The organism is Bradyrhizobium algeriense (genome assembly GCF_003062295.1).
Classification (GTDB): domain Bacteria; phylum Pseudomonadota; class Alphaproteobacteria; order Rhizobiales; family Xanthobacteraceae; genus Bradyrhizobium; species Bradyrhizobium algeriense.
This window is the reverse complement of record NZ_PYCN01000038.1, coordinates 1-48,103: the sequence shown is the minus strand read 5'-3', so window position 1 is coordinate 48,103 and position 48,103 is coordinate 1. Positions and strand designations below refer to the sequence as shown.

The window sequence follows — 48,103 nt, the reverse complement described above, 5'->3', positions numbered from 1 at the left end:
TTGACGTCGAGCCAAAACACTGAGATCAGAAAATGCACCTGACGGCACCATCACACTGGTCGCGATCGATCGGAATGGGTGGTCACAATCCGTCGTAGCGGGTGGTCGCGATCGTCGGAATACGCACCCCTACTGACGAGCCTGCTGGTTGCGCACATACGCGTGGATCGTGATGCCGGCGGCGGCGGTATGGTGAACAAACATGCTGCTCGAATTCGGGCTAATCTCCAGCCCGCTGCCGCTGATTTACAACCGGTTGGCCGTCTACGTGGGGATGGTGCACATCATGCTCCAAGTGATGATTCTGCCTCTGGTCAGCGTCATGCTCGGCATCGACAAGGCGCTGATGTCAGCAGCCCGCAGCATGGGGGCTCGCCCACTTGCCGCATTCTGGCGGGTATTCTTCCCGCTCGGCCTGCCCGGCGTGCGCAGCGGCTCGTTGCTAGTCTTCGTGCTCTGCCTCGGCTGCTATATCACACTAGCGGACCTCGGTGGACTGCGTGACACAATGCTGTCAACGTTCGTCGCGAGTCAGGCCGAGACCCTCTTTCAATGTCGCAGCCATTGCAGCCTCGGCCGTTATCCTCTTGGCCGTTGCCGCAGCTGTGCTCGCCATTTTCGGGCTCGACCTTTCCGGTACGCAGGGCCGCCCGGCGGGACCGGCGCGGGCGTATTGGTGGAACCGGCTACTCTCATTGTCCACATTTGCACGTTATCTCAATGAGCTTGCCACTCCATATCGAGCGAAGCGCTGGACACTTCCTGATTAGGGAATGGCAGAAGCCCACCGCTTGAGCGACGACCTAAGCGATTATGCTGAAATGCCGTGACCGTTTCACGCTGTTACGCGTGTCCGCCAGCATTAAAAGAGTCTTCCAACAAACAGATCGTAAGGTGATCCAAGTGAACGATAGAGACGATCTCGCACGACACGGCCTGACGATACTTTCAGGAAACATTTAACGGCAATGCGATGGCTGGCCGTGAACCCGGCTCATCAGGGCGGGATATTGTCTATTCGAAGAACACGAGAGAAGCTGGCCTCAATCGCGAGCTCAACGACCAAGTTGCAATTCGTTGGGCGTTCGCGATGTTCTTCATCGCGCGGCAACAAATGGCGCGTCCGATGAGAAATTAGAAAAACTGATTATCTAAACGCAGGCAAAAACAGTGTGTCTTGGACTCGCGCGTTCGACAATTCTCTGAGAGATTTATCTCAGGCAATGATGCCGGTCAGGGAAGCTTATGATGCCCAACAACACCTTCGACAAGGTGAGCAATTCGGTTGTCACCGCTGGCCGAGGAACGTTCCTTCCGCGACGCGCGCAGCCATCGCAATGCGGCCGTCGAACGTGATGCTCGGGACTGCATCCGGCAAATCACTGGTCGGCCTGCCGCTCGAGCTGATCTACGAGGGGAAAGTAGATCCAAATCCGTGAGCCTGTTCGCAAGCGGTCAGCCCCGCTCCTGCAACGTCCGAGCAATGTGGGCGACACGCAGGTCCAAAGAAGAAGAGAGCGCTCCGTGCGACCAATACGATGTTCGACGAGTTATCTTTCGATTCTCTGGGATATTGTTAGCTGGGAGCGACACGAAGACGCTATCACCTCAGTGTGAACTGAGGCGTCATCTGACCTTCAACCGCGCGGCATATCTGGTTTGTATCCGGTGCTGCGGTGGCCTCCTGCCCCGATGCCGCCGCTGGACCAGGGTTGTATGTTGGTTGAATTTGGAAAAGGATATGACATGGTGACCACGCGTGAAGTGTCTATCGATGACGCCACAACGGTGACGCACATGGTTGCTGCGCTACTTGGCGAACTTGAGGGCGGACAAATGCAGGACGGACCAGATGCCCAGCTTGTTGTCGACCTGCTGGCCATGAAAGAGCGCGTCTATGGGTTTCTGGCTTTCACGGAGGCACGCCCGGTCGGCCTCATTATGTTGTCTGAAAGCGCCGCCCTTTTTGCGCGTGGAACCTACGGCATTATCACCGAACTCTACGTGGTGCCGGATCAGCGATCGTCTGGAGTCGCGATGCGTCTCATTGAGGCTGCGGTGGGCCTGGGGACGGTAAAAGGCTGGGGCCAGCTTGAAGTGGGGGCGCCGAGGCAACCGATGTGGAGCCGTAGCCCCAATTCAGCATTGTACTTGAAGGCCGGCTTTGCAGATCGGCCCACGCCTCAAGTTGCCGTTACACGGCTTAGCTAGTCAACGTGCGAAACGTAATGCTGCCGGGCGATCGCGGTTAGATCCTCGGCGGCAACGCGCACTGGGCCGTGTCCCGGATTCATCTTCTGCGAGATTTGCGTGAGCGTCGATTTGCCGGCGCCCCATTGACAGCGATGAAGTTTGTGATGCCGGCTTTGAGCCCGGCCGACAAGTCGGAGAGCACCGGCACAACTCAAAACCCCCTCATTCTGTGTAAGCCGGTCCCGCGTGCCCTGTTCGAAGGGACATGAAGCCCGCGCCGCGCAGGGCGCCGGCCTCCGCGTGGCGATGAGCGTTCTGTAAGCGCCGAACGCTGGCCAGTCTCCCAGGGCGTGCGGACGGGACGGCTTACGAAAGGCTCACGGGTTCGCCCCATCCGTTGACCTGTTCTTGACCGGTTTAATATTCTTCGCGGTCACTTGCGCTGGCGTCGCACCGACGAGCTGTTCGTACAGGAGAGGACGCCCTCGGTGTTGATCAGAAAGACCCGTGCATTGGGTCCAAGACCAATCCTGCCACGCAAGGTCGGGTCAGAAGCAGCCTTCAGTAAGGCTGCGAGGCCAACACCACCACTTTCGCCTGCAACGACAGCGGGATCGCCATCCTTCGGATTTGCCAGAAGCTTCATCACGCTGATTGCGTCCTCGTCGTCGACAGTCATAAAGGCGTCCGCGGCGCGTGAAAGGATGCGCCAAGCGACGAGCGAAGGCTCGTAGCATTCGAGCATCGCCATCACGGTCGATTGCCCATGATCTACCTTGACAGGATGCCCGGCCCGCGCGCTTTCGAAGAGGCATGCTGCCCGCGAGGGATCGACCACGGTGAAGAACGGGCGGTCGTCGCCCAACAGAACTGATAGATGTCCAGCAACGGCTGCGGCGATCCCACCGACGCCTGCCTGGATGAAGACGTGCGTCGGCGGCTCCGACAACTGGCGTAGTGCTTCGCTCAGAAGTGCGGTATATCCCTGCATTGCGAAGCGCGGGATGCGCTCGTAGCCAGGCCAGGACGTGTCAGACACCGTGATCCAACCTTCTTGAGCCGCAACTTGGGATGCCTGGACGACGGAATCGTCATAGTTGCCGTCGACGCGGACCATCTGCGTGCCAAAGCGGGCGATGGCGGCGATGCGCTCGTTGCTTACGCCTGAATGAACGAAGATGGCGCATTTTGCACCAACGAGCTGGGCACCTTGAGCAACTGATCTGCCATGGTTGCCATCCGTGGCGCAAGAGACCGTCATACCTCTTGCCACGGTCTCCACTTCAGGTGTGTGCAGCTCGGACACGTCAACATCGCGACCGAGCTGCCGAGTTGCTTCCTCGAGCACCAGACGGATCACAGCATAGGAACCGCCCAAGGCTTTGAAACTACCAACGCCGAGACGATGGCCTTCGTCCTTTAGATGGATCGAACCCACTCCAATCTCGCGGGCAAGGCCCGGCAAAGAAATGAGAGGGGTTTCCTTGTGGCCATCGCGATGCTTGAGAGACCGCTCGACCTCGCGAGCGGCTTCCACGCCCAACGTGTCGGCGTCCGAGGCATCGTGGGGAGCGCGGTGGTCGGTGTGCTGGTTGAGGAGAAACATGCTTCGGCTCTCTTGCCTCGTCGGTAGCGCTTGGAATCTTTCATTCGCGATGATAACGCTTGGAATCTTTCATTCGCGATGATAAAAAGTGCTGCATTCCGACATCGTTTTATGCAAAATTCGCTCATACCCGAGGGTGGGCCCCTTGATTAGCTTGGATCGCTCGACCCGAAAGTCGCAAATGATACGGCGCGCTCAGCAGCAATAGAAAAAGTGCCCTATTGGCTTCATAGCTGGCAGCGGATCGGTTGCTTCCTGAACCCGTCATGACCAGCGCGCCTTCGATCGTGTAGACCGACCACAACCACCTTCGCCCGTGCCGCTTCAAGAAAACATTGAAGGTTGGAATTCGATCAGACATGATCAAGTCAGGGCGTCAATTCAAGACGATTGTGCGTTTTTGGTCTTCAGAACTCTAGAGCGACTTTCAAGCGAGCTTTCTCTAGGCGATGCCTGAGAGCAGTGAGCCTGTTAGCCAGCTCAGTCAATTCGTGAACACCGGAATCACCAAAAACAAATTCATCGAGCGCTTCCTGTTGTGCGGCGACGCTCGCGAGATGCTTGTAAGTCTTGTCCGTCAGCGACATCTGCACGACCCTGGCATCGCTAGTGGAGGGCTTGCGCCGCAGGAAGCCTTTTTTCTCCAGCAGCTTTGATTGGGTCGTAACGAACGAAGGGTCAACGTGCATCAATTTGGACACCACGTTGACCGGAACACCGTTTTCTCTGTCCAAGTCAGCTAAAGCCATCAAGATCATCCATTGTGGACCGGTGATGCCAAGTACATTGGCCTGGAATTGGCGAAGTCCCTCCAGACACAAATTGATGGATCTGATTTCCCACACGAATCGCCGGATCACCTCCTGAATCTCAGGGGGACTCCTGCCGACCTGTCTTGTTGGGCTGGGCAAATCCGGCAGCATCGATGTCTGGAGTTCCATCCTTGAGTTTGCTTCCCTTAGCGACGAGCTGCGCACCCCGCTCGGCCGGCTGATCGTCTGCCGCAAGATCCGGGGGCACTCTTCGAAGATGTCTTCCGGAAAGCGCTTGCACCGGCCTCGCAGACCTAAATACTTCCGCAATTATCGGACAATTGGTGTGGTGAAATCCGTCGAAAGAGGCGCTCGAACGCGGAATTTAAGCGTCAACGCAGGACACGTTGCATTTATCAATATCGACATGTCGTTACTGTACAGGATCGAACGTAACCCTGTTGCACGAGCCGACTGTTGGCGCCGGCAAAGACAATGACGCCGTGCGGCTCGAGAGCGAAATAGTGCGGTCCCCGGAACGTCAACGTTCCGTGGAATGGTAATTCTCCGTCCATAGCGAGCCAAGCCAACTTTTTGGCGTGTGGTCCAATTGGCGGTGCTCGGTGCCTCATGCCCAGCGTGGTAGGCCTCTGCGAAAACCAACTCACCAAATAGGTTTCTGTTCAATCGGAGTTCGCCTTGGGACGCTTCTACTTTCACCTAAGTGCCGGCAACGAAATAACGCTCGATGAGGAAGGAACAGAGCTACCAGATTTATCTGCGGCTGAGAATGAGGCTGTACTAGCCACACGCGAGCTTTTAGCCGAAGCGATCAAGAGCGGTATGCCAGACGTTCCAGAGGTTTTGGTCATCGCGGATGAAGCTGGGCGACCGCTCGCCAGCATACCGTTCGCAACCGTTCTGCCGAGGTCCCTAAAGAGGTCCCTAAAGAAGTAGGGCGCTTCAGTTGGCGGTCTCATCATCATCCTGACAGTATTGCCGGTCGCGAAGATCCTTATTGCAGATTTATCAGGGAGCAGATCTTCCTTTTAAGGTCGGCACGATGAGGATTGGTATCTTGTCTGCCGTCATGCTGAGCATCGCGATCCTGCTATTCTAACCTATTCCGGACTACCACCTGCGTATTTGTGATCGAGAACGTGAATTGACTTGGATCAATATTGCCTGCTGCCTAAGCGCACTAGCGTTGTGGTGCCGACTTCGAGGAGGATCCAATGCGCACTTTGGCTTTGACAATTCTGACCGTGGGTATGGCTTTGGCAGCATGGCAAGCCCGGGCTCAGACCTATGATTTTTCGCCCGCGCCTGCTGGGCCGGATAGCTACTGCTTGCAAGGGCGCATATGGGGCTATCCCGGCAATTGCCAGTTCTCCAGCTACGCCCAATGCATGGCCACGGCGAGCGGTACTAACGCCTATTGCGGGATCAATCCCCAGTACGCGTTCGCGCGCCAGCGGCGCGGCGCCTATCGGGACCGATACTGAGCGGTAGTGAAGCAATATCGCAGCAAGTAGCGGTGTGATGAGATCACAGCGCGAGTTAATCGAGAACGCGACGGGGCGGCCAGTGAGAAAGGTCGTGTCCCCCGTGATGGTGTAGCTCGGTCGAGCAAAGTCATGAGCGCCGCCAGCAGGCAGTCGCCAGGGCCCAAGCGGCATCGAGCAGGGCAGGCGGGAGCACGACAGGAGGGGTCGCCGAAATCGAAGCCCAGCGCGCCACACTCGAAAAGCGGCACAAGCCGAAGAGACCCGTTGGGAGAAGCAGAAGGAGAAGCTGGAGACCGCTCTGCGCCGGGCGGGGCAATAGCAGCGGCGAGCGGTGCCGACCGGTAGCCCTTGAAATTTTCTGGCGCGCTTTAACCTTCGTGAATCCTGGAACACGCGGCGTTAGTTATCCTCGGTCTGGACGACTGAGGGGCAATCTCCGATGTTCGACGCCCAGACCACCGCGCTACTGCGCGGTCCTCGACGATGCCTGTCAAGGCGTGTCGCGGTACGAAACCGGCACCCGAACGCAGGTGGCCGCGAAAATCCTTGAAGCGGCAAGGCGGGGCGGGACCACGGCCGACAGCCTGAAGCGGGTCGGCCGCAAGGGGCGCTCAGCGAGGCGCCCACGATGTGGCGGTGAGAAGCCTCGGAACGATCGCCGACCGTCGCGGACGGCCGCCTTCCGGCCTCGGTGACCCGATACTCAATCTCGTCCGAGGCGAGCGGCTCCGCCTTGACGAGCTCCAGTTCGATCAGCCGTGGTCGAAAAACGGCGTGCTGGTCCAGGGCGCGGACGCGAGTCGGTTCATGAATTCCAGCTCCAGATCGGTCAGCGTCATCATCGGTTTCGATTACTCCCAGGGAGCGCCCGCCTATAATGGACGCATTTGCCGCTGCCCGCGACACGGCTGTCCAGATGAACGACACCTTCATTGTCCGCGTGTATCAGCATGGCGCGTGCATCACACGGAACCGGAGGCCGTCGATGGGACGGTCTCGGGGCGGATTGACCAGCAAGATTCATGCACTCGCGGATACCAGCGGCCTGCCGTTTCGGCTGGCGCTGACGTGTGCCCCGACATTGGTGTAAATGTCTCGGCCTCTAGCAACCTCGCTTGTTAGGCCTGGAAACGCCGAAGAGCTGGTCTCTTTCACGGCCGGAATTCGCAAACGTGGATATTCTTTGTCGTCGCCGTAAGACGGCGAACCGTCCGCCGATCACGCTGGAAAAATGCGTTCTTTCGTAGCAGCAGCAGGAATAGTGCAGTGAATTCGAGTAATGTTTTATGTATTGAACGTCGAACGAAGGCAGCAAGTGGCGCTCTCCTTGCGCTGCACTCGAGGATGTTTCATGCGCAATCATGATCTTGTCTCCGGCAGCCTGCTGGCACTGACCGCGGCAGGCCTTGCGCTGCTCTGCTCGAGCCTGCTCGCTTTTGCTTTCATTTAAAGCCGATGCCTTGGTCGAGTTTCGCGCCGCGTGGACGCGCGCTTTGAAATAGAGGATGGCCTGTGTCTCTGGCGTATCGCGGCTAATAGCGAGCTGACGGGATAGCATCCTGACTGATTACCAACTGCCTGTCGGGAGGAGGCGGAAGCGAGGCGCCACCCGGAGGAGTAATTCGTGTCTCGGCTTTCTAGATCGCTCTTGAAGGTGCTACTGAACGGCGTGAATGTATGAACCGAGATAAGCGAAAAGCGAAGCGCATTCAATTTGAACATGAGTACCGAGCCACTCTCTTGGGCGCTGATGGCACCTGGCGGCGTGATTGCGTACTCGTTGATGTTTCTGAGACGGGCGCGTGTCTTCGAATAGATGGATCGACAGATGTCCTGCGATCACGTCAGTTTTTCCTATTGCTTTCAAAGACAGGATTGGCCTTCCGGCGGTGCGAGTTGGTCCGGTTAAACGGCCAGGAAGTCGGCGTACAATTTGTGACAAGCCGGACTATTCGCACGCGCCCGACACTCCGGGCGATGTATCCAACCTCAGCCTCAGACTAGCGCTACTTTGGCAGGCTTGGCGATTGATTGGTGAAACTGGTTTCCCGAATGGCGGCTCTCTTCAGCTTCCGTTTCTCCCAGTGGGTATCTTTGCGCTTAGAATTGAACACCCACTCGACATAACGGTTCACTGGGACGATCTGGCCGGGATAGGTTCGCGTCGGGGAAGCGTATCTTTACGCGCATGCGGTATGGTTTATTGTCAACGACGGCGAGACCTATGAACTCACTGCTTGAAATTCGACCAAACCACTCTCGCTAACATGACGGCGGCGCTTGAATATGCTTGTCGGAAGCTTCCGCCGGACCGGGACCATGAGTCCATTCGAAAATTTATTGCCGAACAGATCATCGCGGCGGCTGAGACCTCCGTTGGCGATCTGACGAGTACTGGTCTCAAGGTCGTAAACGGCTATCTTTCCCGCCGGGGCACTCTTGGCTGAAGGCTCTCAGAGGGTAGCTGAGGCCTTCTTCGGGCAGATTTGCACCGGCGCCCTTTTTGCTTCCAGGCCCTTATCAGTCAGGCGGTAGGCTAATTCACCTGCGGTACCGCGGCTCTCGATCCAGCCTTTCGCAAGCAAGTTTTGGATTGTCTTGGGTGAGTTCGCTAGGGTGAAAGCCTTGATCCAGGCACCGCCACGGAGGCGTTGCATGACCTGTCGCTCTCGATGAGTCGGAAGGTTCATTTCGCGTTCCCGACGCCCAACCACCGCGAAGAATCGTAGCATGCTACTTTCGCGGCGGACGCCGTGAATTTTTTCGCCGCTGTCCTCTTTGCGCCGCGCTTGATGCGCTTATCTTTGCATAAAACGAAATTTCCCTTGGCACAATGCCGAAGCGCGGCTTAAAATGTCATTTTCGGCAACATTTTAGGCGATCCATGAACTATTCCCAAATGAAGGACGAACGCCTATTGGCGTTTTACGAGAACGTCCGTGAGCAAGTCGTCTTAGATGCTGGAAGCCGCTACCGCTTTGCTGGTGATGGGGTCCGCGCCTACGCGGACGAGCTTCGCGAAGAAATGGAAAGACGGAGGCTTCGGTTCACGCCAATTGATTGGCACCACCGATGATGGAAACCAAGATAGAGGTGCCCGCACCACTACGCGAACTCGGCGCAATCGGAATTGATAATGCCGAAAGCGCGCTGGCGCTGTTCTTCGATGCAGTGAGTAAATTGGGCGCGCCGACCTCTGCGCAATCGCTCGCCCTGCTAGAGCGAATTGTTGCCGTGCGGATGGATTACGCCCGAAAGGTTGCGCGCGCCATAGATCGTTCGGAAGCTACGGCATTACAGTTCGCGTTTTGCCGGTCGCAAATCGACATCACGACTGAACTTATTCGTGTCGTTTCGGGCTCGGTTGACTAGTGCCAGCAAGACCATCAATCAAACGTGAGAATAGCCGGATAGCTACCGGCGCGAAGATCATCGTCGTATTTTGTTGCGCGAACTGCAACGCAGGTTACAAAGCAACGCAATATCGTCAGGTGTTGCAGGACGTTGGCACGTTCAGATGCCAGGTGTGCGGTGTCGAGGTCTATTCGTGGTCCGGCGACTATGACTACATTGACTGGACCGCCATCAAAGCAAAGCTGAAGCGGCGCAAGAAAAGGTAATGATTAAGAATGGACTCTATTCGTTGAGCGCTACAGCACACGACGGCACAGCCGCTGAAGTCGGCGGCGTCCTGATACTGCGCGATGGCCAGATACACGGCGGCGACGCCTTTGCGTTCTACATGGGGAGCTATGAGTGTTCCGCTGGAAGGCGGCAGGGTAAAATGACTAGTCAAGAACATACCCCGACCGAGCGACCGATGGCGGCCCGGGTCCAATACATCGGATTCCTTGGGACCTAGAATGATGCCAGTGCCAAGGCGGATGCAATGGCCCTCGTTGGCGAGCAAAGCGTTCGATACGATGCAAAGTTACGCTTGTTGGTAGAGGCTTAGAAATCTGGCCGTTGTAATAGGGCCCGAACAGCGTCTTCCTTATCCGCACCCCGCTTTACGATCATAAGTCCATTCGACAGCGGTCTTTGTAGCGCCTTCCCGTCACCCCACGGCGCGCGCATCCGCACGTCGCGGTGTTCGCCCGCAGTCGAGATCACCGGCATAGCCTTTGGGAGTATCGGCTCCGCGACTGCGTTCGCCGATGTCGTCAGGAAACCGTAGACGAGGTGAGGGCCTATGAACTCGGTCCAGATGCCAGCAAATGCGAATAGCGGGCGGCCATCATTCAGGGTAAACCAGACGACGTCCTCTTTCTTGGTCTCGGGGTTGGGCTCTGGGAGTATTCGGCAAAGCTGTTCACGGGCACCAAGCAGCGGCTGTCCGGCTTCAGCCAGCCGCGCCAGTGCGGCGGCGAGGTGTTCCGGATGTTCGTGACCGGAGGGACGGCAATCCTCGGTGGCGGCCGCATACCCCAGCGCATCATCGTTAGCTCAGTGCCGTTGTCGGTGCTGCGGATAGTCGGGGAAGACCCCCGGCATTGGGGCGAGGTTTCCAACGTAGCGATTGATCACGCGGAACAGCCGGATGATCGCTTCCTGACTTGTTGTTGTGATCGAATAGAGATTGCACATCATCAGTCTAGGTCGCCCGGCTAACAGGCTGAAGCAGGGTTATGATTTCGGGATGGTGCGTCAGACCGAAGCGATTGACCCACAACGGACTCTGGCCACCAGCGCGAGAAACTACGCGGGTATGGGCGCTCTGCGGTCCGGAGCAGTCTAGGACGCGCCTATGTAGAGTGCCGTCCAGCGTTTTCATGTATCGTCCGATTTAACCGGCGGAGATAAGAACATGCGATATGCTTTGGTCATCGCGATGCTGCTTGGGTCGACGCTGCTTGTGCAGGCGGAGCCTATCGATCGTGACAAGTGGATCGCGCAGACTGGAAGAGCGAGCAAATCCTGCCTCGCTAAATTTCGGCAGAAATTCGGGGAAGACAAGGGCCACAATTACTCAGGCTGTGTGACAAATCAAACTAACAAAGCGATCGATGACTGCGTTGGCAGTAGTGAGTTTTCTAACTGTGTTTTAGAAAAATCGTTGAGGGTATTGGAAGCCTGCGACCTATCGAGTTGCTGAAAATACACGTCTCAGGTTGCCTTACCTAGTGCCGTGAAGGAGCCTCTCGCAACCAACGGCGGTCGCCTAAACCTCTTCGGTGTACCGCCCGTGCTCGTAGATGGCGAGAACTACCACGGGCTGCGCGAGCCCAATCCTCACGAGGCCTTCGGCAACGGCCCGCATCATTGCGCGGGCGCGCACTTGTCGCGGCGAACCGTTGGCGTCATCCCGCTGCCCATGCCGTCCGAGCGTTTCCCCAACATGACCTTGCCTGATCCCGCAAATACTCCCCTTTTAGGACAACTATTTCGGATTGTGGTCAGCGTACACAATCAATCGCAATCGGATCGATCCCTGCGCCGGCATATGCGTATTGATCGATCTGATCTCCCACATGAATCGGCGGCCCACCTCCTGAGTCTCAGGAGACCTACCGCCGACCTGTCTTGCTGGGCTGGGCAAATCCGGCGGCATCGTATGTCAGGAGTTCCATCCTTCGTTGATTCCCTTAGCGCAGACCAAAAATATTGACAATGCTGTCCGCGCGAACCAATTCACAGCGCGCTCAGATCGTCCGGCACTTCGGCGAACTTCCGGATCACCCTGGCGTCAGTTAAATCGCCGATGGCTGGGTTGCCGCAGCGGCTAAAAGCGAGGCGACGAAGCTTGGCTTGCGCGAGAGCGCCTGGCTCGCATCACGGCGGCGTTCTGCAAAAAGCACCCGACGGCTTCACCGACCATTCCGTCGTCGGAATACGCGTGCGCCATGGCCGAAAACCTTTATCCGCCAGGTGCTGCGCGCGGCCTAGAAGCCTGGACAACCGCCGCCGTCACGAGCTGCGCTTCCTGACCACCCCGCTCGGCCGACTGATCCGTGACATCCGCCGCCGGCCATTCAAAGATGCCTTCCAGACGCGCCAGCCTCGCAGATCCAAATCGGTGTGGTGAAATCCGTCGAAAAAGACACTCGAACGCGGAATTTAGGCATCAACCCGGGACCCCTTGCATTTATCAATATCGACACGTCGTTACTGTACAGAGTTAAACGTAACCCTCTTTCACGAGCCGACTGTTGGGGGTCGGCAAGGTCAATAATGATGCGATCTCAGTTCGGCGAAACAGCATAAGAGCAGGACATGGCTGGGCATTTCTACCGACTCCGCATGGGCATCTATGCGGAGACGTTGTTTCGGCGCAGCAACCGCGTGAAGCGGGAAAGGATCTGGCTGCAGTACAACGTGATGCGGCTGGGAAGCGAACTAAGGCGGTCCGAGCACTGGTCCAGTGCGGCTGGCCAGCCAGGCCGGCATCGAAACGATGCAGCCGAAACCGTCGCCACGCTGACGTAACCCTTGTGCTGGCAAGAATGGTCCGCCTCTCCATCCGATCCAATCTTGGGGCGACTTCAGCGCTGACTCCGGAAGCAAGCCTAAGCCCCATCGATCTTTCCCTGACGAATCCCATTTAGAGATCAAAGTCAGTGTCGCCTCCAGAGAAGCAATCCAGTTTCACCTCCAAAAGCGAAAATCTGCACTATCGCTAGACCAACGAGGCCATCATGTCGGACGACAAGCCGGACGTGCGTATCCATATCGATCAGAAACCGCTTCACTCGCCGAACCCGACGACAGGCGTTGGCCTTTATGAACTCGGGCAGGTTCCCGAAGGTCAGGTGCTGTACAAGGGGGGCGAGGGTAACCAAGAAGACAGGTTAGTGCGAATCGACAGTCCAAAGATCGATCTCACACAAGACCAGCACTTCCATCGTGGTGAAGCCCCCGAAAAGCATTACGTCATTATCGTCAACACCGACCCCGTCGTCGTCGATCATGATGTCTTGACGTTCGATGAACTCGTGAAAATCGCCTTTCCGGTTCCGCCGACCGGGCAAGACCCGGAATTCACGGTGAGCTTCGAACACGCAAAGAGTGTCCCGCATCACGGTGACCTTCCTCCAAACGGCACGGTTACCGTGAGAAAACATGGCACCATTTTCGATGTCGATCATACCAATCGATCGTAGCTCCGATTTAGAACTGTTGCGCAGGGAGGGATATAACGTCCAGGTAACGGGCGCCGGCTACTTGGTCGTTCACGACGTCCCCTATGTCAACAGCAAGCGTGAAATCGCGGTCGGTGCGCTGGCATCGAACCTCGATCTTGCTGGCGACGTTACGGCTCAGCCGCAAGATCACACGGCCAAATTTATCGGCGAATATCCTTGCGACAGTAACGGTAAGCCGCTCGAAGTTCTGAAGCATCAGAGCGGATCGTACGATGTTGGCCACGGGTTCGTCGCCCAACATTCCTTTTCCCGAAAGCCGGCGCGCGGGCACTATGAAAATTACCATGAAAAGATGACGGCCTATGTCGCGCTCCTCGGTAAGCACGTTGCTGCCATAGACCCTTTGGTCACAGCGAAAACCCACAAGGTCATTGAGCCTGAGGACGACAACTTACCATTCAATTACCTCGATACTGCGTCCGCAAGAGCGGAAATCAACACAATTACCGCGAGGCTTGCGGAGGATGCGATCGCAATCGTCGGGGTTGGCGGAACCGGATCGTACGTGCTCGATATGGTCGCCAAGACTCCCGTCAAGCAGATCCATATTTTTGATGCCGACCGCTTCTTGACACACAATGCTTTCCGGGCGCCAGGCGCACCCGAAATCGAAGATTTGCGAGCGCAGCCGCTCAAGGTGGAATACTTCGCGTCGATTTACGCCCGTATGCATCGTGGAATTATTCCACATCCCATCCATATCGATGCGACCAACGCGGATAAGCTAGGCAGCATGTCCTTTGTCTTCCTTTGCATGGAAGGAGGAGCTGCGAAGCGCGCGGTCGTGGACAAGCTGGAAGCGCTCGGGACGCCGTTCGCGGACGTCGGAATAGGCTTGTATGCCAAGCGAAATTCAATTGGCGGTATGCTCCGCAGCATCCTTAGCTTACCCGACGCCCGAGAACGCGCGCGGTCTCGCATATCGTTCGCCACGGACGACGCAAATAATGAGTACGACAAGAATATCCAAGTTGCCGATCTCAATGCACTTAACGCGTGTTTGGCTGTAATCGCTTGGAAGAAGCTGCGTGGCTTTTATTTCAACTTGGGTAAGGAGCGTTTTGTCTCTTATACAATTGCAAATAGCCTTCTCGCGAAGGGTGATTCCATATGAACAGGATCGATGCCATCCGGCCCGAGCTCGTCGAGCGCATACCCAAAGTTCTCGACAACGGAGTTATTTACATCTCCCTCAAGTTCCGCACGGCGGCGCATAACTGCTGTTGCGGATGTGGCACTAAGATCGTGACACCGCTCAAGCCCGGCCGGTGGCGGCTAGAAACTGAGGACGGGGCCGTAAGCCTAACTCCGTCCATCGGCAATTGGAGCGCGGGCTGCCAGTCGCACTATTGGATCAGGGACAATCGCATAGAATGGGCGCCCGCGTTTACCCCGAAGCAGATCGCGGCCAACCGGGCCAGCGACCAGCGCGCGCGCCAGCAGGCTCATACCGAACGCTACAGGAGAGAACGAGGCTTCTGGGGACGTCTTTGGGACGCAATCAAAGGTCTGTGGCAAGCGTTTATGAACTGGTTCTGATGTCATTCGATGAGTACGCTCCGCGTGCACGCGCGAACAACATCATGTTGTCACTCAGGTGAATTTCCAGGTCACAGTCCTGAAGATCCTGCTGAGCTATCCGGACGGCTTCGCAAGGATGGCGGAGCTTAAGCGCGACATGGCCATTTTAGCGACGAGCGGTCGGGACTGGGCCGAGCGCACCAAGAGCTTGGCCGCCCGTGTGCCGAACCTCGACATCTTTTCGCAAGAACTCGTTGAGCGCATGAACGGTGGCTGGCGCATCACCGAAAAGGGACGTGCCTTCCTCAATTTCATGGAAACGCGCCCGATGGCTGCGGAGGTGCCGGTAGAGACGGAGGTGGCCGCTCCCGAGCAACCGAAGCCGATGAAGCGCAATTGCCTCCCGTCGAAGCAGGCCGGCTGACGGCATGAACGTCAGCACCTACCTCGTGCGGCCGGCAAGCGAAGACGCGCAACCAGGTCTTGCCCTGCGCTCTTCGCTCGCAGTTTCGGATGGACGCGCCCCACCTCGGCCTTTGGCTCGCAGGTGAGGGAACGCGAAGATGTCCCCGCTAGGTCGAAGGGCCGAACTACCCATCTTCGCTGTCTACACGGCTTGCCGCACGCGAGCGGTTTCTTCATCATTCCCACCCTGAAAGGGATCGAACTCACCTCTGTCTACCTCGCCGGCCTGGGTCGATGCGGTCAGCCGTAGATTGCCTCCCTGCTGTTCGGCGCGCATGCGCCAATCTTCGAGGACAAGGCGCGCGGTCGTGAGACCGCTGGGCATGACAGAGTGAGAGGAGCGCCCAACTTCGCCGTCACGGGGTCATAGTCGCGAGAGAGGCTCGCGACAGCCGTCGCGGAGAATCGCCTTCACTTGTCGGTTTCTGCTGTCCCGATTTTTTTGTTCAATCGGCTGCACAAGTTTGATCAGCGACATAAGGGATTTTGTCGCGAAAGCTTACGGGGCGTGATTTTGCTCGTTTGAGCTATCTTCAAATCCTTCGAATGCATCCCGGACAACGGCCTCGATGCTTGCAACCTCATCGTCCGTTAGCTTCTCGAATTCGCGCTCCCTTCTTTTCTTGGAAAGCACGCCCTTGTTCTGCCGGATGAACAGAAGCAGGTCGTCTGCAAGGCGATCCGGCATTTCAACCGTGTCCATGATTTTGCGGCGGGCTTCGTCGTGACGGCGCAGATAATCGATTTCGTGCGGCAGATCGTGCTCCACCGTTCTCTTGACGCACTGATACAAAAATTCCGCTTCGTCGGTGCAATCGAAATAGCAGTAGAGGTCGGCGGTATCGTTCAGCACTTCGACATTCCTGTCCGATGTCGGTTTCCAGTCGATAAACTCCATCAAGGGCCCGGAATGGGACTGCAGGGTAGTGCGGTAGTCATCAATCCGGTCGAGCATGACGGACGACACCGGAAACACCATGCCTGGCGGCGTGAATTTCCGCTCCGCCAGAACATGGTGGATGAGGCAGCGATGCAGGCGTCCGTTGCCGTCCTGAAGCGGATGGACATAGACGAACCCGAAAGCTGTGCTTGCCGCTTGTAGAACGGCATCAATCCCGTCATCGCGCATACGCGCGTTAGCGTTGATCAGGCCTTTCATGAGGCTGGTCAGGTCGTCGGGTCTGGCGCCGATGAACTCAGGCAGCGGATTGTTCTCATGGTCTCGCTCTCCCAGAAAAACGCCATCTGGCCGAAGGCCTGGATGAATGAGCCGGGTGTCTTCGATGAGGACGCTATGTAGCCGCACGATCTCTTCAAGGGTCAGAGCATGCTTGCCTGCCTGCACGACAGCGCGTCCCCACCGCTCCAGCCGGTTCCTGGGCGGGCGTTCGCCTTCGATCTCGAAGCTTGCGCGGCTATCGGCGAGCAACAGAAAACTCGCGGCGCGGGAGACCACATGGCCGCCGGTACGCCCGACGGTCTCGCGGGCCTTTTCCGCAAGACCACTCTCTGTGAGGGCAACGAGCGCGGAAGTCCTTCGGATGACTGGGCTGAAATCTTTCGTTCCGAGCAGATTGTTGCGAACGCGGTGCCGTTTTGACAGCTTGGGTTTGCCTGTGAAATAAGCCTTCGGGTCGAACAAATCGACAGCTGCGACGTTCGGGGTATCCGGAATGTCGAGCGTCTCGCCGGTTAGCATTTCGTAGAGGAACCAGACCCGGCGCGCGGGCACACCGGTTGGTGCCGCTGTGACGAAGTCACGGATTTCTGCCTTCGGGACCGTCTTGAACACGCGCTTGAGCACGAGGAGATCGAGGTCTTCGTGGCGCAGGGCAAAGGTGAGGTGATCTGCAAAATTGTCGCCGGGCCAATATCTCTTGTCGAACAGCCGCCAGTCGCCTTCATCCCGGTGGCTGCCACGGATATGCTTTTCCGACACGGCGCTAGGCCGACGGACGGGTGCCGCAACCGATAGTATCTGGACCAATGCTGACAGCCCGACGAGTTGGGTCTCGGTAGGCAGTGCCTTGCCTTGGAAAGCCTTTGTCTCCGCAAAGTTCAGCCGCATGGTCGAAAATCCATATGGAGTGTCGAATTTTGCCACAAAAATAGTAACATTGTCGAAAACAACTTATCGGCTCTCGGGTCGAAAATCAACCCAATTTGTCGTTTTCTGGCTCAAAGTGATCCGAAATGTCGAAAATCGGGCTAATTGGCAATAATTTGCCAAAAAGAGGCGGCTTCGTGAGCGAGGGCTGGAGATCCCTGCTTTCACTCCCGGCTAGCAATGGATCCGCCTCGAACTTGGCCCTTCTTGCTAAGCCTCGCTGAGCAAAAAAGGCGGCCATCCTCAAACTGGCTGCACACCCCTAACATCGATGCGACAATTCATGGCCAGCCAAACACCGGCCATGAGCCCTCGGCCTCGTTCTCGACGGTGAAGTGAAAATCCCTCAGGCGGCTCGTTTCAAGCATCCTCAGCATGATCCGAAAACTCGCCGCGCGTGAGGGGCTGAGAGACGGAAGATGCTCCCCCTTAAAGAGATGGCCCGCGTCCGGAAATTCCGTCACGGCAAACCAATCCGATCGCTTACTTGGCGGCTACGTTTCGAGTCCAACGAAACTCGCTTCCGCAAACGCACTTCTCTGTGCCGGTATCTGTTCGGTGCTTCCAACAGTCGCCAAAACGTGGTCGTACAAAACGGACACACAATCTCATCACGGCCATATGTGTTCGGGTAGTCGTCTGAGAGGTCGTACTGCTCTTTCCCTATCGGTTGTTCGAGGTCATACGGTCTTGGTGCGAGCTTTTCTTTACGAGTTGCTCAATCCACTCTGCGCCAAGTTCTCGGAACTCTGCTTCGGCGAATGACGAAATCAGTATCATCTCGTCTTGACCTACGACGCGGACGTAGTTCGACCCCATCGGGCATCCATTGTGGCCCAGTAATCCCAAGTACATTGGCCTGGAATTGGCGAAGTTCCTCCAGACCCAAATTGATCGATCTGATTTCCCATACGAATCGTCGGATCACCTCCTGAATCTCAGCAGCGCCACTGCCGAGCTGTCTTGCTGCGCTGGGCAAATCCGGCGGCATCGATGTCAGGAGTTCCATCCTTGGTTCGTTTTCCCCTTAGCGCAGATTAAAAATGGGGACAATGCGGGTCACCCGAACGCAATTCTGAGCGCGCGGACCGTTGGGCACTTCGCCAAACTCGCGATCACCTTGACGTCGGTGAAACCGATCGCTGGGTCGAAGCCAACACAAGTGCATAATCGGCGTGGTGAAATCCGTCGAAAATGACGCTCGAAAGCGGAATCTAAGCGTCGACGGGGCACGCGTTGCATTAAACAATATCGACAGATCGTTACTATCGAGCGTTTAGCATGGCCCTCTTCACGACCGGGTTAAGCCCATCTCAATTCGGTGAAACAGTACAGGAGCCGTACATAGCTAGCCATTTCTACCAAGTTTGCATGGGTGCGTATGGGGAGACGTTGTTTCGGTCCAGCAAGCGCGACGCGCGGCAAGCGATCTGGTTACAGTACAACCTGATGCGGCTTGGGAGCGAAGCGTGCGGTCCAAGCACAGTTTCCACTGGGAGCGCACGTCGGCCTACTGGGCCGCTTCTGCCATTAATTTGAAGCCGTAGAGCCGCACCACCGGTTATCGCCGACGCTCAAAGCGTCTCCATTCTCGCTTCGTCCCCAACGGGGATTGAATTTCGCACCCAAGGAACATCTGCGCAACCCAATCGGCGCACATAGCGCCTGGATGCCTGAGTGCGGGAAAGAAGCAGCCCAGCCGAAGGGTGGCGTGGCTCAGAGCCAAAGAGTTTGCGCGAGTGCAATTTCTGGTTTGGGAGCCCGCTTGATTACCTGGATGAAGAGTAATTGTCTGTGCGTTCTGGACTTATATTTTTGATCTTTGTGGTGGGGCTAATAGCACTGCTGTATTTGCCCGAGCCTGAGAACGACGACACTGTTTTAGTTTGTTCCGTCGCGTGTCCCAATTAGGACAGCCGACGGGCCAGCATGTCAGCGGTGACTGCGCCGCTGTAATGGCGCAGCATTGACTGAAACCAAGATCGAAGACGACATGAGCGAGCAATGCTGGGTCGACCTCGGCAGCGAATTCGTTTCGGTCCTGCGACGCGCGAAGAAGGCCGGCGATAGAGTACGGATGCGGCAAAGTCCGATGCAGCTGCGAGAACCGGCGGCTGCATAAACAGAATTTCCCGGAAGAATATGCGGGACAGCGCGGGATCTCGATCGTGACCTGCTGTCGTATTCGCTAGCAGGCAGGAGAGCTGTTCAACGAGCGTATCGCGCGTTCGAACGAGCGTAAACGCATCGTCCCAGGTTCTTTCGACATTGCCCTTGAAGAGCTCGACAAGCAGTTCTTCCTTGGACCCGAAGTATAAGTAAAATGTCCCGGCGCCGACCCTTGCAGCCTTGGCGATCGCTGCCGTTGAAATCTTTTCATGCCCTTGCGCCGCGAGTACGGGCGTTGCTTTCTGCATGCAGCGCACACCGACGTTGCTGCCCTATGCACGTCACAAAGATGCTCACGCCCGGCAGCGAGAGTTGTTCTCCTTAAGAGGTGCCGCAACGAAATCGCAACGAATTCGGTGGAACGACCGTGAACAAAACGTGGCGGAAACACCTGCTACGACAAGAAAAATCAATAACTTAGAAAATATTCACTGCGGACGCAGGTGCCTCGGGTCGGCGCGCAAACTACCATACGCGCGTGAATGTATCCTTGCCCTTCAACTTACTGGGTCTACCATTCTTGTCGATGTAGAACAGCGTCCAAGACGTGGGCATTTGGGAGCCGTGAGTCTTTCCGACCCAGCGGGTGAAGGAATTGCATTGGGCAAAAGTAACAACAAAGTACAAGCCGGTTGGACCGAAGGCTCCCGATGCAGGGTAAGGAATGCCCTGGCACGCAAACCCTTGAGCATGGTTTGTGAAAACCCCCTGTATTGCCCCGTTGTTGTTGGACCAAACAAACAGTTCCGAACCTCGTTCATTCTTCCAGTACGAGGGAGCAGGAAGCCCCTGCGCCATGACCTCGGCGGAAAGCAAGAAAAACTGGGCGATCAGGAAAAGCCCTAGAAACTTTTTCATATTAAAGTCCCAAAAAAGAGTTCGCTTAAAGGTAGCAACTCTTAGATCATATTCTCGGCCGCCGCAATAACTTGTGCAATGCATCTTCGCTGCTTTTTTCTATCTCACAACTTTCTTCGTGCGAACCGTACGCAAGCCCTCACCAAATTTCTCTACTGCGCGCCCCGAACACGCATGAGCTGTCGTCGCGCTCATGGTTTCGCTGGGATCGCCGCTTTCGGTGCAAACCGCTTCGCGTGGTTCGGGTAGCCTATATGCACTAGGAGGCTGGTCCATGAAGGCTCTGATTGCTCTCATCGCTGCTATTGCAGGCGTTGCTGTGACCCTGGCGCACCTAAAGGAAGGTGTGCTGCACTTTCACCTTCCTAAAGATCTGACTTGGACGACCGCGGGAACGCTGCTCTTTTCGGTTATTGCGCTTGTTATCGGCCTAGCTCACCTCCGCCATTCCATTAAAGTGCTGATGCAGCGCAATGTCATCTGCACGGCTCTCGTAGTCGTGTTTGCTGTGTCCCTCCTTTCGCTTGTTGTGGGGGGAGCCTGGCTGTTTGGGATGATCTTTATCGATGCATTCCGTTCCGAGAAGCATATCGTGCTCGTGCAGTGTGTGGGGCGGCGGTGCCCTCACTCTTGCGAGCCTCTTCATTCTCGGCGCGATCGGGGAAAAGTACTCGCCTGTCGGATGGGTTGGAGGGAATGATGACCGCGACCCGAATGCGCCGGCTAAGGTAGAGCCGGTTGTCGTGGCCGATACCTATCTCAGTCCGAGAACATCAGAGCTTTACGGCCGACCAGTGCCTGCGCCGATGACGAAGTATGTGTCTTAACTACTTCGGCCTGAGAGAGCGCCCTTCGTCGTCACCGCCTTGACCGGCGCCTTCCATCAAGCTCAGTGCTATCGCGTCGATACTGGTTGACATGTTCAAAGCGGCGCATAGGCGAATCTAGGTGTCCTCTGGCAAATTCAGTTTGTATCGGGTGTGCCTGAGTTCGCCCGTTTTCGTAAACGCGCCCATTTCGACAAGATCTTGTAGGTCTCTTGTCGCGGTGGCGCGTGATGTCTTGGTGATGCTGATATAGTTTTCCGCACTCAGGCCGCCCTTGAACCGATCGATGCCTTCGTGGAACATACGCGCCACGACCTTTTCTTGGCGCTCGTTGAATTGACCGCGAAGGCGCTCATAGAATTTGGCCTTAGCGACGTAGAAATCGACCCGGTTAATTGTGCTCTCTTGCGCTTCGAGAATCGTCAGCGCGAAATATTTCAGCCAATCGGTGATTTCGAGGTCTTTGTTGTTCCGCTCCAAAGCTTCGTAGTAAAGCCGCCGCTTGCGTTCGATCGTATAAGCGAGCGCAATGAGCGTCGGCTGCCCGAGATTTTCCGCCAACGACTTTTCCGCTATGGCGCGTCCGATACGGCCGTTACCATCCTCGAACGGATGAATGCAAACGAAATAGAGATGCGCGATACCGGCGCGCGTAAGGGCGGGCAGGGGATTTTTTCCCTCTGGCGCGCCGTCATTGAACCAGATGATGAACGCATCCATCTCCTTTTTCATTCTGTTGGAGGGAGGCGCCACAAGGTGAACTTTGGGCTTTCCTGCAATCGGTGTCACAACCTGCATCGGTTCGGGATGGGTGCGGTAGCCGCCGATGTCCTGGATTTTCCGATCGCCGCTCATCAGCATCTTGTGCCACTCGAACAACATGTCGTGCGTCAGCGGATCGGCGAATCTTTTATAGAGATTCGCCATCATTTCCGCGATGCCGTGCTCGGCTTCGTTGACGTTGGTATCGTCGCCCTCAAGTCCGAATTGCTGACGCAGCGAGCATTGAACGCTCTCGCGCCGCAGTATCTCGCCTTCAATTTCCGAGGTTTTTACCGCTTCGTCGCTGATGAGCTCGATTTTGAGCATGTCACGGTCATCCTGGCCGACATGCTTGAAAGCGCCCAAGAACTCGCCGGATTTGACGAGAAACTTGGTTTCGAAGGGCTCTAAGAGCTTCGAATCAAAGGTAAATTTGGGCCAATCGGGATTTTCCCAGTTCCACATGAGCTATAGAAACCTCCGCTATACCTCAGAATGATTGCATTTATGAGCTATAGCAACGAATTCTATAACTCACGGGCCTGCTATTGAGGGACAAGCGGATGACGATGCTGCTTGGCATTGCATCACGACTCAGCCGTGCTTTAGTCTCGAACTCAATTGGGGCGTCAAACAAAAACTTGGAGACTCCGTTCGCCGGTGCGGCTTCATGCGGCCTAATTCATATCGACAGCACGGATGTGGGAACGACACTAACCGCGACTTTCTAAATTTTAGCGGCGTCTCTGACACGGTTACTGAAATCATCGTTCAGGCTCAGGGCAAACCGATCTCCATTGGAGTTTCTGGTGCGTGGGGCGCTGGCAAGTCCTCAATGATCAGACTCGTTCGCGCTGGGCTCGAACAGCGCGCCGAGGGCAAGCGGTCAGATTTCATTTTTGTTGAGTTCAACGCTTGGCTTTATCAAGGATACGACGACGCGCGCGCGGCATTGATGGAAGTTATCGCGACAGCGCTCGCAAAAGAAGCCGAACAGCGCAGGACCGGGCTCGAAAAAGCCAAAGAGCTGCTGCAACGCGTGAATTGGTTTCGCGCCGTGAAACTTGGCGCAGGATCGGCCTTAGCGCTTTCGCTCGGCCTACCGCCGACAGGAATACTTAATGAAGCCATCGAACTCGGGAAAAAAATTGCGACCGGAAATGCTGGCGCTGACGACATCGCTAAGGCCGAAGGCACAGTAACCGATGCCGCCAGCAAGGCATCGGGCCTGATCAAGCCATGCACCGAGGCCTCGCCGCCTAAAGAAATTCATGCGATCCGCAAATCGTGCGAGGCAACCCTCGAAGTAATGGGCACGAAGCTTATTGTGCTGATTGATGATTTGGACCGCTGCCTTCCGCAAACGACGATATCAACGTTGGAGGCCGTTTGCCTTTTCTTGTTCCTGGAAAACACGGCGTTTGTCATTGCCGCCGATGACTCTGTCATACGTCACGCTGTCCGCCGTCACTTCGATGGGATCGTCGATGAAGGCTTGGTGACAAGTTACTTCGATAAGCTCATCCAAGTTCCTATTCGCGTTCCGCCCCTGGGGACACAGGAAGTAAGGGCGTATTTGATGTTGCTGTTTGTAGAGAACAGCACAGGCCTCAACGCGGATGAGAAAGAGGCCGTCCGCAAAAAAGTCTGCGAGCAACTCAGCCAGAGCTGGCGCGGCAAGCGCGTTGATCGCGCGTTCATGCAAACCGTTCACACAAGTTTGCCAGCCGATCTCGTGGCCCGGTTCAACACGGCTGATAGGCTTGCGCCACTGATGACATCGGCTACGCAGATTGCGGGCAATCCTCGTCTTATCAAGCGCTTCCTCAATGCGCTTTCCATTCGCATGTCCATCTCAAAATCGCACGGCGTTCGGGGTTGATGAGGCCGCACTGGCCAAAATGCTGCTATTCAAGCGCTGTGCCGATCCGGCGGCGTATGCCAGCCTTGTGAGCGCTGTCACAGCCGATCCAAACGGAAAGCCGCAACTTCTCGCGCCGTGGGAGAGTGCAGCCCATGCCGGAGAGACCATCGATCTTGAGAAGCCGTGGGACGATCCATTCGTCCGAGAGTGGTGGTCCATTGAGCCCCGGCTGGCTGATATGGACCTTCGCGAGATTCTGTACGTTGGCCGCGAGCATGCGCCGCTCATCTCGCCGGAAGATCGCTTGTCTTCGGAAGCGGCAGAGCTTTTAGGCGCTCTGCTTGAACACCCCGACATGGCGTCGCAACTGAATGAGCGCTTGCTCAAGCTGCCGCGCACGGAAACGGCAATTGTCATGGACCGCGTCCTGAGCAAAGCCATTCAGGAGCAGTCTTGGGGGACGCCCCCAATTCTCGATGCCGCGCTCGCCGTTGTCGCGGCAGACCCTTCGCAAGGTGCCCGCGTCGGTATGTTCTTGCGCGAACGTCCGCCCGCTCAAATCACACCCAGCCTTGTCCCCAAGATTGCGGATCAACCTTGGGCGAAAGATCTGTTTGTGCATTGGCGCACTGCAGGGGTCGACGGCACGGTGAAGCGCGCGACGATCCTGCGGCTGTAGAGGTCCATGACGGCAGCCAGATAGAGCCAGCCCTGACCGGTCTCAATGTAAGTGATATCGGCGAGCCAGATCCGGTTCGGCGCGGCGGCGGTGAAGTTCCGATCGAGCAGGTTTGGGGCGATCGGGAAGTCGTGGCGACTGTCGGTGGTCCGCACCCGACGCGGCTGCGCCATGATAGCCCGAACGCCGTGACGGCGCATCAGCCGCTCGATGCGGCCGCGGCTCACCCCACGGCCCTGAGCCTTCAGCTCGATATGGATACGCGGGCTGCCATAGCGTCCACGGGTTTCGTGATGGACCCGCTTGATGTCGTCGACGAGTTCGCGGTTGGCGGCAGATCGCCGGCTCTCCGGGCGCGAGTGCCAAGCATAATAGCCGGCCGGCGAGACCCAAGCACGTCGCACAGGATCGTCACCGGGTAGTCGGCGCGGCGATCTTCGATGAAGCGGAATCTCATTTCGGTCCCCCAGCAAAGATCGCGATCGACTTCCTAAGAAACAGCCGGATTGGTGTCCCCCGAAATGGCCTGCAACACGAAGCCCAGCGATTTGGCCCGGCGCTGAAGGTTGGCAAGGCTCCGAGCGCCGTATCGCTCCTCCCGACGGTTGTGGCTGCCAACCGCAACAGTGCTGCTGCCCGACTGGAAGATCTCCGTGTGCGCGAGGACAACACCTTACCGCCGGAGATTTTGTTGCCTGGTGCAAGGCACAGCCAGGAAGTGAAGTGCGTTGCGCTCGGCCATGCCTGCAGATCTGTGCCGCACTCACCGATGAGCTTCAATGCCAGCGATGGGCCCAACCCATGAATCTCAGTCAGATCGATGCCGAGCACACCGTACAGCGCGGTCCTGACATCGAAGGTAGGCGTGTTGACCTGCTTGGTCTTGATGCGTGGCTTAGATAGCTTTCCGGCCGGTCTTTCGCCTCTATTGTTTAGGGCCGCGATCAGGACCTCGAGCTTGCGGTCGCAGTCGAGCATCTTCGCCTGGTAGACGTCGTAGAGTTCCAGCGATTGGGTCAGCGCGAAGACATGTTCGTGCCGGTCGTTGCCCACAAGTGCCGCCCGGATCGTCTCGATGGATGAATGGTATCGCACGTCCCGATAGGTTGCCAAGACGTCAGGATTCCGCTCGCCTGCAACAATGGCTCGGATAATCCGCATGCCGGTCGCGCCCGTGATATCGGAGACCACATGATGGAGTTGCAGATTCATCTCCATCAGGGCCTTCTGCAAATGCTGGATATGGGCCGCGGCATATTCCACCAGCCGCTCCCGTTGGCGCAGATACGCGCGCAGAGTTGCAATCTCGGCATCAGGTCGGAAGCTGCCACGTAACAGGCCATAGGAATGAAGCTCGCGTAACCACGCGGCATCGCTGACATCGGTCTTGCGCCCGGGCACGTTCTTGGCGTACCGCGCATTGACCAAAATCACATCAAACCCGCGCTGCTCCAGGATCTCGTAGACGGGGATCCAATAGACCCCAGTGGATTCCATCGCGACGCTCTTCACGCCGCAGGCTTTGAACCAGTCCGCCAGATCATGCAGGTCTCGCGTAAATGTGCCGAAGGAGCGCACAGGCACGTCGGTGGAAGCGGGATTAACCGCAGCCATGTGCATCTTTGATCCGATGTCGATTGCGGCGGCCCCAACGTTGACCGGCTTTAGTTCCGGTCGGTCGCCGGTCGTCCTCTTGGGCATGGCAATCCTCCAATCAATGATGAGTAGGAGGGTCTGGGCTATGCCAATCGTCATCTTCCTAATCGGGATCGCCGCCAGGGCGACGTCACCACTCTCAAGTTCGCATACACCCATGGACCATGTTTTTTAACGGGGTTTGTGCCTCCAATAATCGAACGGCCGCCACCCTCCCAGCCGCAGAGAATAGCACAAGGCTGTTTCTAGGCCGCACAGGCGCGCCACGGTGCTGGACAGTTTTTTAGAATGTCGCGCTCCATGCGCAGCCGCTCGTTCTCTCGCTGCAAACGGGCGATCTCTGCCGCGTGGTCCGCCAGCGTCGCCTGCGTTGTGGGGCGCCGCGCCGCCGCCGTCGGCTCCCGCCCACCCCCACGTCGTTCCACCCAACGCCGCAACACGGAATCGGGCAGGCCAAGTTCCTTGGCGACCGATCCGATCGAGCGGCCGCTCGAAGCCACCAGATCGACCGCTTGCCGCTTGTAATCGTCCGTAAACGACCGACGTTGACGTCCTTCCATCCGACACCTCCTGACTCATCGAGCCTACTACAGGTGTCCATCAATTCGGAGGAGGTTCAGCCTGTCGCAGGGTGCGGTTACAGATCAGCTTCGATCACGGCAAGCGCGACTATTAGCATCGCGGCTTTCCGTTTAATCGGGTTCACGCTAACGGCCGCGCATGGTCATTATCCATCACGGCCACTTCGGGCTCGCCTTCGCGGCGTCGTCAGGCTCCGATTCATCGGGAAGGATCGGTTGTTCACCGAAAGGACGGTTGATGATGTTCAGCGCATCATTCGCGGCGTAGACGCGATTGCGCGAGTAGCCCGTCCGTTCGGCGAGAATGCCAGCCTCCTCCAACTGTGCGATAGCCTGGTGCGCTTGCGGCGGGCTGATCTCGAGGAGTTCTCCGAGCCGTTTGGCGGTTAGGACCGGGTAATGGGGAAGCTCGTCGAGCGCGCGCGCGGCCGCCGATCCCTTTCGGAATTTGCGACGGCCCCTCCACAGTTCTGACAGTTCGGACAGAGCCGAGCGCGTTTTCATGAGCTCTTCGACGGTGCCGGTCACGGCCTCTGCCATAAAGATTATGATAGGCTGCCAGTCGAGGCGCTGCTGCGCATCCTTCAAGGAAGCGTAGTACGCGCCCTTCTTCGCCTCAATGTATGGAGATAGATAAAGGGGGACGTGCTTCTCGGCAGCCATCATCAGTGGAAGAAGAAGACGACCGACGCGGCCGTTGCCATCGCGGAACGGGTGGACCGCCTCGAAATGGGCATGCGCGATGGCCATTCGCGTAATGAAACCCTGGGTCATCTGCTGCATTCCCTCGTTGCGGAGGTAGTCGACTGTCTGAGCGAGGCAAGCCGGCACCTCATCGGGTGGCGGCGGATTTAGGCTTGAATAGGCGATGTTGCCGCCCCCTCCGATCCACACCACGCGCGTGCGGAGTTCGCCCGGAACGTCCTGGTAATCGGGATCATCTTTCATGACGGCGCGATGGAGACTCTTCAGGAGATCGATCGTGAAGACGCCATATCCGTCCTTCGCCGCCAATGGGATGAAATCGTCAAGAGCCACAGCGTAGTTGCGGACCTGGCGCGCGGCATCCTTTGCGTCGTCGCCGCCGGTCTCCTCGACCGAAAGGAGTTCATCGAGCGTACTTTGGGTGCCCTCGATCGAGGACGAACTGACCGCCTCCCGTCGGGTCAGGATTCGGCTGACAATGTAGGGGTCCTTCATCTGAGTCGCGATTGCGTCTATTTTCCCGAGCGCGCCCTGGGCATTGTCCAAGGCCTTCATCGCTTGGATAACTGAGACCCCGTGCTCCGGGGGAGGTGGTGGGATGATACCGTGGTGCGCCTCATACGGGTGCGGGAGCCGTTTCAGGGTCTCCCGGATTGTGTGGCTGAGATCGCTGCGCTTCATGGCAAAGCCTAGTTTGGAGCCTGCTTTGGTATTTATAATTAGGGTTTCTTATAAAAACCATAACAAAATCTGCTTTTTTGGCGCTCCCCTTAGGGTTCCCCGAGATCTTGGGGAACCGGAAAACAAGCGAGCTGGTCGTCTCAGTGGTTTCAGCTCTGCCGTGCCATCCTAAATGCGGACAAGCCGCTTTCAGCGTAGCGAAGGGAACTGAGACCTCCGGCTCCGCGATCAATCATCCGACTTCATCATCTGAGCGGCAGGCCGGCAGGCCGACATCGCGGGCGCACGGCTACCCTTCGCGGCAGGGAAGTGAGTCGAAGCGCCGGCGCACGTCGCAGGAAGAAGAGGAGCTGAAAGCTCATCGGCGATAATCGACCGGGCCTGGTCGCCGGGTCATAGGTTCAAATCCTATCCCCGCAACCACCGATGCTTGCGATTGCAAATGGAGTCCCAGCCTCCGAAGGGAAGCCGGGGGTTCTTCTTGCCCGCCGCAAACCGCAGGATCGCAGCGAGGTCGCCGCGTAGCGCAATCGCGAGTTCTTCCGTCTCGAGCACGAGTGTCACCTGATTGACCAACGTCCGGAAAACCTCCACAGCTTCGGCCTCGATGTCTGCAGCGCGGTGCCTGCCGTATTCGGGCGACCGGTTCAGCTTCCGGCAAGCGCAGGATTTTAGCGCTTGCTCAAAAAACCGCCTCTGTGCAAGACAATTGGTCCCTGTACGCGCAATAAGGGGAACCGCGCTGTGACAGTCTCTCTTGACGGCGAAATTCGAGACGGACGGCACTACATGCAGGTGCGTGTCTACTTTGAAGATACCGATGCCGGCCAGATTGTCTATCACGCGAATTTTCTGCGTTTCATGGAGCGCGGCAGAACGAATTACTTGCGCCTGCTCGGCACCAATCAGCAAGCGCTGCTCGAGGAAACGCGGAACGACGCCCCGGGCTTCCGCCTTCGTTGTCCGTTCGATGACGATCGACTTTCTAAAACCGGCAGTCTTGGACGACCTCCTTGACATTGTCACGGTCCCGCAAGAGGTGAGAGGCGCGTCGATTGGCTTGCTGCAGGAGTGCAGGCGCGGGAACGATCTGTTGGTCTCGGCGCGCGTACGGGTCGCGTTTATCTCGGGCGGAAAAGCGCAGCGCATCCCGAAGGCTCTGAGGCTCGCTATGGAAGAGCACAGGTAAACCCGCGTTTCGTTCACGCTTTAACGCTCCCGCGACCCAATGAAATCAATGCGTTGGCGTTCTGTTGCGACATCGTCAAGTCAGAGTTCGCCGTTCACTTTAGATTCGGGAGCTTCGCGCTGTCGGCAGAATTTACAGCGGCGGCCCCAGAGCGCTCGTCGAAAATTCGCTCTCGATACCCAGGGAGGCAAGTGCAATCGCGTGAACGCTCCATCCCTATAAGTGCGATAACGCCTTCCACTCTTTCTAATGGAATTCGCATGCGCCCGTCGCGAAGAGCGAGATACATCGCTTCGATGACAGGTTGGTCGCCGAGGACCGCGATGGCCGTTGGATGACGTAAGATGTCTAACGACCAGCCTGGATTTCGCGTTTTCAATAGCGCGCTGGCGCGGCTTCGTCCGCGCCGTTCATCGATAACCGGCAGGAAAAATCTTGCTGCCGCGATGGCGATCGTTGCAGCTTCGCCATCGTCAAGGGAGGGCGAGGTAGACGTGAGTTCATGAAAAATCTCGTACTCGGCGTCGGTCATAGTGGCGAGCGTTACGATTCCACGCGTCACGAGATCAAACAGAAAGCGGTGCTCGCCGTTCTGCCGGCTCGTCTCGTGCTCCAGCTCTCCAGCCACGATCTCGGACACGACGACATCATTGGGAATGGACGCGAGGATGCGCTCGCCATATTTGCAAGCGTGAAGGTTGATCAGAACACTTGTGTCGAGAATCAGCGGATCCGCGATATCAATCAGGGAGCTTGTGCAACTCATCCGTGTCTCTTTCCTCAAGCTCGATCTGGTCGATAACGCCGCGAAGCTCCACTCGGCCCACCTTCAGCAGCTCCGCCAATTGTCCTTCCGACATGAGCTCGCGCTTCCAGGCGGCATGCGCCATCAGGCTCAGGCGGTGGGAGATGGGTCGGTCCGCGTCGCTCTTTGCGGGATCGCGGCGATCGGCCATTTCGCCGAGGACCTCTCGGACATTGTCATCGGTGATGCCGCCGTTGTTTTCGAACCATGCCCAAGTGCCTTTCTTGGCAAGGCCCAATTCCTCGAGCCGCAGCCCGCAGGCTTGGCGCGAGATATTATATTGCTGGGCGAGGAGAATGATCAGGCGCCGGGTCGTTTTGCCGGTGATCTCCTTCAGTTGGCGGAAGCTTTCCGAGAAGCTCTCGGCTGGCGTCAGGAATGCACGGCCAAAGACGTTGGCATAGCGTTCATCGCGTGAGAGGAACTTCTCATCGTCTTCGAGCACTTCGGGAATCCGACGGGTACCATAGAAGTGGCCGACCTCATGCGCCGCGGACTGGATGCGCCGCGGCAATGGGTGGTTGGCGTTTAGAAGTATGCAGGCGCCGACACTTTCATCGTAGGTGAAGAGGCCAGCAACCTTTGAACTGGATGAGAGACGACGCTGATACAATCGGATGCCAAGACCCAGTTCGATGACCGAGAAGATGTCGGCGATCGGCCCCGGACCGAGACCCAGCCAGTCGCGCAATTCCTTGGCATGCTTTTCTGCGAGGGCCGCAACGTCGCCCTCGTTTATACCGTGTTCCGGGGGGTAATTTCGACGTCGCTGGATGCCGAGGATATTCTCCATTTCAACGTCCGCTTTAATCAGGTCGTTGAATAGCTGAACGGCTTCAGTGGTGTGCGCGTCCTCCGTCTCCCGCAACTTGCGGAACCGAGGCATCAGATCGGTATGCACTGCCTCGCGGCGGAGGAGGGCGTTGACCGATACGCCGTAGTGGCGCGCGAGCGTCTGGATTTCCTGGATGCGCACACGGCGCACGCCCTTCTCGATGGATACAAGGGTGGGGCGGGACATGCCGATGACCTGGGCCGCGTCATCCTGGCGGACGTCTGCGTTCTCCCGTGCTATCCGCAGGCGGCGTCCTATTTCCTGTGCGCTCAGCTCATTCAGATCAGCCATTGCGCCCTCCATCCATCCAGCTTTTCAAAAAGCTTTGATCTCCTTGCGCGGACAAAAATGCCCGCCATTCCTCGGCATGAGTTACCAACATCGTCCTCAGTTTCTTCAGAGTGTCTTCGTAGTTTTCCGCTATCGCAGCTGAGATTTGCGAGGCGTGAACGCGAATGTTCTCGTCAGGCAAGCCGCTCATGTCCGCGAGATGCTGCAGGTGACGCGCACCGACGCTTCCGTATTCGACCATGATGTCCCGATCAGCCTTTTGGGGTATGACCGACAAGGCATCGGCCGCGTCAGAAGCGGCAAGGTCGGACACGATATACGTACCAGGCGCCTCGTTAACGCCAGCGGCATGCAGGCTGAGGCGTCTCAGCAAGCAAGCCGCGCACAGGCCACACTGCTTCCTACCGCCTACATTGACGACCCGGCGCGTTTGCCAACAGGAATGGGTACTCGTCAGATGCTGTTCGGACTTTCCGATCATGTCCAGAAACGCGCGCAACGTCTGACCTTTCGTCGACCAGAGGCGTGGCTGCTCAAACCGCACTCGGTAGCCCAGCACTGCCTTGATGAAGCGCTCCATCTTCCGAAAGAACGTCGGATGGTTGCGATAGTCGGCGTAGATGTTGTGCAGCGGGAGAAGTACCGGCCCAAGCGCGCCCTGGCCGCTCTCCGGAACAATGACGCGCGTCACGTTTGAGAGCTGTGCAGCCATCGCCGTCACCGCCGCAAACTGAAATCCCCGCGAGCGGAAGCTGCTTTCGTTCCCGCGATATCCCTTCACCTTGAAGGGAATCTGCGTGAAATAACTATCCCCGTTTTTGCGCCGCTGGCGATTGCCCGCGACCCGGATACACAGTGCCTCAGCCTCGCTCCCGCTCAGAGCGGAGACGGCACGCGAATCCAAACCATCGCTGTAAGCGACGGCGAAGGTCTTGGCCTTGCCGAAGTCCAACGGCATCTGCCGCGTGCCGATCGGCGAGAGGTTCTTTGCCTGGACAAAGGTCAATCGCCATGCGTCGCCGGTCAGGTGGTTCAAGACGCCGTGCAGGGCCTTCAGAACCTCCGGCTTCTGCCAGGCCTTAAGGTCGATGACTGGGATCGCCACATCGAAGGTTCGGCGCCAGCCCAACGGACGCTTCCAACGCCGGTCAGCGAACTCGATGGCGGCGCAGAGAACAAGCATATCGTAGTGCAGCGGCTCGAAGCCCTTTACGTCAAAGCTATCCAGAACCGCCGGATTAAAGTAAATGTGACGGCCGACCTCCGCGATCACAGCACCCTTCGGGAGGGTGCGGCGGCTGCGCTCCTGTCCCTTCTCGATAACGATCAAGCGCTTTTCTTGCATCGGTGAGTATTTCGGATTGGCGCTCACTCTTCGGGCCCCTCATCTACGCCGGCTTTCTTCTCAACCGCCTGCCTGAACGCGCGCTTGTTGCCGGTGGCCAAGGCGTCGCAGAGTTCGCTGGGCTTGATGGCAGCGAACGTCTCGCGGTTCCGCTCGATTCCCTTCTGGTAATCTTCGCGGCTCATGTCGCCGAGCTCGCGGGCACGAATGCATTCTTCGTCGAGCCGGTTTTTGATGGTGCCGATCCATTCTTTTGTCGTGCTGTCGAGCGCCTGATCGAGCGCCTTCTCGGGAGGGAGTTGATCCCGGAGATTCGCAATCAGATGTCTTTGCAGGGTATCCGCCAGTGGCGACGTTGGATGAGTCTCGAAAATCGTTTCGACCGCCGTGACCGGGTCTAAGTCCATTTGGGGGCGGTCGGCATGAGCTTTGAGTTCATCGAAAAGGGGACTGAACGTCTTCATGTCCACGTCACCGATCATGCTGTGGCACGCCTGCGTCGTTCGCTCCTCACGGCTCGTGGCGTCGCTGACCAGGTCTTGGCCATAACGCTTCCAGCTGCTGGGCAACTCCGCATTTCTGAATGGTCCATCGCTCATGGCCGCCTCCCATGTCGGCAAAATAGTAACAAAATCTGACAATGTCAATATATAGCGTAAATTATCTGACGTTGGAGATCCGTCTAAGGAAACCGCTTAATTCGTCTGATGCGGTCCTTCCGCGGGGCGGTTTGTTCTAGAAGTGCGCCGGAAGGGGTAATTTTTAGCCCATACGGCGCGTTTTCGCCATCAAACGGACGGCCGATCGGCCCCTTTTTCTCAGGAAGATTTGTTGACAAATTTGCGTCAGACTGGCTATTTATTACCCGCCTTGGCGCAGAATTGAAGACTTATGCAACCCCGCCAGCACAAAACGGCCAGCTTCCTGTCGGCTCATCCGGTCTTTACCCGGGCTGAGTTCGCGGCGGCCTTCGGCCATCCGGCGAGCGCGGCCAATGTCACCAGCCTGCTTAGGCATCACCTGCGCGCTGGCAACATTAAGCGGGTCAGTCGCGAGGTGTTTGCCGCAGTGCCGGCCCACATGGCGGCGGAGCGGATGGTGATCGACCGCTTCGCCGCGGCGAGCAAGCTGCGTCCCGATGGGGTCCTGGGATTTCACTCAGCCCTTGAGCTGCACGGCATAGCCTATTCCGAGTTCAACGAGGTTCAGCTTATCAGCGCCGGACGGACCGAGCGCGTGGACCTGCCATTTGGTGCTTGCCGCTTCGTCACGCCGGCGAAGGCGTTGGCGGCGACAGGCAAGGCCAACTACCTGACCGCGACTATGGACCGGCAGGGAGTGACGGTCCGTGTGACGGCGGTCGAACGCACGGTCGTCGATGTCCTACATCGGCCAGAACTCGCGGGCGGCGGAGAGGAAGTTCTGAAGTCGCTGGATCTGGTGCGCTATCTCGATCCGGCGAAGGTCGCCGACTATGTCGAGCTGCTGGATAATCGGTCGCTCGCCTCGGTTTCCGGCTGGTGGCTCGAGAAGCGGCGCGCCGCGCTCGGCGTCTCCGACGATGTCCTGGCGCGCCTGCGAACACGGCTTCCACGATCAAAGCATTATGCGCTGGGTGCGGAACCCGGTCATGCGGTGCTCGTCGAGCCATGGCGCGTGCTTCTCCCAGCGCAGGCGGTCGACGCCGCCTTTGAAGGCGTTTGATGGTCGCGTCGCGAGAAACGCTTCAGGACATCGCGGCCGAGCGGCAGCTCCAGCCCGCGACGCTGGAGCGTGTGATCCGGCTGATCGACATTCTCGATGCCTTCGGCGCAGACACGCTGATCGGGCCGCGCGTCGCCTTGAAGGGCGGCACGGCACTCAACGTCTTTCATTCCGATCTGGACCGCCTCTCTGTCGATATCGACGTCAACTATGTCGGCGCGGTCGACAAGGAACAGATGGACGCCGACCGCCCGGGATTGGAAGACCGGATCGAGCGCTTGATGGAATCGAAAGGGTACGTCGCGCGGCGTGAGCCGTCCGAGCACGCTGGCGGCAAATGGATTTATCGCTACGCCTCTGCGCTGGGCGGCGCGGGGACCATCGAGATCGATATCAATTATCTCTACCGCGGCCCGCTCTACGGCGTGGATCGCATGCCATCTGTGGCAATCGGATCCTACCAGGCCACGAATGTTCCGGTCCTCGATATCCACGAGATCGTCGCCGGCAAGATGGTCGCGCTGATCACGCGGCGCACCGCGCGCGATCTGTTCGACGCCCACCGGATCATCGCCATGCCGTCTCTCGACTGGGCGAAGATCAAGGCGGCCACCTTGATGATCGGTGCGAGCGCCAAGAGCTTCGACTGGCGCACAGCCTCGCCCGAGGAGATCGGATGCGAGGTCGGCGACATTACCGGCAAGCTGACCATGTGCCTGCACGATCGGTATTTCGACAGCTTTGGCGGCCCAGCAGCTTGGATCGAGAGCGTCACGACCGAATGCCGGGAGAAGCTCGCGCCGCTGTTTAAGTTCACAGCGGGGGAGGGCGCATTTTTGGATGCCGTGCTGGACCGGGGTGAGATCGCCGCGTCTTCTCTGGAGGTGCCAGCAAACGTGCGCGCCTCGATAGAAGCCAGTCCGGCCCTGCGGTGGAAAGCGCAGAATGTCAAAGCTTGGAAATCTGGCGACAAGTTGCTGGCGCCACGTACAAGACGAGCAGCGCGGCCACGTGGAGAGACTAGGAGCCTGTCTGAGTAGTGACTGGTCAGGAGGGTGCGAGTCTGATTCCTTGCGTGGCCATGAGCAAGGAATTTCGCCCCTGGAAGATCGACGAGGTCCAGCTTCTGCCGCCGAGCGTGCAGGACTATGTGCCGCAGGACCACATTTCGCGGTTGATCGTGTCGCTGGTCAAGGAAAGCCTTGATCTATCGGCGATCCTAGGCCGCTACCGGAGCGGGCTGGGTCAGCCGCCGTTTGATCCGCGGATGATGACGGCGCTGCTTCTACACGGCTATGCGAGCGGCATCTACTCGTCGCGGCGGATCGCCAGGGCGACGGTGGAGCGGGCGGATTTCATGATGATCGTGGCCGGCGACCCGGCGGACTTCCGCACGATCTCGGAGTTCCGGCGGCGGCATCTTAAGGCGCTGGCCGACCTATTCGTGCAGGTGTTGAAGCTGTCCGGCGTGACGGCGGGCGAGGCTGAGACGCTTGTTGCCGGCTTCACTGCGAACTGCCCGATCTACAACACGCTGAAACGTGGTGGGCCCGTCGAGATCTCCTGGACTGTGAGCTGACCGATGCCTGACAAGAAACTGCACCTTGCCGCCTTTGTCTCTGCAGGTCCGGTCTCCGGCAGCCATGCTGGCTGGCGGCATCCGGAAGCGGACGGCGACCTGCTGTCCGCCGCCTACTACCAGAATATCGGCCGGCTGCTGGAGGAAGGGCGTTTCGATCTTCTGTTCATTGCCGACATTCTCGCGATCCCGGACACGCTGGGCGGCAGCCTCAACAGCCAGCTTCGCTACGGCGCGCTGGGTGCATTACGGCTCGATCCGCTGGTGGTGCTCTCGATCATCGCGGGCGCGACCAAGCATCTCGGTCTTGGCGCGACCCTTTCGACAACCTACGCCCAGCCCTATGTCCTGGCGCGCGCGCTCGCGACGCTCGATCATCTCAGCGGCGGTCGCGCCGCCTGGAACATCGTCACCTCGTTTCAGGAGGCGGAGGCGCGCAATTTCGGCCTGACCGAGCAGCTCTCGCGCGAGGGGCGCTACGAGCGCGCCGACGAATTTCTGGAGGTCGTGACCAAGCTGTGGAATTCGTGGGAGGATGGTGCGCTGGTCCGGGATCGCCAGACGCCGCTGTTCGCCGACCCTGCGCGGGTGCACCGGATCGATCATTCCGGCAAATGGTTCAATGTGCGCGGCCCGCTCAATGTCAGCCGGCTCCGCAAGGACGTCCGGTCTTCATCCAAGCTGGCGCTTCGGATCGTGGCCGCGATTTCGCTGCGCGATGGGCCGAGATCATCTTCGTGACGCCGGGCCTGATCGATGTCGCTGTCGAATTCCGCAACGACTTGCACGCCCGCGCGGTCCGTTTCGGTCGCGACCCTGATACAGTCAAGGTGTTGCCCGGCATCGTCCCGGTCATTGGCGACACGGAGAAGCAGGCCAAGGCGCTACACGACCAGCTCCACGAATTGTCGCATCCGGAGTCCGATCTCTCGACGTTGTCCTATCATCTCGGCGTTGATCTCTCGCGCTTCCCGCAGGACGAGGTCCTGCCTTGAGAATCTCGACGTTCCCGGCGTCGAAGGGCACTACCGTGAGGTCGCCGAGCTGACGCGGCGCTCAGGCTTGAGCCTTGCTGAGCTAGGACAGCGCTACGGCGCGGGGAGAACCACCAGCGGCTTCGCCGGCACGCCCAGCACGGTGGCTGATCGCATGCAGGAGTGGTTCGAGGCGGGTGCTTGCGACGGCTTCATGTTGCAGGTCCCATATCTGCCAGGCGGCTTGGAGGAGCTGGTCCCCGGCCTTGTGCCGGAGCTGCAACATCGAGGGCTGTTCCGCACTGAGTACGACGGCTCGACCTTGCGCGATTCGCTCGGCTTGCCCCGGCCAGCGGGCTGAGGTCGCCCATGCCCACTCGACGCTATGCTCTTTAGCTTCAGCCACTCCCACGATACGCAGCTCATGAGGTATCGTGATCGTGCGATAAATCTCCATTTACGGCCTGAAAAACCCCGGGGCACAACCAGTAAGTCATTGATAGTGCTCAGCGCGCAGACTCTCAATCAGTGGCCCGATCGGTGTCCATTCATGCAACAAGCTTAGGAATCCCGTGTTCAATCAATCGCAATAATCGGGTGTGCCTCCCCGCAACCAAGCTTCAAGCCCTTGAAAACGTATCGTTTTCGAGGGCTTTTTGTTGTTCGAGTTTTGATCCCAAATTTCGTTCATGGAAGCGCCGTGGAAGCGGCAGAAGGAAAGTCGCAGCGTAAGATCGACGGGGTTGCGCGCGACGAAATGACTCAATTGTGATCGGAGGCCCACTGGGAGCGCCGCCATCCAACGTTTTGCTGCGCCGACTTTGCCCACTCCACAGCTGGACTACGATTTGGGGGTGGTTAGAGTCTCTTCGGGCGCCAAATTGCCACCATTCAGAATAAGTCCGCGAACCCAATCATTATGTGGCCCTGAGATCCTCCAACAATGACGCGGCTAACGCTTCTTCAGCAATGGAGAGCCGATGTTGCTGCATGGCCGTCATTAACCTTTCGTCCCATAACGCGGGCGCAGCCTTTCCCGTGAGAGCCTGTCCAAGACATGAGGTCTGTTCGACGGCGGACTCGTAGTCGCTCGCCCCAAAACGCCAGGGTTGGGCGCCGTGCTCGCGCATGACGTGGTTGCCGATCCGCACTCCCGGCCAATCGAAATCGCCATGATAGAAAAGCTGCGCCCGCGCTTTAGCCAGCTGCGACAGCAGGCATCGCTGTGCTGCGGCGGGCATGCCGTCAGTGCAGACTAGCGGCGCGCAATCGGAGCCCCAGTGATCCGCGGCGATTGCGACCAGGTTGGGATTCTCACAGACATAGACCTTGCGATCCGCCACGTCCCACGACGGTGGAGACCGCAACAGCGACCGCAGCGAAGCGTAAACAGGCTCTCCCTGCGACTGACTGTAATTTCCTGCATCGCGCATGGGCAGGTTCAGGAACAGCACCGGGCGAGCCAATTCATTGACCAGCACGCCGGCCTTGGCCCACACGTCGCGGTCGCGCTCCGCACCACCGCCCGGCTCCAGCTCGCCGTCTCCCGTTGGCTCGCTATCGACGTCATCATTGTTGTAATCGGTTCGAGCGATTACCTGACGCCAGACCGTCAGTGCCAGGGTTGCCGTGGGCTGTCCGATGTCGAGCGCGTGGGCGTCGCCCAGCACGTCGGCTGCCAATTGCGAACGTGTGATGCCGCTCGCGGGCAGGCGTTGCAATACCGCTTCGACACGGCGACAGAGTTGGAGCGCCGCCGGTGGGCTCTGTCGTGCAAGGCGCTTGAGAAGCCCGATGCCGGCCGGAGCCTGCAGCAGTCCGATCAGTTCGCGGTGAGTGCAGCCGCCCAGCACATCCGACCACATTGTTTGCAGCGCAAGGCGCGTCGTGGCGAGATTCGAAATCGGGCCATCGAGTTTTTCAAGTGCGTCCCGCAGCGAAGCGGCGATGCCGGCATTCTGGAAAGCGGTGTCGACGAGGCGAACGTCGACTTGTAAGGAATTGGTGTAACGGAGCGGACGACCAAGCAGCGAAGCCAATGCAGCATGCTCCTCCGCGGTGAGCTTGCCGATGCGAAAGTTTTCAACCGTGGAGCCGAGCGATGCCCGTTCGAAACGCTGACGCAGGCGCTTGCGCAGCAAGGCGTAACGATCGCCGCCAAGTAGGCGTTGCAGGCGTGGGTCGGTCGAGGAAATCATGTCGGCGCAAATCTGCGATCTGGATCGTCTTGGCGTGTCTTGGCGCGACCGTCCCAGCTCCAACGCGACACGAACACCGCGTCGATGCCTTCATGCCGCTGCAACTGGCAAATGGCGACGCCGGGCAGTTCGGCATAGCAGGCCCATTCACGCTCGCTGGTGATGACGAAGTCGAGATCGAACTCGCGGATCAGCCCCATGCAATGGGCGCGCGCGGTATCATCGATGCCGGCGAACGCTTCATCGAGCAACATCAGGCGCGGCGCCAGCGCGTAGCTGCCCTGACTGTAGAAACTGGCGACCGCGGCGAACAGCGGCACGGTGAGGCCGAGCGCGCGCTCTCCGCTGGAGGCCGGACCGGAGAGTTTGCGCCAGTGCCCGTCCTGCCAGCGCTCGACGCGAAAGCGGTGCCAACGGCGATAGTCCAGCGCGCGGGCGAGTTGCTCGATCAGGCTGCCGCCCACATCCTTTCCGGCGCCCGAATCGGCCCGCTCGCGCTCGGCGGCGATGCGCTGCTGCAACATCGCGCCGACCACTCTCCGGTCGTCAGAGGACCAAAGGTCTGCGCTGGTATTGAGCAGGCGTTTGCGCGCTGCTTCGAGGCCGACCGGAGCGCCTTCTTCTTCCGCCAGGGGCTGCCACAGCAGACGATAGCGTACCCCGGTGGAGGTCGGGCGATGGTGCAATTCTTTGTTGATCGCATCGCGCTGAGTTTCGGCCGCTTGCAGCAGGCGCTGCACTTCGGAAGCGATTTCTGCCTGCAGATGGTTCTCCAGCACAGCGCGCTCGTTCGCCGTCAGCAGTTCACTGCGCTGGGCGATCTCTTCGGCGAGGCGCGCGGCAAGGCGATCCGGCGGTTCGGGTCGGTTCTGGTAGATGACGCGGACGATAAGCCCCCAATCGCTCTGTTCTGCGTGCGCCTGGTGGCCGAGTGCGCTGAGGGCGCGTTGTAGCTCCGTCAGGTCTTCGCCGATCTGCCGTTGCAGGCGTGTCCAGGCGTCGTCGTCGTCCTTGAGTTCGAATAAGGCTTGTTCCGCGCGGCGAGCCAGAGTAAGCGCGGGGTCGATCGTCCACGGGCCGCCCAGGTCAGGCAGGTTGGCTTGCGGTAGCGCAGCCGCGAGCAGGCCGGTGGCTGCGAAGTGTTGGAACTTCGCGATTGCTTCGGCGCGCGCATTGCTGCGTTGTCCGAACAGAGTGCTCGCAGTCGCCGCCTGTTCGTGCGCGACCGCGCGCGCCTCGCCGGATTTGCTCAGGACGTCGCGCGCGATCGTTAGTGCGGAATTGCTGGCCTTGACGGCGGTGCTGGCATCGGCCAGCCGCCGTTGCAGCTCCTCGACCCTGGCGCCGACGGATCCGCGCAACACCTCGAACCGGACGGCGGCTTCTTCCGCCTCAATGCGGGCAGCCGCAAATTGTTCATCCTGCTTCTTCAGATCGTCGCGGGTTTCGTTCTCGCGGTTGCGTTGCCGCTGCAGCTCGGGGAGCGCCAGACGTACCTCGTGAACAGCCTGGGCGAGGCGGAGTTGGGCATCGTGATAGTGGTTCAACGCCATCTCGACCGCCGGTAACTCGGCTGATAATGCAGGAAGGCGCAGATCGGTGGCATCGGCGGCGAGTCGTTGCCGCACCGTCTGCAGCGCTTCTGCGGCCTCCAGGTATTGAAGATCAGCCTCGCTCAATTGCTGGCGGGCGGTCTGAGCCTCGCGCGCACTGGCGGCCGCCGCAAGATGGGCGTTGCGCAATTCCTCTTCGGAGGGAGCCAGACGTCATTCATCGGCGGCTCGATCCTGATCGCGCGTGAGTTGCGCGTCCATCGCCTGGACCGCAATGAGCTCATCGGCGATTAGTGTCAGGCGGCCGACTACGTCGGCCAGTCGCTGCTTGCGGGCTGCGGCGCGGGCCGCATGGCCGATATAGACTGCCGAGGGTTTGGCCCAGGCGCCGACCAGCGCGGCGAGCCGAAAGCGACCGTCGGGGGCGACCCAGGCTTCGATGTCCGCGGGATCGTCATCGGTGCAGGCGATGCCGGACAGCAGGCGTTCGACGAGTGCGGCCGGTACCGCGATATCGGTGGGCGTGTCAGCGTGCAGCCAACCAGCGAGCGAGAGCGCGTGCGGCTGTCGCTGCAGCACCTGGGTGTCGTGCAACAGCTCTACTCCGTCGCCGGCCTGCAGGTGGCCATCGGGCGAGACCCATGCGTCGAGCAGGCCGGCGGCTTCAAGCGCGGCCTCGAGGCCGGCGCGCTGAGCAGCCGTGACCTCTTCGCGAAAATCCACCAATTGCCAGAGCGGCGCACCCTCGCGCGCATCTCTGGCATCGGCGCCGCGCGTATGCGGGTTGGGCGGCGTCGCATCGACCCCGGCTTCGAGACGGTTGCGTTCGTCTTCGAGGGTGTTGAGCTCCGTCTCCAGCGTCTGGCGTTGGCCGTCGAGCGCCACGCGACGCTGCGCCAGACGCAGGCTGGCGTGCTGCTGCTCCGTTTGCAGGCAATGTCGCGCCGGATTGTCGCCATCCAGCCCAACAACCCAGTCGGCGAGGGCCGTGAGCGCTGCGCGGCCGTCGTCGGAGCTGACCCGCAGTTGCTTCAGGCTGGCGAAGTAGCGCTCCCAGGCCTGAATCAGGTTGCGGCCCTCGTGATCGACCTCCGTATCGGCTTGCTCGCGTCGTTTTGCCGTGGCCTCTACCGTGCCCTTTCTTTCGTCGCGGGTGTTCTGGCGTTGTGTATGCAGGGCTTCGGCCTCCGTCACCTCAGTATGGCGTCGCCGCAACAATGCGATCTGTTCGCGTCGATCAACGATCAAGGTGCGAAGGTCGGCGCATGCATTGTCGAAGGCTTGTGGCGTCAATGCGACCAGATCGGCGGCGGCGAGCGTTGCGAGCGGGCTACCGGCGTGCAGGCCGACGATACCTGCGGCCTCGGCATGCGTCGCGCTGTTCTGACGTAGCTTCGTCATCTGACGTTCGGCTTGCGTCATGCGCTGGACGCCGTGCCCGGTCTCCTCAGTGCTGCGCTTTAATCGCCGTCGCACCTCGTCGACCGCCGCGGTGGCGACTTGCAGCGCACGCTGCCGAGCCAGAGCGTCCCGCTCGGCGGATTCGAGACGGTTCGCGTCCTGCATGGTCGGGTCGGCACGCAGGATATCAAGCCGAGCCTGCTCGCGCTTGAGCGCAAGTTCCGCGTCGTCGTGAATTATCCGGGCGAGCGCTTCCGCGGTCTCGGCCCTCTCGAGCCGCGCCTGCGCGTCGCCGCGCGCCCGGCTTGCACTGTCGAACTCGGTCTGGGCCTGGCGCAGCGCGCGGGCCTGCCGCCGGCTCTGGGTGCCAGCGTAGATCCGGTAGCGCTGGTCGAAGCGCTCGACGGCTCTTGCCAGCGCCTGGTATTCCTCGAGTTGGCGGCGATCCTCCTCCAACTGGCCCAGAGCCTCGGCGACGTCCCCAAGCAGTTCGGGTGCGAGCGGTGGCAAGGCCTCGGTCAGTGCGTCCGAGAGCGCGGTTTCGTCAGGCTTTTTCGACAGTTGCGGCTGACGCAACTGAATCAGCGTATCCATCAAGGCGTCGTAGCGCCTGGTGCCGAGGTGGAACAATCGCTCATCGACCGCGCGCCGGTAGCTGGCGGCGGTATCGAACACCTGGCCGCGGCCGTGCAGCGCGTCACGCAGGCGTTCCCGAGTCAGGACCACGCGCTGATCACTCGTCAGCCAGATATCCTGATTGATGCGCGGAGCGCCAATGGAATCCTCCAACACGAAGAACCAGCTGTCCACCTGGGGACGCGCAGCGACCGCCGCAAGCCCGGCGCCGAGTGTGAGGTAATGCTGCGTGCCGTCATCGGCGAGGCGGCCGAATTCGATCCAGGCGTAGCCGATGCGCCGGTCATAGCTACCCATCAACAGGTTCCAGGACATCTTCTTGCCGCTGTCGCCGTCGGGTTCGATGCGCGAGGACTTGAGCTGTGCATCGAGCAGGAAGGGCAGCGTCAGCGACAGCACCTTGGATTTGCCGGTGCCGTTGTTGCCCCGCAGCAGCAGATGACCGTCGCGGAACCAGAACTCCTCGCTGTCGTAGTGAAACAGCTCCACCAGTCCAAGCCGCAAAGGCTGCCAGCGTTGCCGCGCCGGGATTGGCAGCGCGGGCCTCTCGGAGAGAGCAGCAAATGAAGCCGGCCGGTCGTTCATGTCGGACCGACCAGGGCATCGGCAGCCGCGGTCTGTACGCCGCGTGTTTCACGAACGTTGCGGACCTCGGCCTCACCGAGCGCAAACCGGGCGAGCGCCGGGCGCGGATAGACCGTCTCGGCATCTCGCACAATCAGTTGAAGCTTTTCCAGCCGATCAAGGGCGATCTCCGCAAGCTCGCGTTCGGCGCCGGGTTCACGGGCAGATTTGCGCCAATATTTGCCATAGCGGGGCTTGCTCTCGCGCAGGTAATCGACGACGTCTTGTTCCCTGATCATACCAGAGAATGGTTGGGTCGCGCCGGCGGCATCCGTCTGCCGCTGCCTGTAAACGGTGGCCAGGAACTCCGCGACCAGCAGCGTGACATGGGCGTCGGTGCCTTCTGCGGGCATCGCCACATCTGTCAGCGAGCCAGCCTCGTCGACCAGCGCCAGACCTTCGGCGCGTTGCTCCGCGACCAGCCCGGTTGCGTCAGACAGGCGGGCCGCCATGGCGCCACGCTGGTTGACAAAATAGGCCCGAGACTCGGCGTCCAGTGTGTCGGTATAGACTACCGGATCGTCGAGCAGCCGGCGTGCCAGTTGGCGGCGCAGAACGGTGCGTCGGCCCTCATCGCTGTCAGCCACATGCTCGTCGGCCAAGGCATGCAGTCGCTGGTCGAGCGTGACCGGCGCATCTTCCGGCCGGAAAGTCGACGGCCCGCGCACGGCGGCCAGCATGCCGGCGAGCGCGCGGCGCTGCACGTCGTAGAGGGCATCTGCCTGATCGCCCCCGGTATGGACAAAGGCGTCTTCGTCGCCGGCGACACGCTGCAGCACGCCCAAGTCGAGCAAGGTGCGGCACACCGCCACCAGTTCACGCCGCTCGTGGGGAGCGCCGAGCGTGAAGATGAAGCCGGAAGCCACCAGCGTCGGCTCGGCGGCGAATTGCAGCAGCCGCTCACCCAGCAGTCGCAACGTGATCTGCGGGTCAGCGCGTTCGAGCACCGCGCAAGCCAGGCACAACAGCACGTAACGGCGGCGATCATAAAACGGTAAACCGCGCATCGTGCTGGCGAGGTCGGCCGGTCGCTTATAAAGTCGAGCACCCTCTTGTTCGACGTGCAGCGCCCAGCCGGTTTCTCGCCCAAACCAGTCGCGCAGTGCGTCGGCCTGACGCCGGATCGCCGGAAAATCGTCGTGGTCCGGACTCATCAGCGGCGTCATCAGCAAGGCGCGCACGGCACTGCGAAATTCCTCGTTCTGGAACCGACGCTGTTGCTGGCCGATGCTGCGGCTGTCTCTACCAACGCTGGCGGCCATCGGCTGTCTCATGTCGGCGTGATCGTGATTAAATGGTCGCGCCCGGCAAATACGCCGCGCGGCGTATTGATCACAGCGCGGCTATCGACTGCGAGTGGCGTGAGGTTGATATGCAATAATCCGTCGCCGGTTCGCCGTTCCGCGCTGGTGTTCGGACCGGCCTGTTCGGTCAGCACCTCACCGAGCAATCCCAGGAACAGACCGAAGGCATGAATGTCCAGCTCGGCGAGATCTGAAAGGCGTGTGGGCTGACCGGTGGCGAGGTGCTTGCGCGCCGCCTCGACCTGCAGCGACTCCTCGGCGAGTTCGCGCGCCAGATGTGCGCGGGCCTCACCGCGATCACGCACCCGGGGCATCACGCCGCGCGGCGCGGCCTCACCGTATTCGCGTAGCCGCGGGTGAATCGTCAGTGGTGGCGCGTCGGCCCAGCGTGTCGAGGCCGGCAGATCGGCGTCGGCGTTGGGATTCAGCGAGAAATGTCGTGCCGGGTTGAGCGCGAAGGCTGCGCGCGCCAACCGGTGCGCCTCGCCATCGTTGCTGCAGGCAGAAAACCAGCAGGCGAGCATGCGGAAATCCGCGGAACGGTCGCTGCGCCCGCTGCGGCGCTCGTTGAGCGCGGCGATCGCTCCTAGCAATTGCGGAATTGCCGACCGTGCCCTCGCCCGCAACAGTTCGGCTTGTGAGGGTTCGTGGCCGGTACGGAAGAACCAGCCGCGCAGACCTCTCCAGCGTTCGCGCCAGGCATTCAAGTGAAGGGTCCGCGCGTCGGCCCGATCCTCCGCATCGCCGGGGGCTGCATCGCGTGCATCGCGCGTGGCGACCTGCTGTAGCAATGCGTCAATGCTCGGTTCCAGAGCGAGGATATGTCTGGCGATGGTGTCGGAGCGGCGCACCAGATCGCCCATGAACCGCTCCAAATAGTCGATTAGCTGGCGCTTGTAATTCGCTACCGCAATCGCCTCGGCCTGTTGCAACTCAATGCTGCGTGCGACGCCGGCCATGAAAGCCTGCGCATTTTCAGCAAGGCCCTCGAAAACGCGCACCAAATCCCGCAGTGTTTCGTGGATCTTCGCGACGTCGGCTTCCGCCTCGTCCGCCAGCGTTTGAAGCGCCTGCAACCGGTTTGCGATGTCTTCAAGCGCCACCGTTTGCAGTTCGGCGCGCCGTTGCAGTGTTTGCACGAAAAGCGCCAGTGCCACTTCGACAGCCTCCCCGCCCTGCGAGAGACGATACAGGAAGCGTGCACGGTAGAAATCGCTGAGGCTGGAAACCCGCGCCGTGTCAGGATGCGATTCAAGATTGCCCCAGGCGGCAAGCTGGGCGAGCGCGGTGTTGACGTCCTCAATTCGCGGTGGTGCATCTAACCATCGGGCTTCGCTCAGTACTTCGTCAGGTCTTAATTGCAGACGGTATTGCCGTTTGGCTGCTGCAAAGACGTCCATGATGCGGCGGTAAAATTCAGATTTCTCGGCACTCACATGCCTGAACAGCTCGGCTGAATCGCTGACGGCTCGCATCGGGCTTCTTCCCAAAGGTCTTCCACTGGAGTTGCCGGTTCGCGCGAACACGATAATGCATTTGTCTGTTCGCTGCAGCCAAATTGGGTTACCATCCACGGTTCGTGGATCGGGCGCGGGCTAGCTTCCCTGCATGCGGCTGAAACGCGTTTACTGTTGGGGTACATGGTCAGCCTTTCATCTGAGGTGATCCGTAAATTATATAGTAATTTCAATTACATATGAATTCGTAGTTTTAGTCTGAGTGGCGTGCCATTCTTCAATGACCGAGCGAACGCCTCTCCGGATTTGTCTCTTTTTCGTCTCCGCATTGCGGAGCTCCATGCTTCAGCCCACCTGTTAGTCCTATCCTCTTTCGAGGGACGGTTGCCGATGAGCCAGGAATCCAAGACGGCTGGCGCGCAATACGCAAGTTACCTGCGACTGCTGCCGCAAAGCGTCGTTGAAGCCAACAATCGTCGCGCGCAGGCACACGCGCAGAACGCGGCCGACGCCTTCGCTAAATTGTTCGCAGAGGGCACGTGCCCGGTCTGCAAGAACGCAATCACCTCGTATACGAAAGACGCGCCCTGGCTGCTGAGGCCGGAAGGGTTTGAGAAGGACGATTTCCCGAGAATAGCGGAGCGCTACGCGGCCGAGAGCATCAGCTATTTGGATGCGGCTCATTTCGCCCCTAATTCTGAACATCGCTTTCAAGGTTGAATTCATGTCGTACTTGCGGCCGACTTGGACGCAATTCATCAGATCAAGTTCAAGCTCGCCGTAATCAAGCAAAAGGCGACCTATGACGGCCATCTCGTTTGGAAATGTGCTGTGGATCGGAAACATTATCGTCTGCGCCCCTTAAGACCAACTGATAGCTAGCCTAACGATTCATGGAATGGCCATGACCGTAGCCGTCTAGCGCCGCTGAAAGCGAATGTCCAAGTTCAAATGATCTCGGAGTGGTGTTCTTTCGGTCGCGCTACGTCTTTGGCAGATCATCACCAGCAATGCTCCGGCGTAGGTTCTCGTCATAGCGCCAAGGCTCGTTTGAGATCGTCGTGTTCGAAGGCGCTGGCCATGCGGTTGATCTCAGCCGATCTGGCGCCGACTGCTTTGGCGCTATCACGCCAGGTCGTCGTCACCGCCGCGACTTCTTTAATAGTTGCGCGGGCTTGCACGAGGGTGAGGCCGAAAAACTCCGAAGCGGCTTCCAGCAAGTCGAGTGAACAGGTGCCTTCGTCGAGGTCGATATTTGTTGTCAGCACGCGTGCTTTGAGATCCGTCGGCACCGGGTTGAGGTCGTAGGCGGGAGAGAGCGTCCAGCCCGCCTTACCGAGCCAGAGGAAGCCGTGGTTACGGAGGTGATCGTCGACATTGGAGATGAGCACGTTGAAGACGACGCGCCGATAGAGTGCATGGGCGTCGGTTTTTCCTTGCGCGCCATGTTGCGCAAGGGCGTCGACTATCTCCGGATAGCTGCCCCGCTCGCCGTCTTTGGCGCCCATCATCGCCATGGCCGACAAGAATGGGATGCGGGTCGCGCCGGTGCGGTCGAAGCGACGCGACAGCATGACCGGTTTGCCGGCCACTTCGATTAATTCATGGTGCGGAGTAGCGATGCCGGCCTGACCAGCCAGCCGCAGCGCGATCTCCTCCCAGGTCTCCATGCTATAGTCGTCGGTCTCCTTCGGGAATTTGGCGATGGAGAGGTTGCCATGCTGATCAACGACGGATGCTTTCGGCCGTGCTCCGCCGAGAGAGGAGCCGGGTGCGAAGATAAGCTGGAGATCCTCGTCCGTTTCCTCGTCCCGGAGAATCCGCTCGGTAATCTGCAGGAGCCGTCCGAGTTCGATCAGGGCAGGGACGGCGGCGCGGATCGGCGCCTGGAAAGTCTCTTGCCCTGCCCAGCGGAATCGTAGCGCGCCGAGACGGGTTTCATCGGCGACGCCAAGCAGGTAATCGCTCTCCGCCAGGGTGCGAACTGCGCGGCCCTCGCGTTCAGCTAGGGCCTGTTGGGATTCATCGGGAGTTTATCACGGCTGCGGCGAGATGGATCATGGAGGCGAAGCTCTGATCGGTCTTGTCGGCGCGCATGGCGATACGTTTGAACTCCTTGAGCTTGCCGAAGA

37 protein-coding genes and 7 pseudogenes are annotated in these 48,103 nt (G+C 59.1%); 24 read left to right on the top strand and 20 right to left on the bottom strand.

The genetic code is table 11. The features are described 5' to 3' along the window. Window positions 1-202: 202 nt before the first annotated feature. A complete protein-coding gene (locus C7G61_RS37060; RefSeq protein WP_244608638.1) occupies window positions 203-724 on the top strand; it encodes an ABC transporter permease in 522 nt (173 codons plus the stop codon). A 1,022-nt stretch (window positions 725-1,746) separates the two neighbouring features. Next, complete coding sequence (locus C7G61_RS37055) at window positions 1,747-2,211, top strand: GNAT family N-acetyltransferase (protein WP_244608637.1); 465 nt, start codon at window positions 1,747-1,749, stop codon at window positions 2,209-2,211. A gap of 359 nt (window positions 2,212-2,570) precedes the next feature. On the opposite strand, the pseudogene C7G61_RS37050 reads toward C7G61_RS37055, so the two are convergent. Together C7G61_RS37050 and C7G61_RS37045 are read right to left on the bottom strand one after the other, a co-directional pair. Continuing rightward, window positions 2,571-3,799, bottom strand: a pseudogene (locus tag C7G61_RS37050) (diaminopropionate ammonia-lyase). Between the two features lie 407 nt (window positions 3,800-4,206). Beyond that, on the bottom strand, window positions 4,207-4,722 hold the full coding sequence (locus C7G61_RS37045) for a MarR family winged helix-turn-helix transcriptional regulator (protein WP_190242143.1): 516 nt from the start codon (window positions 4,720-4,722) through the stop codon (window positions 4,207-4,209). Window positions 4,723-5,250: 528 nt separating this feature from the next. On the opposite strand from C7G61_RS37045, the gene C7G61_RS47630 reads away from it, so the two are divergent. The 6 genes and pseudogenes from C7G61_RS47630 (at window position 5,251) to C7G61_RS37000 (ending at window position 9,431) form a co-directional block, all read left to right on the top strand. Beyond that, on the top strand, window positions 5,251-5,508 hold the full coding sequence (locus tag C7G61_RS47630; protein WP_108522625.1) for a DUF6894 family protein: 258 nt from the start codon (window positions 5,251-5,253) through the stop codon (window positions 5,506-5,508). Window positions 5,509-5,786: 278 nt separating this feature from the next. Continuing rightward, window positions 5,787-6,056 carry a DUF3551 domain-containing protein gene (locus C7G61_RS37035; RefSeq protein WP_082656128.1) on the top strand — a complete coding sequence of 90 codons (270 nt, stop codon included), beginning with the start codon at window positions 5,787-5,789 and terminating at the stop codon, window positions 6,054-6,056. An 877-nt stretch (window positions 6,057-6,933) separates the two neighbouring features. Continuing rightward, a pseudogene (locus C7G61_RS37025) lies at window positions 6,934-7,128 on the top strand (IS5/IS1182 family transposase); the annotation flags it as partial. Window positions 7,129-7,736: 608 nt separating this feature from the next. Next, the gene (locus tag C7G61_RS37020) at window positions 7,737-8,063 is read left to right on the top strand and encodes a PilZ domain-containing protein (RefSeq protein ID WP_082656127.1); all 327 of its coding nucleotides are present in this window, start codon (window positions 7,737-7,739) and stop codon (window positions 8,061-8,063) included. A 233-nt stretch (window positions 8,064-8,296) separates the two neighbouring features. Continuing rightward, entirely contained in the window at window positions 8,297-8,506 is a 210-nt protein-coding gene (locus tag C7G61_RS37015; RefSeq protein ID WP_145963756.1) for a hypothetical protein, read from the top strand. A gap of 625 nt (window positions 8,507-9,131) precedes the next feature. After that, entirely contained in the window at window positions 9,132-9,431 is a 300-nt protein-coding gene (locus C7G61_RS37000) for a phasin (RefSeq protein ID WP_108522621.1), read from the top strand. Between the two features lie 579 nt (window positions 9,432-10,010). Here the strand turns inward: C7G61_RS37000 and C7G61_RS46405 are convergent. Further along, window positions 10,011-10,646, bottom strand: a pseudogene (locus C7G61_RS46405) (SOS response-associated peptidase family protein). Window positions 10,647-12,272: 1,626 nt separating this feature from the next. On the opposite strand from C7G61_RS46405, the gene C7G61_RS36970 reads away from it, so the two are divergent. The 5 genes from C7G61_RS36970 to C7G61_RS36950 all read left to right on the top strand — a co-directional run bounded on the left by C7G61_RS36970 (window position 12,273) and on the right by C7G61_RS36950 (window position 15,146). Beyond that, entirely contained in the window at window positions 12,273-12,485 is a 213-nt protein-coding gene (locus C7G61_RS36970) for a hypothetical protein (RefSeq protein ID WP_057849677.1), read from the top strand. A 209-nt stretch (window positions 12,486-12,694) separates the two neighbouring features. Next, entirely contained in the window at window positions 12,695-13,159 is a 465-nt protein-coding gene (locus C7G61_RS36965) for a multiubiquitin domain-containing protein (protein ID WP_108522617.1), read from the top strand. After that, window positions 13,119-14,315 (top strand): ThiF family adenylyltransferase, encoded by a 1,197-nt coding sequence (locus C7G61_RS36960; RefSeq protein WP_244608636.1) that lies wholly within the window; start codon window positions 13,119-13,121, stop codon window positions 14,313-14,315. The genes C7G61_RS36965 and C7G61_RS36960 overlap by 41 nt, the downstream gene beginning before the upstream one ends. Next, window positions 14,312-14,740, top strand: a complete 429-nt coding sequence (locus C7G61_RS36955; RefSeq protein ID WP_057900959.1) for a ubiquitination-like system serine protease family protein — start codon at window positions 14,312-14,314, stop codon at window positions 14,738-14,740. The genes C7G61_RS36960 and C7G61_RS36955 overlap by 4 nt, the downstream gene beginning before the upstream one ends. A 58-nt stretch (window positions 14,741-14,798) precedes the next feature. Further along, the gene (locus C7G61_RS36950; protein WP_057849681.1) at window positions 14,799-15,146 is read left to right on the top strand and encodes a hypothetical protein; all 348 of its coding nucleotides are present in this window, start codon (window positions 14,799-14,801) and stop codon (window positions 15,144-15,146) included. Window positions 15,147-15,686: 540 nt separating this feature from the next. On the opposite strand, the gene C7G61_RS36940 is transcribed toward C7G61_RS36950, so the two are convergent. The 3 genes from C7G61_RS36940 to C7G61_RS36920 all read right to left on the bottom strand — a co-directional run bounded on the left by C7G61_RS36940 (window position 15,687) and on the right by C7G61_RS36920 (window position 20,321). Further along, complete coding sequence (locus C7G61_RS36940) at window positions 15,687-17,255, bottom strand: Fic family protein (RefSeq protein ID WP_108522615.1); 1,569 nt, start codon at window positions 17,253-17,255, stop codon at window positions 15,687-15,689. Between the two features lie 1,946 nt (window positions 17,256-19,201). Continuing rightward, a complete protein-coding gene (locus tag C7G61_RS36925; RefSeq protein ID WP_108522613.1) occupies window positions 19,202-19,711 on the bottom strand; it encodes a TetR/AcrR family transcriptional regulator in 510 nt (169 codons plus the stop codon). Between the two features lie 217 nt (window positions 19,712-19,928). Next, window positions 19,929-20,321: an avidin/streptavidin family protein gene (locus tag C7G61_RS36920; protein WP_057854504.1), complete on the bottom strand. Its 393-nt coding sequence runs from the start codon at window positions 20,319-20,321 to the stop codon at window positions 19,929-19,931. A 274-nt stretch (window positions 20,322-20,595) separates the two neighbouring features. On the opposite strand from C7G61_RS36920, the gene C7G61_RS36915 reads away from it, so the two are divergent. Further along, window positions 20,596-21,021 carry a hypothetical protein gene (locus C7G61_RS36915; RefSeq protein ID WP_108522612.1) on the top strand — a complete coding sequence of 142 codons (426 nt, stop codon included), beginning with the start codon at window positions 20,596-20,598 and terminating at the stop codon, window positions 21,019-21,021. Between the two features lie 244 nt (window positions 21,022-21,265). Here the strand turns inward: C7G61_RS36915 and C7G61_RS36910 are convergent, their stop codons facing one another. Further along, window positions 21,266-22,375, bottom strand: coding sequence for a Fic family protein (locus C7G61_RS36910; RefSeq protein WP_057854510.1), 1,110 nt, complete (start codon window positions 22,373-22,375; stop codon window positions 21,266-21,268). Between the two features lie 205 nt (window positions 22,376-22,580). On the opposite strand from C7G61_RS36910, the gene C7G61_RS46390 reads away from it, so the two are divergent. Both C7G61_RS46390 and C7G61_RS46385 read left to right on the top strand, forming a co-directional pair. Continuing rightward, window positions 22,581-23,792, top strand: a complete 1,212-nt coding sequence (locus C7G61_RS46390) for a KAP family P-loop NTPase fold protein (protein ID WP_244608635.1) — start codon at window positions 22,581-22,583, stop codon at window positions 23,790-23,792. 19 nt (window positions 23,793-23,811) lie between these two features. After that, window positions 23,812-24,453, top strand: a complete 642-nt coding sequence (locus tag C7G61_RS46385; protein ID WP_244608634.1) for a hypothetical protein — start codon at window positions 23,812-23,814, stop codon at window positions 24,451-24,453. Here C7G61_RS46385 and C7G61_RS36900 read toward each other — a convergent pair. From C7G61_RS36900 to C7G61_RS36885, 4 genes and pseudogenes are all read right to left on the bottom strand, one after another. Continuing rightward, window positions 24,366-24,857 (bottom strand): IS3 family transposase, encoded by a 492-nt coding sequence (locus C7G61_RS36900; protein WP_190242142.1) that lies wholly within the window; start codon window positions 24,855-24,857, stop codon window positions 24,366-24,368. The genes C7G61_RS46385 and C7G61_RS36900 overlap by 88 nt on opposite strands. A 169-nt stretch (window positions 24,858-25,026) precedes the next feature. Continuing rightward, a pseudogene (locus tag C7G61_RS36895) lies at window positions 25,027-26,154 on the bottom strand (IS110 family RNA-guided transposase); the annotation flags it as partial. 200 nt (window positions 26,155-26,354) lie between these two features. Next, the gene (locus C7G61_RS36890) at window positions 26,355-26,669 is read right to left on the bottom strand and encodes a transposase (RefSeq protein ID WP_108522610.1); all 315 of its coding nucleotides are present in this window, start codon (window positions 26,667-26,669) and stop codon (window positions 26,355-26,357) included. 174 nt (window positions 26,670-26,843) lie between these two features. Beyond that, window positions 26,844-27,950, bottom strand: coding sequence for a Fic family protein (locus tag C7G61_RS36885; protein ID WP_244608640.1), 1,107 nt, complete (start codon window positions 27,948-27,950; stop codon window positions 26,844-26,846). 870 nt (window positions 27,951-28,820) lie between these two features. Between C7G61_RS36885 and ybgC the strand changes: the two are divergent. After that, window positions 28,821-29,265: pseudogene (gene ybgC, locus C7G61_RS36880) on the top strand (tol-pal system-associated acyl-CoA thioesterase). A 94-nt stretch (window positions 29,266-29,359) separates the two neighbouring features. Here ybgC and C7G61_RS36875 read toward each other — a convergent pair. Genes C7G61_RS36875 through C7G61_RS36860 form a run of 4 tightly spaced genes read right to left on the bottom strand, consistent with a single transcriptional unit; the run spans window position 29,360 to window position 33,140 of the window. Next, window positions 29,360-30,031: a PIN domain-containing protein gene (locus C7G61_RS36875; protein ID WP_108522608.1), complete on the bottom strand. Its 672-nt coding sequence runs from the start codon at window positions 30,029-30,031 to the stop codon at window positions 29,360-29,362. Beyond that, window positions 30,006-31,196: a helix-turn-helix domain-containing protein gene (locus C7G61_RS36870; RefSeq protein ID WP_057900883.1), complete on the bottom strand. Its 1,191-nt coding sequence runs from the start codon at window positions 31,194-31,196 to the stop codon at window positions 30,006-30,008. Before C7G61_RS36870 ends, C7G61_RS36875 begins: the two co-directional genes overlap by 26 nt. Beyond that, window positions 31,189-32,568 (bottom strand): 7-cyano-7-deazaguanine synthase, encoded by a 1,380-nt coding sequence (locus C7G61_RS36865; RefSeq protein ID WP_244608632.1) that lies wholly within the window; start codon window positions 32,566-32,568, stop codon window positions 31,189-31,191. Before C7G61_RS36865 ends, C7G61_RS36870 begins: the two co-directional genes overlap by 8 nt. Next, window positions 32,565-33,140, bottom strand: coding sequence for a hypothetical protein (locus C7G61_RS36860; RefSeq protein WP_057841658.1), 576 nt, complete (start codon window positions 33,138-33,140; stop codon window positions 32,565-32,567). Before C7G61_RS36860 ends, C7G61_RS36865 begins: the two co-directional genes overlap by 4 nt. A gap of 292 nt (window positions 33,141-33,432) precedes the next feature. On the opposite strand from C7G61_RS36860, the gene C7G61_RS36855 reads away from it, so the two are divergent. The 6 genes from C7G61_RS36855 (at window position 33,433) to C7G61_RS46370 (ending at window position 37,159) form a co-directional block, all read left to right on the top strand. Further along, window positions 33,433-34,245, top strand: a complete 813-nt coding sequence (locus C7G61_RS36855) for a type IV toxin-antitoxin system AbiEi family antitoxin domain-containing protein (protein WP_057841659.1) — start codon at window positions 33,433-33,435, stop codon at window positions 34,243-34,245. Continuing rightward, window positions 34,245-35,285 (top strand): nucleotidyl transferase AbiEii/AbiGii toxin family protein, encoded by a 1,041-nt coding sequence (locus tag C7G61_RS36850; RefSeq protein WP_108522606.1) that lies wholly within the window; start codon window positions 34,245-34,247, stop codon window positions 35,283-35,285. Before C7G61_RS36855 ends, C7G61_RS36850 begins: the two co-directional genes overlap by 1 nt. 41 nt (window positions 35,286-35,326) lie before the next feature. Beyond that, window positions 35,327-35,824 carry a transposase gene (locus tag C7G61_RS36845; protein WP_108522605.1) on the top strand — a complete coding sequence of 166 codons (498 nt, stop codon included), beginning with the start codon at window positions 35,327-35,329 and terminating at the stop codon, window positions 35,822-35,824. 3 nt (window positions 35,825-35,827) lie between these two features. Further along, a complete protein-coding gene (locus C7G61_RS46380; RefSeq protein WP_244608631.1) occupies window positions 35,828-36,565 on the top strand; it encodes an LLM class flavin-dependent oxidoreductase in 738 nt (245 codons plus the stop codon). After that, window positions 36,499-36,819 (top strand): LLM class flavin-dependent oxidoreductase, encoded by a 321-nt coding sequence (locus C7G61_RS46375; protein ID WP_244608639.1) that lies wholly within the window; start codon window positions 36,499-36,501, stop codon window positions 36,817-36,819. The genes C7G61_RS46380 and C7G61_RS46375 overlap by 67 nt, the downstream gene beginning before the upstream one ends. A 67-nt stretch (window positions 36,820-36,886) precedes the next feature. Further along, complete coding sequence (locus C7G61_RS46370) at window positions 36,887-37,159, top strand: hypothetical protein (RefSeq protein ID WP_244608630.1); 273 nt, start codon at window positions 36,887-36,889, stop codon at window positions 37,157-37,159. A 556-nt stretch (window positions 37,160-37,715) separates the two neighbouring features. Here the strand turns inward: C7G61_RS46370 and C7G61_RS36835 are convergent. The 4 genes and pseudogenes from C7G61_RS36835 to C7G61_RS36820 form a co-directional block, all read right to left on the bottom strand. Beyond that, window positions 37,716-38,996 (bottom strand): TIGR02679 family protein, encoded by a 1,281-nt coding sequence (locus tag C7G61_RS36835; RefSeq protein ID WP_057900828.1) that lies wholly within the window; start codon window positions 38,994-38,996, stop codon window positions 37,716-37,718. Continuing rightward, window positions 38,993-43,171: pseudogene (locus tag C7G61_RS36830) on the bottom strand (TIGR02680 family protein). Before C7G61_RS36830 ends, C7G61_RS36835 begins: the two are co-directional and overlap by 4 nt. Further along, on the bottom strand, window positions 43,168-44,472 hold the full coding sequence (locus C7G61_RS36825; RefSeq protein ID WP_108522604.1) for a TIGR02678 family protein: 1,305 nt from the start codon (window positions 44,470-44,472) through the stop codon (window positions 43,168-43,170). The pseudogene C7G61_RS36830 and the gene C7G61_RS36825 overlap by 4 nt, the downstream one beginning before the upstream one ends. A gap of 8 nt (window positions 44,473-44,480) precedes the next feature. Then, on the bottom strand, window positions 44,481-45,989 hold the full coding sequence (locus C7G61_RS36820) for a TIGR02677 family protein (RefSeq protein WP_108522603.1): 1,509 nt from the start codon (window positions 45,987-45,989) through the stop codon (window positions 44,481-44,483). 372 nt (window positions 45,990-46,361) lie between these two features. On the opposite strand from C7G61_RS36820, the gene C7G61_RS45110 reads away from it, so the two are divergent. Further along, window positions 46,362-46,691, top strand: coding sequence for a hypothetical protein (locus tag C7G61_RS45110; protein ID WP_190242141.1), 330 nt, complete (start codon window positions 46,362-46,364; stop codon window positions 46,689-46,691). Window positions 46,692-47,002: 311 nt separating this feature from the next. Here C7G61_RS45110 and C7G61_RS36815 read toward each other — a convergent pair. Further along, window positions 47,003-47,977, bottom strand: a pseudogene (locus tag C7G61_RS36815) (type II toxin-antitoxin system HipA family toxin); the annotation flags it as partial. Window positions 47,978-48,103 lie beyond the last annotated feature (126 nt).

Bases quoted from the DNA above. Each gene is read 5' to 3' on its own strand.
- C7G61_RS36845 (WP_108522605.1), top strand. From the start codon at position 35,327: ATGAGCAAGGAATTTCGCCCCTGGAAGATCGACGAGGTCCAGCTTCTG.
- C7G61_RS36875 (WP_108522608.1), bottom strand. From the start codon at position 30,031: ATGAGTTGCACAAGCTCCCTGATTGATATCGCGGATCCGCTGATTCTC.
- C7G61_RS46390 (WP_244608635.1), top strand. From the start codon at position 22,581: ATGCGGCCTAATTCATATCGACAGCACGGATGTGGGAACGACACTAAC.
- C7G61_RS37060 (WP_244608638.1), top strand. From the start codon at position 203: ATGCTGCTCGAATTCGGGCTAATCTCCAGCCCGCTGCCGCTGATTTAC.
- C7G61_RS36970 (WP_057849677.1), top strand. From the start codon at position 12,273: ATGGCTGGGCATTTCTACCGACTCCGCATGGGCATCTATGCGGAGACG.
- C7G61_RS45110 (WP_190242141.1), top strand. From the start codon at position 46,362: ATGAGCCAGGAATCCAAGACGGCTGGCGCGCAATACGCAAGTTACCTG.
- C7G61_RS46380 (WP_244608631.1), top strand. From the start codon at position 35,828: ATGCCTGACAAGAAACTGCACCTTGCCGCCTTTGTCTCTGCAGGTCCG.
- C7G61_RS36965 (WP_108522617.1), top strand. From the start codon at position 12,695: ATGTCGGACGACAAGCCGGACGTGCGTATCCATATCGATCAGAAACCG.
- C7G61_RS36940 (WP_108522615.1), bottom strand. From the start codon at position 17,255: ATGCGGCTGAACTTTGCGGAGACAAAGGCTTTCCAAGGCAAGGCACTG.
- C7G61_RS36885 (WP_244608640.1), bottom strand. From the start codon at position 27,950: ATGAAGGCCTTGGACAATGCCCAGGGCGCGCTCGGGAAAATAGACGCA.
- C7G61_RS36890 (WP_108522610.1), bottom strand. From the start codon at position 26,669: ATGGAAGGACGTCAACGTCGGTCGTTTACGGACGATTACAAGCGGCAA.
- C7G61_RS37000 (WP_108522621.1), top strand. From the start codon at position 9,132: ATGATGGAAACCAAGATAGAGGTGCCCGCACCACTACGCGAACTCGGC.
- C7G61_RS36825 (WP_108522604.1), bottom strand. From the start codon at position 44,472: ATGGCCGCCAGCGTTGGTAGAGACAGCCGCAGCATCGGCCAGCAACAG.
- C7G61_RS36820 (WP_108522603.1), bottom strand. From the start codon at position 45,989: ATGCGAGCCGTCAGCGATTCAGCCGAGCTGTTCAGGCATGTGAGTGCC.
- C7G61_RS36915 (WP_108522612.1), top strand. From the start codon at position 20,596: ATGAAGGCTCTGATTGCTCTCATCGCTGCTATTGCAGGCGTTGCTGTG.
- C7G61_RS36910 (WP_057854510.1), bottom strand. From the start codon at position 22,375: ATGTGGAACTGGGAAAATCCCGATTGGCCCAAATTTACCTTTGATTCG.
- C7G61_RS37055 (WP_244608637.1), top strand. From the start codon at position 1,747: ATGGTGACCACGCGTGAAGTGTCTATCGATGACGCCACAACGGTGACG.
- C7G61_RS37035 (WP_082656128.1), top strand. From the start codon at position 5,787: ATGCGCACTTTGGCTTTGACAATTCTGACCGTGGGTATGGCTTTGGCA.
- C7G61_RS36835 (WP_057900828.1), bottom strand. From the start codon at position 38,996: ATGATTTCCTCGACCGACCCACGCCTGCAACGCCTACTTGGCGGCGAT.
- C7G61_RS36850 (WP_108522606.1), top strand. From the start codon at position 34,245: ATGGTCGCGTCGCGAGAAACGCTTCAGGACATCGCGGCCGAGCGGCAG.
- C7G61_RS36860 (WP_057841658.1), bottom strand. From the start codon at position 33,140: ATGAGCGATGGACCATTCAGAAATGCGGAGTTGCCCAGCAGCTGGAAG.
- C7G61_RS37045 (WP_190242143.1), bottom strand. From the start codon at position 4,722: ATGCTGCCGGATTTGCCCAGCCCAACAAGACAGGTCGGCAGGAGTCCC.
- C7G61_RS37020 (WP_082656127.1), top strand. From the start codon at position 7,737: ATGAACCGAGATAAGCGAAAAGCGAAGCGCATTCAATTTGAACATGAG.
- C7G61_RS36855 (WP_057841659.1), top strand. From the start codon at position 33,433: ATGCAACCCCGCCAGCACAAAACGGCCAGCTTCCTGTCGGCTCATCCG.
- C7G61_RS36955 (WP_057900959.1), top strand. From the start codon at position 14,312: ATGAACAGGATCGATGCCATCCGGCCCGAGCTCGTCGAGCGCATACCC.
- C7G61_RS46385 (WP_244608634.1), top strand. From the start codon at position 23,812: ATGCTGCTATTCAAGCGCTGTGCCGATCCGGCGGCGTATGCCAGCCTT.
- C7G61_RS36920 (WP_057854504.1), bottom strand. From the start codon at position 20,321: ATGAAAAAGTTTCTAGGGCTTTTCCTGATCGCCCAGTTTTTCTTGCTT.
- C7G61_RS36960 (WP_244608636.1), top strand. From the start codon at position 13,119: ATGGCACCATTTTCGATGTCGATCATACCAATCGATCGTAGCTCCGAT.
- C7G61_RS36925 (WP_108522613.1), bottom strand. From the start codon at position 19,711: ATGCAGAAAGCAACGCCCGTACTCGCGGCGCAAGGGCATGAAAAGATT.
- C7G61_RS36870 (WP_057900883.1), bottom strand. From the start codon at position 31,196: ATGGCTGATCTGAATGAGCTGAGCGCACAGGAAATAGGACGCCGCCTG.